Source organism: Streptomyces sp. LARHCF249 (assembly GCF_052871255.1).
In genome coordinates this window covers 1-57,671 of sequence record NZ_JBIXJQ010000002.1, presented here as the reverse complement: position 1 = coordinate 57,671, position 57,671 = coordinate 1, and the positions used below count along the sequence as shown (strand labels likewise).

The 57,671-nt window shown below is 72.6% G+C and carries 44 protein-coding genes, 1 rRNA gene and 1 other RNA gene (1 of these 46 running past the window's edge); 20 read left to right on the top strand and 26 right to left on the bottom strand.

Features of this window, described 5'->3' with window-relative positions:
- The 6 genes from ACIPUC_RS05060 to ACIPUC_RS05035 form a co-directional block, all read right to left on the bottom strand.
- Positions 1 to 1,721: the 5' portion of a HelD family protein gene (locus ACIPUC_RS05060; RefSeq protein ID WP_446586837.1), read on the bottom strand. Its footprint begins 586 nt before the window's first position; the window shows 1,721 of its 2,307 coding nt (coding positions 1–1,721); the start codon lies at positions 1,719 to 1,721; the stop codon falls past the left edge of the window.
- Positions 1,722 to 1,815: 94 nt separating this feature from the next.
- The gene (locus tag ACIPUC_RS05055) at positions 1,816 to 2,364 is read right to left on the bottom strand and encodes a CGNR zinc finger domain-containing protein (RefSeq protein ID WP_446586836.1); all 549 of its coding nucleotides are present in this window, start codon (positions 2,362 to 2,364) and stop codon (positions 1,816 to 1,818) included.
- A gap of 83 nt (positions 2,365 to 2,447) precedes the next feature.
- Entirely contained in the window at positions 2,448 to 2,996 is a 549-nt protein-coding gene (locus ACIPUC_RS05050) for a GNAT family N-acetyltransferase (protein ID WP_446586835.1), read from the bottom strand.
- A 62-nt stretch (positions 2,997 to 3,058) separates the two neighbouring features.
- A complete protein-coding gene (locus tag ACIPUC_RS05045; RefSeq protein ID WP_446586834.1) occupies positions 3,059 to 4,207 on the bottom strand; it encodes a uroporphyrinogen-III synthase in 1,149 nt (382 codons plus the stop codon).
- 96 nt (positions 4,208 to 4,303) lie between these two features.
- Complete coding sequence (locus ACIPUC_RS05040) at positions 4,304 to 5,674, bottom strand: nitrate/nitrite transporter (protein ID WP_446586833.1); 1,371 nt, start codon at positions 5,672 to 5,674, stop codon at positions 4,304 to 4,306.
- A gap of 97 nt (positions 5,675 to 5,771) precedes the next feature.
- Positions 5,772 to 6,737, bottom strand: coding sequence for a LysR family transcriptional regulator (locus ACIPUC_RS05035; RefSeq protein ID WP_446586832.1), 966 nt, complete (start codon positions 6,735 to 6,737; stop codon positions 5,772 to 5,774).
- Positions 6,738 to 6,831: 94 nt separating this feature from the next.
- On the opposite strand from ACIPUC_RS05035, the gene ACIPUC_RS05030 reads away from it, so the two are divergent.
- On the top strand, positions 6,832 to 8,136 hold the full coding sequence (locus ACIPUC_RS05030) for an MFS transporter (protein ID WP_446587603.1): 1,305 nt from the start codon (positions 6,832 to 6,834) through the stop codon (positions 8,134 to 8,136).
- 53 nt (positions 8,137 to 8,189) lie between these two features.
- Positions 8,190 to 9,332: an SH3 domain-containing protein gene (locus ACIPUC_RS05025; protein ID WP_446586831.1), complete on the top strand. Its 1,143-nt coding sequence runs from the start codon at positions 8,190 to 8,192 to the stop codon at positions 9,330 to 9,332.
- A 70-nt stretch (positions 9,333 to 9,402) separates the two neighbouring features.
- Here ACIPUC_RS05025 and ssrA read toward each other — a convergent pair.
- From ssrA to ftsE, 5 genes are all read right to left on the bottom strand, one after another.
- Positions 9,403 to 9,791, bottom strand: a transfer-messenger RNA (tmRNA) gene (gene ssrA, locus ACIPUC_RS05020).
- 102 nt (positions 9,792 to 9,893) lie between these two features.
- Positions 9,894 to 10,379 carry an SsrA-binding protein SmpB gene (gene smpB / locus ACIPUC_RS05015; protein ID WP_446586830.1) on the bottom strand — a complete coding sequence of 162 codons (486 nt, stop codon included), beginning with the start codon at positions 10,377 to 10,379 and terminating at the stop codon, positions 9,894 to 9,896.
- Between the two features lie 18 nt (positions 10,380 to 10,397).
- Positions 10,398 to 11,591 (bottom strand): S41 family peptidase, encoded by a 1,194-nt coding sequence (locus ACIPUC_RS05010; protein ID WP_446586829.1) that lies wholly within the window; start codon positions 11,589 to 11,591, stop codon positions 10,398 to 10,400.
- Positions 11,592 to 11,658: 67 nt separating this feature from the next.
- Positions 11,659 to 12,621: a permease-like cell division protein FtsX gene (gene ftsX, locus ACIPUC_RS05005; protein WP_446586828.1), complete on the bottom strand. Its 963-nt coding sequence runs from the start codon at positions 12,619 to 12,621 to the stop codon at positions 11,659 to 11,661.
- A 17-nt stretch (positions 12,622 to 12,638) separates the two neighbouring features.
- Complete coding sequence (gene ftsE, locus ACIPUC_RS05000; protein ID WP_069923855.1) at positions 12,639 to 13,328, bottom strand: cell division ATP-binding protein FtsE; 690 nt, start codon at positions 13,326 to 13,328, stop codon at positions 12,639 to 12,641.
- Positions 13,329 to 13,776: 448 nt separating this feature from the next.
- Between ftsE and ACIPUC_RS04995 the strand changes: the two genes are divergently transcribed.
- Positions 13,777 to 13,968: a hypothetical protein gene (locus ACIPUC_RS04995; protein ID WP_215018373.1), complete on the top strand. Its 192-nt coding sequence runs from the start codon at positions 13,777 to 13,779 to the stop codon at positions 13,966 to 13,968.
- Positions 13,969 to 14,042: 74 nt separating this feature from the next.
- Here ACIPUC_RS04995 and prfB read toward each other — a convergent pair whose 3' ends face one another.
- Positions 14,043 to 15,152 carry a peptide chain release factor 2 gene (gene prfB, locus ACIPUC_RS04990; protein ID WP_446586827.1) on the bottom strand — a complete coding sequence of 370 codons (1,110 nt, stop codon included), beginning with the start codon at positions 15,150 to 15,152 and terminating at the stop codon, positions 14,043 to 14,045.
- A gap of 322 nt (positions 15,153 to 15,474) precedes the next feature.
- On the opposite strand from prfB, the gene ACIPUC_RS04985 reads away from it, so the two are divergent.
- Positions 15,475 to 16,488 (top strand): isopenicillin N synthase family dioxygenase, encoded by a 1,014-nt coding sequence (locus tag ACIPUC_RS04985; RefSeq protein WP_446586826.1) that lies wholly within the window; start codon positions 15,475 to 15,477, stop codon positions 16,486 to 16,488.
- Positions 16,489 to 16,511: 23 nt separating this feature from the next.
- Here ACIPUC_RS04985 and ACIPUC_RS04980 read toward each other — a convergent pair whose 3' ends face one another.
- Together ACIPUC_RS04980 and ACIPUC_RS04975 are read right to left on the bottom strand one after the other, a co-directional pair.
- The gene (locus tag ACIPUC_RS04980) at positions 16,512 to 17,765 is read right to left on the bottom strand and encodes a serine/threonine-protein kinase (protein WP_446586825.1); all 1,254 of its coding nucleotides are present in this window, start codon (positions 17,763 to 17,765) and stop codon (positions 16,512 to 16,514) included.
- A gap of 159 nt (positions 17,766 to 17,924) precedes the next feature.
- A complete protein-coding gene (locus tag ACIPUC_RS04975) occupies positions 17,925 to 19,676 on the bottom strand; it encodes a serine/threonine-protein kinase (protein ID WP_446586824.1) in 1,752 nt (583 codons plus the stop codon).
- A gap of 414 nt (positions 19,677 to 20,090) precedes the next feature.
- Here ACIPUC_RS04975 and ACIPUC_RS04970 point away from each other — a divergent pair, with 414 nt between their 5' ends.
- The 5 genes from ACIPUC_RS04970 to ACIPUC_RS04950 all read left to right on the top strand — a co-directional run bounded on the left by ACIPUC_RS04970 (position 20,091) and on the right by ACIPUC_RS04950 (position 29,121).
- On the top strand, positions 20,091 to 23,042 hold the full coding sequence (locus ACIPUC_RS04970; RefSeq protein WP_446586823.1) for an FHA domain-containing protein: 2,952 nt from the start codon (positions 20,091 to 20,093) through the stop codon (positions 23,040 to 23,042).
- A 108-nt stretch (positions 23,043 to 23,150) separates the two neighbouring features.
- Positions 23,151 to 24,512, top strand: coding sequence for an ABC transporter substrate-binding protein (locus tag ACIPUC_RS04965; protein ID WP_446586822.1), 1,362 nt, complete (start codon positions 23,151 to 23,153; stop codon positions 24,510 to 24,512).
- Positions 24,513 to 24,517: 5 nt separating this feature from the next.
- Entirely contained in the window at positions 24,518 to 25,870 is a 1,353-nt protein-coding gene (locus ACIPUC_RS04960) for a carbohydrate ABC transporter permease (RefSeq protein ID WP_446586821.1), read from the top strand.
- Positions 25,867 to 26,727: a carbohydrate ABC transporter permease gene (locus ACIPUC_RS04955; protein WP_446586820.1), complete on the top strand. Its 861-nt coding sequence runs from the start codon at positions 25,867 to 25,869 to the stop codon at positions 26,725 to 26,727. Before ACIPUC_RS04960 ends, ACIPUC_RS04955 begins: the two co-directional genes overlap by 4 nt.
- 141 nt (positions 26,728 to 26,868) lie before the next feature.
- Positions 26,869 to 29,121 (top strand): bifunctional glycosyltransferase/CDP-glycerol:glycerophosphate glycerophosphotransferase, encoded by a 2,253-nt coding sequence (locus ACIPUC_RS04950; protein WP_446586819.1) that lies wholly within the window; start codon positions 26,869 to 26,871, stop codon positions 29,119 to 29,121.
- Between the two features lie 7 nt (positions 29,122 to 29,128).
- On the opposite strand, the gene ACIPUC_RS04945 is transcribed toward ACIPUC_RS04950, so the two are convergent.
- Positions 29,129 to 29,764 carry a TetR/AcrR family transcriptional regulator gene (locus ACIPUC_RS04945; protein WP_446586818.1) on the bottom strand — a complete coding sequence of 212 codons (636 nt, stop codon included), beginning with the start codon at positions 29,762 to 29,764 and terminating at the stop codon, positions 29,129 to 29,131.
- 136 nt (positions 29,765 to 29,900) lie between these two features.
- Between ACIPUC_RS04945 and ACIPUC_RS04940 the strand changes: the two genes are divergently transcribed.
- Both ACIPUC_RS04940 and ACIPUC_RS04935 read left to right on the top strand, forming a co-directional pair.
- Positions 29,901 to 30,827 carry an ABC transporter permease gene (locus ACIPUC_RS04940; RefSeq protein WP_446586817.1) on the top strand — a complete coding sequence of 309 codons (927 nt, stop codon included), beginning with the start codon at positions 29,901 to 29,903 and terminating at the stop codon, positions 30,825 to 30,827.
- On the top strand, positions 30,820 to 31,602 hold the full coding sequence (locus ACIPUC_RS04935; RefSeq protein ID WP_446586816.1) for an ABC transporter ATP-binding protein: 783 nt from the start codon (positions 30,820 to 30,822) through the stop codon (positions 31,600 to 31,602). The genes ACIPUC_RS04940 and ACIPUC_RS04935 overlap by 8 nt, the downstream gene beginning before the upstream one ends.
- A gap of 64 nt (positions 31,603 to 31,666) precedes the next feature.
- On the opposite strand, the gene ACIPUC_RS04930 is transcribed toward ACIPUC_RS04935, so the two are convergent.
- From ACIPUC_RS04930 to ACIPUC_RS04920, 3 genes are all read right to left on the bottom strand, one after another.
- The gene (locus tag ACIPUC_RS04930; protein WP_446586815.1) at positions 31,667 to 36,634 is read right to left on the bottom strand and encodes an NAD-glutamate dehydrogenase; all 4,968 of its coding nucleotides are present in this window, start codon (positions 36,632 to 36,634) and stop codon (positions 31,667 to 31,669) included.
- A 362-nt stretch (positions 36,635 to 36,996) separates the two neighbouring features.
- Positions 36,997 to 37,662, bottom strand: coding sequence for an HAD family hydrolase (locus ACIPUC_RS04925; protein ID WP_446586814.1), 666 nt, complete (start codon positions 37,660 to 37,662; stop codon positions 36,997 to 36,999).
- Positions 37,659 to 38,159 carry a DUF6912 family protein gene (locus ACIPUC_RS04920; RefSeq protein WP_446586813.1) on the bottom strand — a complete coding sequence of 167 codons (501 nt, stop codon included), beginning with the start codon at positions 38,157 to 38,159 and terminating at the stop codon, positions 37,659 to 37,661. Before ACIPUC_RS04920 ends, ACIPUC_RS04925 begins: the two co-directional genes overlap by 4 nt.
- Before the next feature lie 304 nt (positions 38,160 to 38,463).
- On the opposite strand from ACIPUC_RS04920, the gene ACIPUC_RS04915 reads away from it, so the two are divergent.
- Positions 38,464 to 38,910 carry an Rv3235 family protein gene (locus ACIPUC_RS04915; protein ID WP_446586812.1) on the top strand — a complete coding sequence of 149 codons (447 nt, stop codon included), beginning with the start codon at positions 38,464 to 38,466 and terminating at the stop codon, positions 38,908 to 38,910.
- A 107-nt stretch (positions 38,911 to 39,017) separates the two neighbouring features.
- On the opposite strand, the gene secA is transcribed toward ACIPUC_RS04915, so the two are convergent.
- On the bottom strand, positions 39,018 to 41,810 hold the full coding sequence (gene secA, locus ACIPUC_RS04910) for a preprotein translocase subunit SecA (protein WP_446586811.1): 2,793 nt from the start codon (positions 41,808 to 41,810) through the stop codon (positions 39,018 to 39,020).
- Between the two features lie 239 nt (positions 41,811 to 42,049).
- Here secA and ACIPUC_RS04905 point away from each other — a divergent pair, with 239 nt between their 5' ends.
- Positions 42,050 to 42,634 carry a GNAT family N-acetyltransferase gene (locus ACIPUC_RS04905; RefSeq protein ID WP_446586810.1) on the top strand — a complete coding sequence of 195 codons (585 nt, stop codon included), beginning with the start codon at positions 42,050 to 42,052 and terminating at the stop codon, positions 42,632 to 42,634.
- 10 nt (positions 42,635 to 42,644) lie between these two features.
- The gene (locus tag ACIPUC_RS04900; protein ID WP_446586809.1) at positions 42,645 to 43,820 is read left to right on the top strand and encodes a winged helix-turn-helix domain-containing protein; all 1,176 of its coding nucleotides are present in this window, start codon (positions 42,645 to 42,647) and stop codon (positions 43,818 to 43,820) included.
- A gap of 38 nt (positions 43,821 to 43,858) precedes the next feature.
- On the opposite strand, the gene ACIPUC_RS04895 is transcribed toward ACIPUC_RS04900, so the two are convergent.
- From ACIPUC_RS04895 to mtrA, 6 genes are all read right to left on the bottom strand, one after another.
- Positions 43,859 to 44,611 carry a response regulator gene (locus ACIPUC_RS04895; RefSeq protein ID WP_446586808.1) on the bottom strand — a complete coding sequence of 251 codons (753 nt, stop codon included), beginning with the start codon at positions 44,609 to 44,611 and terminating at the stop codon, positions 43,859 to 43,861.
- 190 nt (positions 44,612 to 44,801) lie between these two features.
- Entirely contained in the window at positions 44,802 to 45,497 is a 696-nt protein-coding gene (gene hpf, locus ACIPUC_RS04890) for a ribosome hibernation-promoting factor, HPF/YfiA family (protein ID WP_446587601.1), read from the bottom strand.
- A 311-nt stretch (positions 45,498 to 45,808) separates the two neighbouring features.
- Positions 45,809 to 46,531, bottom strand: a complete 723-nt coding sequence (locus tag ACIPUC_RS04885) for a ComF family protein (protein ID WP_446586807.1) — start codon at positions 46,529 to 46,531, stop codon at positions 45,809 to 45,811.
- 65 nt (positions 46,532 to 46,596) lie between these two features.
- Positions 46,597 to 48,483: an LpqB family beta-propeller domain-containing protein gene (locus tag ACIPUC_RS04880; RefSeq protein ID WP_446586806.1), complete on the bottom strand. Its 1,887-nt coding sequence runs from the start codon at positions 48,481 to 48,483 to the stop codon at positions 46,597 to 46,599.
- A complete protein-coding gene (mtrB, locus tag ACIPUC_RS04875) occupies positions 48,455 to 50,413 on the bottom strand; it encodes an MtrAB system histidine kinase MtrB (RefSeq protein WP_446586805.1) in 1,959 nt (652 codons plus the stop codon). Before mtrB ends, ACIPUC_RS04880 begins: the two co-directional genes overlap by 29 nt.
- Before the next feature lies 1 nt (position 50,414).
- Complete coding sequence (mtrA, locus tag ACIPUC_RS04870) at positions 50,415 to 51,104, bottom strand: two-component system response regulator MtrA (RefSeq protein WP_189747360.1); 690 nt, start codon at positions 51,102 to 51,104, stop codon at positions 50,415 to 50,417.
- Positions 51,105 to 51,339: 235 nt separating this feature from the next.
- Between mtrA and ACIPUC_RS04865 the strand changes: the two genes are divergently transcribed.
- The 6 genes from ACIPUC_RS04865 to ACIPUC_RS04840 are packed head-to-tail and all read left to right on the top strand — an operon-like array spanning position 51,340 to position 57,515.
- Entirely contained in the window at positions 51,340 to 52,575 is a 1,236-nt protein-coding gene (locus ACIPUC_RS04865) for a hypothetical protein (RefSeq protein ID WP_446586804.1), read from the top strand.
- Between the two features lie 7 nt (positions 52,576 to 52,582).
- Positions 52,583 to 53,263 (top strand): DUF4129 domain-containing protein, encoded by a 681-nt coding sequence (locus ACIPUC_RS04860; RefSeq protein ID WP_446586803.1) that lies wholly within the window; start codon positions 52,583 to 52,585, stop codon positions 53,261 to 53,263.
- Positions 53,260 to 54,585: a DUF4350 domain-containing protein gene (locus ACIPUC_RS04855; protein WP_446586802.1), complete on the top strand. Its 1,326-nt coding sequence runs from the start codon at positions 53,260 to 53,262 to the stop codon at positions 54,583 to 54,585. The genes ACIPUC_RS04860 and ACIPUC_RS04855 overlap by 4 nt, the downstream gene beginning before the upstream one ends.
- Positions 54,582 to 55,562, top strand: coding sequence for an AAA family ATPase (locus ACIPUC_RS04850; protein ID WP_446586801.1), 981 nt, complete (start codon positions 54,582 to 54,584; stop codon positions 55,560 to 55,562). Before ACIPUC_RS04855 ends, ACIPUC_RS04850 begins: the two co-directional genes overlap by 4 nt.
- Complete coding sequence (locus ACIPUC_RS04845; protein WP_446586800.1) at positions 55,562 to 56,872, top strand: DUF58 domain-containing protein; 1,311 nt, start codon at positions 55,562 to 55,564, stop codon at positions 56,870 to 56,872. Before ACIPUC_RS04850 ends, ACIPUC_RS04845 begins: the two co-directional genes overlap by 1 nt.
- A gap of 46 nt (positions 56,873 to 56,918) precedes the next feature.
- Positions 56,919 to 57,515, top strand: coding sequence for a Uma2 family endonuclease (locus tag ACIPUC_RS04840; protein ID WP_446586799.1), 597 nt, complete (start codon positions 56,919 to 56,921; stop codon positions 57,513 to 57,515).
- A 59-nt stretch (positions 57,516 to 57,574) separates the two neighbouring features.
- Here the strand turns inward: ACIPUC_RS04840 and rrf are convergent.
- Positions 57,575 to 57,671: ribosomal RNA gene (rrf, locus tag ACIPUC_RS04835) — 5S ribosomal RNA — on the bottom strand; the annotation flags it as partial.

Below are 57,671 nucleotides of genomic sequence, written 5' to 3'. Positions count from 1 at the left end.
GTCCGGCCCCGCCGGCCCACCATCCGCCACTGCATCGGCGTCAGGTCCTGGGCCTCGTCAACGATGACGTGCGCGTACTCGGTGCGTTCCGCCGCGAGCCGCTCGGCCCGCTCCCACTGGGTCTCCTCGCGAGTGGGCATCAGCTCCTCCAGCCCGCTGAGCTGGTCCAGCGGGTCCATCTCCCGCTTCCGCTTGGGCCGTGCGGGCGCGCCGAGCAGCTGGTGGAGCTCGTCCAGCAGCGCCACGTCGTGCACCGACAGGGGGCCCTTGCCGTCCGGACCGACCCGGCGCAGCGAGCGCGCCAGCTGGCGGGTCTCGCGCGGGTTCAGCTCCCGGCGGGACCAGCGGCCGAGCTTGCGCTCGTCGGCCATGGCGGCGAGCACCCCGCGCGGGGTGAGCTCCGGCCACCAGCGGTTCAGGAAGTCGATGAAGGCGTCCTCGGTGGAGATGTCCTCGTCGAACGCGGAGCGCAGCTCGGCGGCGAGCTCCGGGTCGCTGTGCCGGCCGGCCTGGCCGGACCTCGCGTAGAGGGCGTCGAGCAGGAGCTTGCGGGCGCGCGGGCGCAGCAGGTTCACCGGTGTGCTTGCGCCGAGCACGTTCTGCCGGATCCGGTTCAGCTCGTCGGCCTCGAGCTCCTGGCGCCGCCCGAAGGCCACCACGCGCAGCCGGTCGGGGGCGCCGCCGAGCTCCAGGGCGCCCCGTACGGCCTTGCGCAGCACCCTGGTCATCCGCGAGGAGCCCTTGATCCGGGCCACGGCCGGGTCGTCGTACGTCGTCGCCTCGGCGCCGTCGACCAGCGAGCCCAGCGCCCGGATGGCGACCTGGCCCTCTTCGCCGAGGGAGGGCAGCACGCCCTCGGTGTACGCGACGAGCAGCGGGGTCGGGGAGACGATCAGGATGCCGCCGGAGTAGCGGCGCCGGTCCTGGTAGAGCAGGTAGGCGGCGCGGTGCAGGGCGACGGCGGTCTTGCCGGTGCCGGGCCCGCCCGCGACCTCGGCGACGGACGCGGCGGGGGCCCGGATGACCAGGTCCTGCTCGGCCTGGATGGAGGAGACGATGTCCCGCATGGAGTGCGTACGGGCCCGGCCGAGCGCGGCCATCAGGGCGCCGTCGCCGATGGCGGGCAGCTCCCGGCCGTCCAGGAAGGCGGTGACCTCGGGGCGCATCAGGTCGTCCTCGACGCCCAGCACCCGGCGGCCCTTGGACCGGATCACGCGGCGGCGCACGACGCGGCCGGGGTCCTTGGGCGTGGAGCGGTAGAACGGCGCGGCCGCCGGCGCCCGCCAGTCGATGACCAGCGGCGCGTAGTCGGAGTCCAGGACTCCGATGCGGCCGATGTGCAGCGTCTCGGCGATGTCGGCGGTGAGGTCCTCGCGGATCGCGTCGTCGGCGGGCTCGACGGAGGTGTAGGCGCCGTCCGGGCCGCGCTCCCCGTCCTTGCCGAGCACCAGGTCGACGCGGCCGAAGAGGAAGTCCTCGAACTCGTTGTTCAGCCGGTTCAGGTGGATGCCCGCCCGGAAGACCTGCGCGTCGCGCTCGGCGAGGGCACCGGGGGTGCCCACCTGACCGCGCTTGGCGGCGTCGTTCATCAGGAATTCCGCCTCGTGGATCTTCTCCTCGAGGCGTCTGTACACCCGGTCGAGATGCGTCTGCTCGACCGCGATCTCCCGATCTCGGACGGAATCCGCCGTGCTGTCGACAGCGGCATTCTGCGCGGCCACCAAGGCCCCCTTCTGACGTGCATGGGCGACCGTCAACCGTACGCGAATCGGCACCCTGTCCGCACGCCCGTTCCGGAACCGGCGGGGGGCGGGCCTACACCGGCCCCGCGGCCAGGGCACGGCGGCGGTGCCGGGCGACGCGCTCCCGGTTGCCGCACAGCTCGCTGGAGCACCAGCGGCGCCGGTGGCCGCGGGAAGTGTCCAGGTAGACCCGGGTGCAGCCGTCGCCCTCGCAGGCCCGCAGCAGCGCCAGGTCGCCGGGGTCGGTGAGCAGCTCGACGGCGTCCCGGGCCACGGCCGCGAGCAGGGCCCCGCACTCCACTCCGCCGCACAGCTCCCGTACGAGGTGCCCCTGCTGGTCCCGGACGGCACACAGGCCCGGGGGTGGCCCGGCGGCCAGCGCGTTGACCCGGGCGAGGGCCGCCTCTTCCGGGCCGGTCCCGTGCAGCTCGGCCCGTACGAGGGCCTCCACGTCGCGGCGCAGCGCCTGGAAGGCCGCCGCCCAGTCGGGCCCGACGCGCGCGAGCGGCGTCCGGTCGGGTACCAGCCCGGCCCCGGCGAGCCACGTCCGCAGCTCGTCGCCGTCCCGGATGCGCTCAGTGGCCACCAGGTCCAGACAGACCCGCCCGCAGTCGAACCGCATGCCCGTCACCGCCTCGCGTCGTGGGGCGCCCCACCAGAGTGCCGCCCCGCGCGTACGAGCGGAAGCCCCCGACGGGGTTGCCGTTACGGCTTCGGCGGGTCGTCGTGGAGGAGCCTCTGGAAGAGGCGGTGGTCGCGCCAGGCTCCGTTGATGTGGAGGTAGCGCGGCGCGAGCCCGTACTCCTCGAAGCCCGCCTTCCGCAGGACCCGCTGCGACGCGAGGTTGTCGAGGAGGGTCCCGGCCTCCACCCGGTGCAGGCCCACCTCGTCGCGGGCGGTCCGGCACACCTGCTCCAGGGCGGCCGTGGCCAGGCCCTTGCCGTTCCAGTCCTGGTCCACCCAGTAGCCGATGCCGCCGCTGCACAGCGGACCGAGCGCGATCGAGCCGAGGTTGATCGCGCCGACGGGCGTGCCGCCCGCGGCCTCGACCAGCACGTACGGGACCATCCGCCCGGCGTCCCGGTCCGCGAGCATGCCCTCGATCCGGACCCGCTGCCCGTGCTCGGTGTAGAAGTCCTGCGACCGTGCCGGTTCGAAGGGCGCCATGAACGCCCGGTTGCGCGCGTAGGCCGCGGCCAGCCCGGCGGCGTCGCCGAGCTCGAGGCCCCTCATCTCCACCCCGTCAATGATCATTTCCGCACCCTAGCGCCGTGACCGGAAAGGCCGCAGCACCAGGTTCGGGACCTGTCCGCCGGTCACGAGGCGGGGGTTTCCCCGTACTTGACCTCTCCGCCCGCGTCCAGCGACAGCCGGTACCCCCGCTTGACCACGGTCTGGATCATCTTCGGAGCCCCCAGCGCCACCCTGAGGCGGGCCATCGCCGTCTCCACGGCGTGCTCGTCCCGCCCGGCCCCCGGCAGCACCCGCAGCAGGTCCGCCCGCGACACCACCCACCCCGGGCGCCGCGCCAGGGACCGCAGCAGGGCCATCCCGGCCGGCGGCACAGGCCGCAGCTCCTCGTCGACCAGGACCGCCTGCCCGCGGATCTCCAGCCGGTGCCCGGCCACCGGCAGCACCCGCGCCCGCCCCGGCAGCTCCTGGCAGAGCAGCTGCACCAGCGGGCCCAGCCGGAACCGCTCCGGCTGCACGGTGTCCACCCCGTGTGCCTGCAGCGGCAGCGCCGTCACCGGCCCCACGCACGCGGCCAGCACCCCGCCCCGCAGCGCCGCCAGCACGGATTCCCGTACTCCGCGCTCCTCCGCGCGGGACAGCAGCGAGGCGGCCGCCGGGGCCGAGGTGAAGCTGACCGCGTCCACCGCGCCGCCGGCCACCGCGTCCAGCAGCCGGTCCAGCGGGGCGAGGTCCTCCGGCGCCATCCACCGGTACACCGGGACCACCACCACGTCCGCCCCGCCGGCCCGCAGCGCCTCGACGAAGCCCGGCAGGGGCTCCCCGTGCAGCTGGAGGGCGATCCGCCGCCCGGCCACCCCGGCCGCCAGCAGCCGTTCCAGTACCTCGGCGAGCGATTCCGACTCCGGGGACCAGGCCTCCACCAGCCCGGCGGCCCGGATGGCGCCCTTGACCTTCGGTCCGCGCGCCAGCAGTTCGGTGGTCCGCAGCCGCCCCAGCAGCTCCTCGCCGATCCCCCAGCCGTCGGCGGCCTCGATCCAGCCGCGGAACCCGATCGCGGTGGTGGCGACCACGGCGTCCGGCGCACAGCCGATGAGTTCCTTTGTGGCGTCGAGCAGTTCGCTGTCGTCGGCCAGCGGGACGATCCGCAGCGCCGGCGCGTGCAGCACGGAGGCGCCGCGCCGGCGCAGCAGGGCGATGAGTTCGTCCGCCCGCCGGGCGGCGGTGACTCCGACGGTGAAGCCCGAGAGCGGGCCGGTCTTGGTGTCGTCCATCGTGACCTGCCTAGTGACGTGCATGGGGGGCGGTACGGGTGGACCGAGCCTGCCAAGGTGGCGTGTCGGACTCGGTTCACCCGTATTTCGCCCCGGTTACACCGACGTGAGCTGGGGTTTCGCCTCGGCCCCGGCCGTCTGGACCACCGCGGCCGCCGGCCGGCGAAGGTATACCGCCCACGTGACCGCGCAGCACAGGGCGTAGAAGCCGAGGAAGGTCACGAAGGCCGCCGTGCCCGACCCGGAGGTGAGGAACGCCTCCCGGAAGACCAGGTTGATGCCCAGCCCGCCGAGCGCGCCGACCGCCCCGATCAGCCCCATGGAGGCCCCGGAGAGCCGTCGCCCGTAGGCGGCCGCGGCCTCGCCGCTCATGCCGCGGGCGAGGGCCTTGGCCTGGAAGATGCCCGGGATCATCTTGTACGTCGACCCGTTGCCGAGCCCGCTCAGGACGAACAGCGCCACGAAGCCGACGAGGAACACCGTCAGCGACTGCCGCTGCGAGGCGAACACCACCACACCGGTCGCCGCCGCCATCGCCACGAAGGTCCCCAGGGTGATCCGCGCCCCGCCGAACCGGTCCGCGAGCGCGCCGCCCACCGGCCGGATCAGCGAACCGAGCAGCGGTCCGATGAAGGTCAGCGAGGCGGCCTGCAGCGGGGTGCGCCCGAACTGGGTCTGGAGCACCAGTCCGAAGGCGAAGCTGTATCCGATGAAGGACCCGAACGTCCCGATGTAGAGGAACGACATGATCCAGGTGTGCGCGTCCTTGATCGCTTCGCGGACCGCCCCGGTGTCGTTGCGTACGGGCGCCAGGTTGTCCATCCGTACGGCGGCCAGCACCGCAGCGATCACGATCAGCGGGATGTAGGCGCCCAGCAGGAACCGCGGGTGCCCGGCCCCGGCGGTGGCGATGACCAGCAGTCCGGCCAGCTGCACCACGGGCACGCCGATGTTGCCGCCGCCGGCGTTCAGCCCGAGCGCCCAGCCCTTCTTGCGCAGCGGGAAGAAGGCGTTGATGTTCGTCATCGAGGAGGCGAAGTTCCCGCCGCCGACGCCGGTGAGGGCGGCCACGGCCAGGAAGGTGCCGTACGAGGTCCCGGGCTCCATGACCAGCATCGCGGCCACGGTGGGCGCGAGCAGCAGCAGTGCGCTGAAGACGGTCCAGTTCCGGCCGCCGAAGCGGGCGACGGCGAAGGTGTAGGGCACCCGTACCAGCGCCCCCACGAAGGTCGCGGTGGCGATCAGGAAGAACTTCCCGGCCGGGTCGATCCCGTACTGCGGTCCCATGAAGAGGACCATCACGGACCAGAGCGTCCAGATGGAGAACCCGATGTGCTCGGAGAGCACGGAGTAGACCAGGTTCCGGCGGGCCACCCGCTCCCCGGTCTCCTGCCAGAACGTCTCGTCCTCGGGATCCCACTGCTCGATCCAGCGGCCCCCCTTGCGCGGTGCGGTCGTACCGGTCATCACACGCCTCCACAGCTGTCGCGTCCGTGGTGACGACCGTAGGAAGGGCGCGTTTCGGCCCCGGTCCCCACCGGATGACCGCCGGGAAACCTTGCTCTCACCAGGCGCCGGGGCCGTGTGTGAGCCGGGCGGGGACCCAGCTCCCCGGGGCCGGTTCGAGCCATCCCTGCTCGGCGGCCAGTCCGCCGGCCGCGGCGCGCAGGGCGTCCAGTCCGGGATGGCCGAAGCCCCGCCGCCACACCATCGAGAGCGGGGACAGCGGCACGGGGTCGGTCAGCGGGCGCTTCACGCAGCCGGGCATGTCAAGGAAGTCCACGGTGGCCAGGACCGGGTTGCCGGTCTTCGTCATCACCCGGCGGAACTCCTCCTTCCCCACGGCCACGGGGGCGGGCGGCGCCAGCTCGATCCCGCGCCCGGCGAACAGCTCGCGCGCGAGCTCCGTCCATTCCACGGTCCGCGGGTTCCCGGCTCCCGCGTACACGGTCTCCCCCGCCAGCGCGTCCAGCGGTACGGCGGGCTCCGCGGCCAGGGGGTGCCCCTCCGGCAGCAGCACGGCGAGCGGCTCGTACCGCACGGGCACCTGCGCGAGGCGCGTCCGCAGCGCCGGGGCCAGCCCGTCGGCGTAGCCGAAGGCGACGTCGAGCCGGCCGGCGGCGATCTCGGCGGCGGCGTGGGTGAGTCCGCTCTCGAAGCGGGCCATCAGCTCGCAGTCCGGGGCGAGTTCGCGGGCGCGTTCCAGGACCCGGCGGCCCGTGCTCGGGCCGTCGGTGTTCAGGTCGACGAGGAGCGCGCGCGGGGCGGTGAAGGCAGCGGCCAGCTCCTCGTGCGCGGCCAGCACCCGCCGGGCGAGCGGCAGCAGCCGCACCCCGTCGGCGGTCAGTTCGACGGCGCGGGTGGTGCGGACGAACAGCCCTGTGCCCAGGGCCTGTTCGAGCCGCCGGACATCGCGGCTGAGGGCTTGCTGGGCGACGTAGAGGCGGGCGGCGGCACGGGTGAAGTGCAGCTCCTCGGCGGCGGCGACGAACCCGCGCAGCAGCCGGGGGTCCACATCACGGGGATTCACCCCCGGAGACTAACAACGGAAAGCGGTGAATGGGCGCCGAACAGGTGTTGGACGCCGGACCCGGGCCCGGCCGAGGCTGGTGGCCATGCCCCTCATGACCGTCTCCGGCACCACGCTCGTCCTCGCCGCCCCGGCCGACCCTGCCACCCCTGCCACCTCTGCCACCCCTGCCTCCGGCCGAGGCCGCGCCGCCGGCCCGTACCGGCGCCTGTTCGCCCTGCCCGGCACCCGCGCCTTCACCGCCGGGAACCTCCTCGCCCGGCTCCCCACGGGCATGTTCGGGATCAGCGCGGTCATGATGATCGCCGGCCAGCGCGGTTCGTACGCCCTCGCAGGGGCGGTCACGGCGACCGGTCTGGCCGCCATGGCGCTGGTCGCACCCTGGACGGCCCGGCTGGTCGACCGGTACGGGCAGGCCCGGATCGCCGTCCCCGCCACCCTGGTCGCGGTCCTCGGCTCCCTCGCCCTGGTCGTGTGCGTCCGGACCGGGGCCCCGGCCTGGACCCTCTTCGCCTCGTACGCCGCGACCGCCACCACCCCGAACATCGGGGGCATGTCCCGGGCCCGCTGGACCCACCTGCTGCGCGACGCCCCCGCCTCGCACCACACGGCGATGTCCTTCGAGCAGGCCGCCGACGAACTCTGCTACCTGCTCGGCCCGGTGCTGGCCGCCTTCCTCTGCACGGCCGTCTTCCCCGAGGCCGGGACCCTCGCCGGCGCGGCCCTGTTCCTCACCGGGATGCTGGTCTTCACCGCCCAGCGCTCCACGGAACCCCCGGCGACGGGGGCGGCGCCCCGGCACGGCTCGCCGCTGCGCGCCCTGGCTCCGCTGCTGGTCCTCTTCGGCTGCCTGGGCCTGGTCTTCGGCTCGATGGAGGTCACCTCGATCGCCCACCTCGACGCCGCCGGGCTGGGGGCCGCCTCCGGCCTGGTCCTCGCCCTCCAGGCGGCGGGCTCTTGCGCGGCGGGCCTGCTCTACGGCACCCTGCGTCCCCGCACGCTGCGCACCTGCCTGTGCGCGCTGGCCGTCCTCATGGCCCTGCCCTGGGCCGCGGCGGCCACCGGCTCGGTGGCCGCACTCGCCGGGGCCCTGCTCGTGGCCGGCATGGCCACGGCCCCGACGATGGTGACGGCGATGTCCCGGGTGCACGCCCTGACCCCGGCGGGCCGCCTCAACGAGGGGATGACCCTCGCGGTCACCGCCATCTTGGCGGGCATCGCGGCCGGTTCGGCCACGGCGGGCCTGGCGGTCGACCGCCTCGGGCCGCCGACGGCGTACCTGCTGCCCGCGGCGGGGGCGCTGGCCGCCGTCGGCGCTGCAGCGGCAGGGCGATTCATCCGGCGGGCGGGTGATCGTTCCCGCGTGGTACGCGCCGCCGCCGCTCGTGATCCGCGATAACTGGGTTGCCTTCCCCCAGCACCAACGCCCTTCCCTGCGCGGAGGAACCCTCTTTGTCTGCTCACCGCTCCGTTTCGGCTGCCGTGATCGTCGCGGCCGTCACCGCCTCCTGTCTCGTGCCGGCCGTACCCGCCCTCGCCGACTCGGCGGGTCCGCGGTTCTCCCAGCCGTACGTCCCCTCGATCGCTCCCGGCCGGACGGGCCGCGTCGTCATCGCCGCCACCACCGGGACGGAACGGGCCGTCAGCAGCACCTTCCGGATCACCGCCCCGGAACGGACGACCTTCCCGGAGGCCCGGTTCTACTGGAACGGCCGGCGCGCGGCCGCCCCGTGCACGCTCTCGCGTGACGCCCGGCAGCTGACCTGCCAGGCCGGAACCCGCGCGGGCTTCGTCTTCCCCGCGAGCGAGCGGACCCGGCTCGGCGTGGCCGTCCGGGTGGACGCGAAGGCCCCGGAGGGCACGACGCTGGACGGCGGCGAGTGGGCGACCGGCACCGAGGCGCCGGCCCTGTTCGCCGTGGCCACCGCGGTGACCGGCCCGACGGGCCCGAGGGGCGACGACGGCAAGCCGGGAAGGCCCGGAAAGCCGGGCGACCACGGCAAGCCCGGTAAGCACGGCCCCAAGGGCGAGAAGGGCGACACCGGCGAGACGGGCCCGGAGGGCCCTGCCGGCCCGGCCGGCCCCGCAGGGTCCGCGGGACCCGAAGGACCCGCCGGACCAGCCGGCCCCGAGGGCCCTTCCGGAGGCGCGCCCGGACCGCAGGGCCCCGAGGGGCCTGCCGGACCCGCTGGACCGGCCGGACCGGCCGGACCGCAGGGCCCCAAGGGCCACCAGGGCAAGCCCGGAAAGCACGGCCCGGCCGGACCCAAGGGACCGCAGGGCAAGCCCGGGAAGCCCGGCCCCAAGGGCCCGAAGGGCGATGCCGGCAAGCCCGGCGACTGCAAGTGCGGCGGCCACCACGACACCCCGAAGGCCAAGATCGTCGCCCCCGGCAAGGGCGTCGGCATCCGCTCCGGCCCCGGCACGCAGTACGCGAAGAAGGGCAAGGCCCTGACCGGCACGGTGGTCAAGCTCCGGTGCAAGGTCAACGGCCAGAAGGTCGGCGGCAATGCGATCTGGTACAAGCTCGCCGACGGCAGCGGCTGGATCTCCGCCCGCTACGCCCGGAACCTCAACGAGGTCCCCTTCTGCTGACAGCGGCCACCCCCGCCTGACTGACAAAGGCCCCGCAGCCGAGGCTGCGGGGCCTTTGTCCACATGGGATGAGTGGAGATGGCGGGAATCGAACCCGCGTCCAACGGTGCAGAAGCAGGGCTTCTCCGAGCGCAGTCCGCTGCGCTTTTCTCAGCCCCGGAGATCACACGGACAAGTCTCCGACGGGCTCAGTCACTGTTTGGTTTCCCTCCAACCCCCGTGACCGGGGCTAGAGGTTTAGATCCCTAATTGACGCCAGGATCCGGACCGGGACCACTTCCGGGCTGACGCTCCTCACAGAGGCTTCAGCTCACTGTTATTAGGCAGCGAGGGTGAAGCGGGAGTTATCGCTCTTGGAGTTGGCGATTATTGTTTGCGACATGTGGTTAGCGAGATCATTGCCGCTTCCTCGGCTCGCTTCCCCTGCATCGACATCCGCTGTCGAAACCGATCATCCCCATGTTTCACGCTATTCAGTTAGGTACTGCACAAGTAGCGACTCCCGCGAGCGGGAGGTGCTGACGCCATGGTACGCGAAGTGGACCACCGCGTGCCAGCAGGTTAAACGGTGCCCCGCTGCTTGCGGCGGATCGCCGAGATCGCCCGGTTCGTCTCGCGGGTGTCCTGCTTCTCCCGGAGCGTCTGCCGCTTGTCGTACTCCTTCTTGCCCTTCGCCAGCGCGATCTCGACCTTCGCCCGGCCGTCCGTGAAGTACAGCGACAGGGGCACGATCGTGTGACCCGACTCGTCCGCCTTGCGCTCCAGCTTGTCGATCTCCTCGCGGTGCATGAGGAGCTTGCGCTTGCGCCGGGCGCTGTGGTTCGTCCAGGTGCCCTGGCTGTACTCCGGCACGTGCACGTTGTAGAGCCAGGCCTCGCGGCCCTCCACCGACACGAAGCCGTCCACGAGCGAGGCACGGCCCTGGCGCAGGGACTTGACCTCGGTGCCCGTGAGCACGAGACCGCACTCGTAGGTGTCGATGATCGTGTAGTCGTGCCGCGCCTTCTTGTTCTGGGCGATCAGCTTGCGCCCTTTTTCCTTAGCCATAGTGCGGCCATTTTCGCACTACGGACCCACCCCGAGGCCACTCAATACCCGCGCGGCCCGTTCCTCGGCTCCCGCGGCCGCCGGCACGTCCGGGGTGATGCCGCTGCCGTCCAGGCTGCGGCCCCCCGGGGTGCGGTACGTGCCCACCGTCAGCTCGGCCACCGATCCGTCCGGGAGCTCGGTCGGCATCTGCACCGAGCCCTTGCCGAAGGTCCGGCTGCCGACCGCCACGGCCCGGCCGCGGTCCTGGAGGGCGCCCGTGACCAGCTCGGCCGCGCTCATCGTGCCGCCGTCCACCAGGGCCACCAGCGGCCGGACGGTGTCCCCGCCCGGGTCCGCGTACAGGGCGCGCTCGTCGCCCCGTACGTCGTACGTGCACACGAGCCCGCCGTCCAGGAAGGCGGAGGCGGCCGTCACCGCCTCGGCGACCAGCCCGCCCGGGTTGCCGCGCAGGTCGAGCATGACCCCGGCGCCGGGCGGGGCCGCGCGGACCGCGTCCTTCACCCGCTCGCCCGAGCCCCGGGTGAAGGAGGCCACCTTGATGACGGTGATCCCGTCGCGCAGCTGCCGTACGGTCACCGGCTCGGTGCGCAGCTGCTCGCGGCGGACGGTCTCGGTGAGGTCGGCTCCGTCGCGGCTCAGGTTCAGTACGACGGGTGTGCCGGCCTCGCCGCGCAGCAGGGCGATCACGTCGGTGACGGCGAGGCCGGTGACGGCGTGCCCGTCGACGCTCAGCAGCCGGTCCCCGGCACGTACGCCGGCCCGGGCGGCGGGGCTGTCCGGCTGGACCTTGTCGACCTGGATCCGGCCGTCGCGGGCCCGCTGGGCCCACAGCCCGACCCCGGTCCAGCGGCCGTCGAGGGCGTCGGCGAAGGCGGCGTACTCGCCCTGGTCGTAGACGGTGCCCCAGCGGTCGCCGCTGCGGCTGACCACCTCCTGGGCGGCCTTCTTGCCGGACTTCCCGTCGGCGACGGCCTCGGCGGCGGCCCGGGCCACGGCCTCGCGGTCGGCGGTGCCCGTGGCCGGGGGCGGTTCGGGTGCGGCGGGCCCCGTACGGGCGGCGAGGGCGGCGGCGGTGGATTCGTCGCGGTCCCAGCAGCCGGTGCTCGCGGCGGTTCCGAGGGCCGCGAGGAGGGCCAACGTCAAAACGGCCCCGCGACGCAGGTCGCGGGGCCGGAGACAAGAGGCGGGAATACTCGGCAAGCCCAGCATGGCGCCGAGTCTAGGACAAGCCCCGTGCCGGTACGGATGGTTGACCGGACCGCTCACGGGGCGCTTGTCACACCTTCAGGTACTTGCGCAATGCGAGGAACGCGGCCACCGAGGGCATCAGGAGGCCGATGAAGAGCACGTACGGCAGCTTGCGGACGACCGAGGTCCAGCCCATGAAGTCGATGAGCTGGATCTTGTCCCGCAGGCCGACGCCGTGGTCGATGACGAAGTACTGGCCCGAGACGAGCATCACGCAGGCGAACAGGGCGCCGATGAGCCCGGCGACGGCCGCCTCCATGATGAAGGGGACCTGGATGTAGAAGCTGGAGGCACCCACCAGCCGCATGATCCCGGTCTCCCGCCTCCGGCTGAACGCGGAGACGCGCACCGTGTTGACGATCAGCAGCAGCGCCACGATCAGCATGATCAGCATGATGGCGAGGGCCGCGATGTTGAGGTAGTTGAGGATCCGGAAGAGGTCGTCGATGGCCTGGCGCTGGTCGTCGACGGTGTGGATGCCGTCCCGGCCGGCGAAGGCCGAGGTGACCACCTTGTACTTCTCCGGGTCCTTGAGCTTGACCCGGAAGGACTCCTGCATCTGGTCGGGGGTGATGGAGGAGGCCAGCGCCGTGTGGCCGTACTGCTCCTGGTAGTGCTTGTAGGCCTCGTCCGCCGACTCGTAGGCGACGGACTTCACCAGGGACATCTGCTTGAGCTCGGTCTCGATCTGCTTCTTCTGCTCGTCGGTCACCGCGCCCTTGCGGCAGGTGGCGACGCCCAGGTCGCCCGACCCGGCCGCCTTGTTGGCGGCCTCGGTGGCCTGCTCGGCGTCCGACTTGTTGCAGAGGTAGATCGAGACGTTGGCCTTGTCGTACCAGTAGCCCTTCATCCTGGTCACCTGCTCGCGCATGAGCAGGGAGCCGCCGAACAGGGCCAGCGACAGGGCCACGGAGATGATGACCGCGAAGGTCATGGTGAGATTGCGGCGGAGACCGACGCCGATCTCCGACATGACGAACTGGGCGCGCATTGCGTCTCAGGGACCTTTCAGTGCTGGTAGCCGTAGACGCCGCGCGACTGGTCGCGTACGAGACGGCCCTGTTCGAGTTCGATGACGCGCTTGCGCATCTGGTCGACGATCTGCTGGTCGTGGGTCGCCATGATCACGGTGGTGCCGGTCCGGTTGATCCGGTCCAGCAGCTTCATGATCCCGACGGAGGTCTGCGGGTCGAGGTTGCCGGTGGGCTCGTCCGCGATGAGCAGGGCGGGGCGGTTGACGAAGGCGCGGGCGATGGCCACGCGCTGTTGCTCACCGCCGGAGAGCTCGCCGGGCATCCGGTCCTCCTTGCCGCCGAGTCCGACGAGCTCCAGGACCTGCGGGACGGCCTTGCGGATCTCGCCCCGCGGTTTGCCGATGACCTCCTGCGCGAAGGCGACGTTCTCGGCCACCGTCTTGTTGGGCAGCAGGCGGAAGTCCTGGAAGACGGTCCCCAGCTGGCGCCGCATCTGCGGCACCTTCCAGTTGGAGAGCTTGGCGAGGTCCTTGCCCAGGACGTGGACCTGGCCGTGGCTCGCCCGCTCCTCGCGCAGGATGAGCCGCAGGAAGGTGGACTTGCCGGAGCCGGAGGAGCCGACCAGGAAGACGAACTCGCCCTTCGCGATGTCCAGGGAGACATCTCTGAGTGCGGGACGGTTCTGCTTCGGGTAGGACTTGGAGACGCTGTCGAATCGGATCACGGTGCACCACGGTCGCCGGGAGTAGGTGTGCGTGACCATACGCGAACGGGCGCGGGGTGTGGACCCGGCAACCGGACTTGCCCCTTTTATCCCCTGGTCCGGGAGGATCCGGGGACGGCCTGGAGCGCGATTGCCCGGACGGGCCGCGCCGAATGTCGGCGAAGCTGGCACAGTGGTAGGGGGAACGGTCTCGTTCCCCGCCGCGTTGTAGTAGATGTCGCAGCGTAGATGTCGCAGCGTAGATGTCGCAGCGTAGATGTCGCAGCGTAGATGTCGCAGCGTAGATGTCGCAGCGTAGATGTCGCAGCGTAGATGTCGCAGCGTAGATGTCGCAGCGTAGATGTCGCAGCGTAGATGTCGCAGCGTAGATGTCGCAGCGTAGATGCCGCAGCGTAGATGCCGCAGCAGCGTAGATGCCGCAGCGTGAAGGGGACGAGAGGAGGAGCACATGACATATGACCGGCTCGTGTGCGCGAACTGCGCCGCACCCGTAAGCCAGGGCCGCTGCCCTGTGTGCCGGGCGAACCGGGAGCGCCTCCAGCAGGAGGGCCCCTTCTCCGGCCTGAATCCCGTGGCACTCATCGCCCTCATGGTGATCCTGGTGGCCGCACTGGTACTGGTGGCTCAGCAGACCGCGTAGACGTACCGATCATGACGACTCATGGCGAAAGGGCCCGGACACCTGGTGTCCGGGCCCTTTCCGCGTGCCGTGGGTTACGCGGTCTGCTCCTGCTGCTTGCGCCAGCGGATGCCGGCCTCCAGGAAGCCGTCGATCTCGCCGTCGAGCACCGCCTGCGGGTTGCCGACCTCGAACTCCGTCCGCAGGTCCTTGACCATCTGGTACGGGTGCAGGACGTAGGACCGCATCTGGTTGCCCCAGGAGCTGCCGCCGTCCTTGAGGGCGTCCATCTTGGCCTGCTCCTCCTGGCGGCGCCGCTCGAGCAGCTTGGCCTGGAGGACGTTCATGGCGCTGGCCTTGTTCTGGATCTGCGAGCGCTCGTTCTGGCAGGACACCACGATGCCGGTCGGGAGGTGCGTGATGCGCACCGCCGAGTCGGTGGTGTTGACGCCCTGGCCGCCGGGGCCGGAGGCGCGGTAGACGTCGATGCGCAGCTCGCCCTCGTCGATCTCCACGTGGTCGCTGGACTCGACGACCGGCAGCACCTCGACGCCCGCGAAGGAGGTCTGGCGGCGGCCCTGGTTGTCGAAGGGCGAGATGCGCACGAGGCGGTGGGTGCCCTGCTCGACGGAGAGGGTGCCGTAGGCGTACGGGGCCTTGACGACGAAGGTGGTCGACTTGATGCCGGCCTCTTCCGCGTACGAGGTCTCGTAGACCTCGGTGGCGTAGCCGTGGCGCTCGGCCCAGCGCAGGTACATGCGCTGGAGGCGCTCGGCGAAGTCGGAGGCGTCCACGCCGCCGGCCTCGGCGCGGATGTTGACCAGGGCCTCGCGCTCGGCGTACTCGCCGGAGAGCAGGGTCCGGACCTCCATCTCGTCCAGGGCCTTGCGGACGGAGACGAGCTCCGCCTCGGCCTCGGCGAGGGTGTCCGCGTCGTCCATCTCCTGCGCGAGGTCGAAGAGGACCGCGAGGTCGTCGATCCGGCCGCGCAGGGTCTCGGTCTTGCGGACCTCGGCCTGGAGGTGCGAAAGCTTGCTCGTGATCTTCTGAGCGGCGTCCGGGTCGTCCCACAGGGACGGCGCGGCGGCCTGCTCCTCGAGCACGGCGATATCTGCCCTCAGCTTGTCGAGGTCCAGGACGGCCTCGATCGACCCCATGGTCGAGGAGAGGGACTTCAGCTCTTCGGAAACATCGACGACTGCCACGGGTCCAGCGTAGCCGGTCCGCGGGCGGGGCCGTCCGGGCAGGCCGGATCACCCGTACTGGTGGTCGGTCGTACGGGCGTACGCTCACGGTATGACCGTTCTCTTCGTCACGCGCCTCGTGAAGCGCCGGCATGTCGACCACATGCGCGTCACGACGTCGAGCTGTCTGCCGCCGGACCAACCCCAAGCCTGATCCACCCCGATCCGACTTGGTCCTGTACGCGGCCAAGCGGTCCCGGCGCATCCCTGCCGTGACCCTCCCCACCCGCGGCCCCGCCACCTCTGGGGAACAGGACCCCGTGACATCCGAAACGGAGCCGTCATGCCGTCCGCGCACTCCTCCCTGCCCTCCCTGCCCGTCCTGGACCTCTCCCAGGCGGACGACCCGGCCCAGCGGGCCGCCTTCCTGAAGAAGCTGCACGCAGCGGCCAGGGACACCGGGTTCCTGCACCTCACCGGGCACGGCATCACCGACGCCGAGAGCGCCCGCATGCTGGAGCTGACCCGGGCCTTCTTCGCCCTCCCGGAAGCCGACCGGCTGGCCGTGAGCAACCTGAACTCCCCGCACTTCCGCGGCTACACGCGGATCGGCCACGAGCTGACCGGCGGGTCCTCCGACTGGCGGGACCAGCTGGACGTGGGCGCGGAGCGTCCGGCGCCGGCGGTGGGGCCGGACGACCCGGCGTACCTGTGGCTGGAGGGCCCGAACCAGTGGCCGGCGGCGCTGCCGGAGCTGCGGGGCGTGGTCCTGGACTGGCAGTCCCGCCTCGCGGGGGTGGCCCACCGGCTGCTGCGGGAGATCCTCGCCTCGATCGGCGCCCCGGCGGACTTCTTCGACGCGGCCTTCGCGGACCGCCCCCACCTGCACACGAAGCTGATCCGCTACCCGGGGTCCGCCCCGACGGGTGCGGACCAGGGGGTCGGCGCGCACAAGGACTACGGCTTCCTCACCCTGCTCCTGCAGGACTCGGTGGGCGGCCTGCAGGTGGTACGGGACGGTGGCTACGTCGACATACCGCCGCTGCCCGGTGCGTTCGTGGTCAACCTGGGCGAGCTGCTGGAGATCGCGACGGAGGGCTACCTGACGGCGACGGACCACCGGGTGGTCAGCCCGCCGGGCTCCGTCGAGCGGTACTCGGTGCCGTTCTTCTACAACCCGCGGCTGGACGCGGTGGTGGAGACGGTCCCGGGCGACTACCTCGCGCAGGCGCCCGGCGTCGCGCACGACGCGTCGAACCCGCTGCACGCGGAGTACGGGCGCAACGAGCTGAAGGGCTGGGTCCGCGCCCACCCGGCCGTGGCGCGGCGCTGGCATCCCGAACTGGTCACGGCGTAGCGGCCCCGCCGGCGTGTGACGCGCTAGGGGGTGCGGGGGCCGGACTGTTTGGTGTCCTGGGGGGCCGAGGGCTCGTCGTCGCCGGAGGCGGCCAGCCACGCGCCCACGCCCACGGCCGCGGCCAGCGCGACGGCCGCGGCCGACAGGGCCAGCCGCCGCTTGCGGGCGGCCTCGGCCCGGTGCCGGGCCGAGCCCGGGCGGTGCCCGCCGGCCGGGCGGGGGACCCGGGCCGTGCCCAGCGCGCCGCCCGCCAGCTCGTCTGGCCCCGGCACCCGCATCGAGGTGTGGGTGTCCCGGTTGGAGTCGGTCGCGGAGCCCGGGACGAGCGGGACCACGCCCCGTCGGCGGACCGGATCGGCGGCGGCCGGCTCCTCCGAGGGGTCCGGCTCCGGATCCGCGTCGTCCGGCTCGTCCACGTCCAGCGGCGGCATCCCGGCCAGGAGGGGCAGGAGGTCCCGGAGGCGGACCGACAGTTCCGAGGCGCGCAGCCGCGAGGCCGGGGCCTTCGCCAGGCACTGCACGATCAGCTGCCACAGCTCGTCGGGGATACCGGGGAGGGGGACGACCGTCTCCGTGACGTGCCGGCGCAGCACCGCGCCCGGGTGGCCCCCGCCGAACGGGGTGAACCCGGCCAGCAGCTCGTACAGGACGGTGGCCAGGGCGTATATGTCCACCGCCGCCCGCGGGGGCAGCCCCTCGACGATCTCCGGCGCCAGGTAGTCCGGTGTGCCGATGATCCGCGTGGTCGGCGCCGAGGCCCGGCTCGCGGAGGCCCGCCGCGGGGTGTCGATCAGCTTGGCCACGCCGAAGTCGGTCAGCAGCGCCGGGTGCGCGCCGCCCGGGCCGAGCGGACCCTGCATGTCCAGCAGGACGTTCTCGGGCTTGACGTCGCGGTGGACGACCCCGGCCGCGTGGGCCGCGGCCAGCGCGTCCGCGACGTCCGCGACGATGGCCACGGCCGCCTCGGGGGCGAGCCGGCGCTCGCGGTCGAGGCGCGTGCGCAGGTCCGTACCGCGTACGAGGTCCATGACGAGGGCGAGGTCGTTGCCGTCGACGACGAGGTCGCGGACGGAGACGACGTGGGGGTGCTCCAGGCCGAGCAGGGCGCTGCGCTCCTGGACGAACCGTCCGACCAGCTCCTGGTCGGACGCGAGGTCCTCGCGCAGCAGTTTGACGGCGACGGGCCCGTCAGGCCCCTCGCCCAGCCACACCGTGCCCGCGCTGCCGCGCCCCAGGATCTGGTGCGCGGTGTACCGGCTGCCGATCTTCCGTGCCACGACTGCTCCCTCAGCGGCTGGCGTACGCACCAAAGCTACGCGGCCGGGTGGCCGTTGGAGGCCAGCAGGGGCCCGGATTCGCGGCGACCTTGACTTCTGCGGGCGAAATCACGTCCCAGAAGTCGACAAATCCACGAACTCGTCGCTACGGGGTCCGCTTCAGGGCTGGGTCGAGCCCGCGGCGTCCCCGATGGCGCCGATCCAGTCGGCGATGTCGGAGCCCCACGTCCACAGCTGGTCCCACCAGCCCCGGCCGGTGCCGACCCACTCCTGGAGCGGGGTGAGCTCCCAGATCAGCCAGCCCGCCACGACGAACAGCAGGATCATGACCAGGCAGCCCTTGAGGCAGCCGAGGCCGGGGATCCGCACCGGGTTGGCGCTGCGGCGCCGCGGCTCGCGGGGGGCCTGCTGCCGGGGCGGCGGACCCTGCGGGGGCTGCTGCTGCGGAGGCGGCTGCGGCTGCCGGTACTGGGGCTGCTGCGGGGGCTGCGGCTGCTGGTACGGCTGAGGCTGGTGCTGCTGCGGCTGGTAGTGCTGCGGAGGCGGCGGGGGCGCGTACTGCTGCTGCGGAGGCCGCTGCTGGGGCTGCCGGTACTGCGGCTGCTGCGGCTGCTGGTACTGCTGCTGCGGAGGCTGCTGGGGCCGGTGCTGCGGCGGCGGGGGCGCCTGCCGCTGCGGGCGGCGGCGCAGCGGGTCCTCGCTCGGGTCGAGGTACTGCATCTGCGTCTGCTCGTTGCGGTCGCGGGCGGCGCGCATCTGCGATTCCCACGGGTGCGGCTGGTCCGGCTGTCCCCCTGGGCCTGGCGGCCCGGGAGGTGCCCCCAGCACGGGCGGCATCACCGAGGTCGGGTCCGCCCCGCCGGCCGCGCCGACCGGGGGCATGACGCTGGTCATGGCGTTCGGGTCGTACGCGCCCATGGGCGAGGCGGCGCCCGCGGGCAGCACCTGGGTGGCGTCCGCGGCGCCCACGATGCCGGGAGTTTCGGGGACCGGCGCCGGCGAGGGGTCGGGGGCGAGCAGCGCGCCGACGCCGAGCGCGGCCTCCACCTCGGCGGCCGTGGAGTGCACGCCGATGCCGGCGGCGACCACGCGCAGCCCGCGGGCCAGGCTCTCGGCGCTGGGCCGCTCGTTCGGCTCCTTGCGCAGGCAGCGCTCGATGACGGTCCACAGCGGCTCGGGGACGGACGCGGGGCGCTGCGGGTCCTCGCTGAGGTGGCGGTGGAGCACTTCGAGCGCGGTGCCGCCCGCGAACGGGGGCCTGCCGGTGAGCAGCTCGTAGAGCAGGATGCCGGCGCCGTAGATGTCGACGGCGGAGGTCTGCGGGCGGCCCTCGGCGGATTCGGGAGCCACGTAGGCCGGGGTGCCGACGAACTCGTGGGTGCGGGTCAGCCCCGGGGAGTCCGCGAGGCGGGCGATGCCGAAGTCCGTGAGCATCGGCCGCATCTGTCCGCCGCGCTCGTCGACGAGCACGTTGGCGGGCTTCAGGTCGCGGTGGACCACGCCGTCGGCGTGGCTGGCGGCGAGCGCGTCCGCGATCTGCGCGGTCAGCAGGCTCGCGGCGACGGGGGTGAAGGGGCCGTTCTCGCGGAGGTACTTGTGCAGGTCCGGGCCGTCGATCAGGTCCATGACCAGGGCCAGCAGATCGCCCTCGACCACGAGGTCGCGGGTGCGCACGATGTTGGGGTGCGTCAGGCGCAGCAGGACGGAGCGCTCCCGCAGGAAGCGCATGACGATGTCCGCGTCCTGGGCCAGCTCCTCCTTGAGGACCTTGATGGCCACGGTCTCGCCGGGCTGCCCGGCGACGGCCGCCTCGGCGCCCGCGGTCTCCCGCTGGCGGGCGCGCCAGACGGTGCCCGTGGCGCCGCGCCCGAGCGGCTCCTCGAGCAGGTACTTGCTGCCGACTGGCCGCACGTCTCGCGCTCCCCTGCTGTCGTCTTCTGTCGTCCGGATTTTCCGACCCACTCTAGGGGGTGTCCCCATGAAGGACGTCGGCCGCCGGAGGTTGGTTGCCGCACATATGTGCGAAGGGTGATGTTTGGGGGGTATGCCGGGGGCGATTTTCCCCCACCGGCTGTCCGATCCGGGTGAGGTCCGCGCCGTGCCGCGACCGTTCAAGATCAATTGTCGGCGGGTGCCGGGCGTGTTGTCCGTGACAGGTGCGAGGATGCACCCGTACGGAACGGCACGGGCGGGAGCCGCGCCTTCCGGCAGACCTGACCGGACGACGCGTCCGTGCCGGGCGGGGGGCGGTCGGGCTGTGATGTGCCGTCGTTCCCCTGCCGGGCACACACACCGCGCACCGCGCAGAAGGGACCGCTGACGGCGATGCAGATCCGGCTGACCGTCCTTGGGTCGCGCAGCGGCCACCAGCCCTCGACCGCCCCCGTGAGCTGTGACGTGCTCGTCACCGCGCCCGCCGGCACCGCGCTGGCCGCGGTCGCCTCCGGGCTCGCGGCGACCGTCGGCGGACCCGACACCGGGGGCACGGTGATCCTCTACGCCGGAGCCGAGCGGCTCGACCTCCAGCGCCGGGTGCTGGGCGAACCGCCGCTGGTGGACGGGGCGGTGGTGGCCCTGCACGGACCGGTGCCCGACGTCCTGCCCGAGGAGAGCCTCGGCGCGCCCCAACTGCACGTGGTGGCCGGTCCCGACGCGGGCGGGGTGCACCTGCTGCACAGCGGGCAGATCAAGGTGGGCCGCTCCGCCGACGCCGACGTCCCGCTGGACGACCCCGACGTGTCCCGGCTGCACTGCGCGGTGACCGTGATGTGGGACGGTCGGGTGGCGGTGGCCGACCTGGACTCGACGAACGGCACCACGCTGGACGGCTCCCCGGTGGGCCCGCAGCCGGTGGCCCTGCCGCCGGGCAGGCTGCTGCGGGTGGGCGAGTCCACCCTGCGGCTGGCCCCCGCGACCGCCGCCGCGCTGCCGGTGACCCCGGACCTGGAGGGCCACCTGGCCCTCGGCGGCCGCGGCTCCGCCGCAGCCCCCGCCGCTTCCGCCGCCGCCGCACCGAGCCCGCCCCCGGCATCGCGCCCCGCCCTGCCGGGCGCGGGCTGGACCGGCACCCCCGGCTCCGCCCCGGACCCGTACGCCGGGGACTCCGACACGGGAGAGCGCGCGGCCGCGCCGGAGCCGGCCCCCGGCGAACCGGCCGCCGGCCGCCGCAAGGGGCTCGGCGCCTGGGCCCGCAAGTGGGTGCGGGGCGAGGAGGCCGCCGAGGCCCCGGCCGGGCCGGCCGCCGTGGCCGCCACCGCCGCCGTACCCGACCCCGACGACCCGGCCGCGCTGCTGCTGGCCGCGCTGGGCCCCACCGAGCGCCTGTGGTCCCGTACGCCGGGACACTCCGGCGTACTGGACGTGGGGCTCGGCGCCGGAAGCCGGGTGTCGCTGCGCTCCGTCGGAGCCCTCGGCATCGCCGGCCCGCGCGCCCGGCTGGCGGGGCTGGCCCGCTGGGTGGTCGCGCAGCTGGCGGGGCTGCACGCGCCGGCGCAGCTGGAGATCGTGCTGGTCTCCACCGACCGGGCGCGCCCCCTCGCCGAGCGGCGCCGCGACTGGGGCTGGCTCGGCTGGCTGCCCCACGTACGGCCCGCGCACGGCCAGGACTGCCGGCTGCTGCTCGCCTACGACCGCGACCAGGCGGCCGCCCGCGCCGGTGAGCTGACCCGGCGCCTCGACGACAGCCCGCTCGGCACGCACTGGGCCGCCGCCGATCCCGAGCGGGTGCGGCAGGCCGCCGACGCCTACGAAGGCCCGTACACCCTCCTCGTCCTGGACGGCGATCCCGGCGCGGGCGCGCTGCGCGACCTCACCGGGCGGCTCGCCTCGCACGGCCCGGCCGCCGGGATCCACGTCCTGGCCCTGGCCGAGGCTCCGCCCGCCACGCCCGCCTCCCCGGTCGCCGAGACGTACGAGGCCGCCTGCGCGAGCACCCCGGCCTTCCGGGACTGCGGCGCGGTCGCACTGCTCAGCGGGGACGTGGCCACGACCGTGCGGACCTTCGCGGTCCGCGGCGGCAGGCCGGACCCGAGCGGCACGACGGCCACCGCCGACGCCGTGTCCGCGGCCTGGGCCGAGCGGTTCGCCCGGGCCCTGGCACCGCTGCGCGCCGACGGCGCGGGCACCGCCGAGCCCCGCCGGCCGGCCGCCGCCACCCTGCCCGCGACCGCCCGGCTGCTGGACGAGCTGGGGCTGGCACGGGCCACCCCGGCCTCCCTGATGGCCCGTTGGGCGGCCGCCACCGAGCAGGGGCAGGCGGTCGGCGGCCTGGTCGAGCTGGTGCTGGGCAGCGGACGGCGCGGCCCGGTCGGCACCGAACTGGTCCACGACGGCCCGCACCTGCTCATCGAGGGACCGGCCGGCAGCGGGCGGACCGAGCTGCTGCGGTCGGTGGCCGCCTCGCTGTCGGCGGGCGCCCGGCCCGACCGGCTCGGGCTGGTCCTGCTCGACGGGGCGGGCGGCGAACGCGGCGACGGGCTGCTCCCCTGCACCGAGCTCCCGCACGTGTCAGCCCACTTGGTGGCCTCCGACCCGCTGCGGATGCGGGAATTCGCCCAGGCGCTGGGCGCCGAGCTCAAGCGCCGTGCCGAGCTGCTGGACGGGACGCCGTTCGCCGACTGGCACGCGCGGCGCGAGCTCTCCGACCGGATGGTCTCGCCGCGCCGCCCCTCGGAGGCAGAGCTGCGCGGCGACCTCGACCCGCAGCGCTCGGGCACGCTGCGGCTGCGCTCGTCGCTGTCGGCGGCGCGTACCGATCCGGCCGGGCCCGGTCCGCTGCCCCGTCTGGTGGTGCTGGTGGACGACTTCGACGCGCTGGTCGCGCCGGGTCTCGGCAGCACCGGCCGGCCCGCCGCCGGTTCGGTGGTCCGCGCTCTGGAGGCGGTGGCCCGCGAGGGCGCCCGGCTCGGGGTGCACCTGGTGGCCACCAGCGCCCGCCCGGACCGGACGGCCGACACCGTCCTGGCCCGGCTGTCGACCCTGCGCGTGGAACTCGACGCTCCCGACCAGCCGGGCCCCGGCCGCGGTCTGCTCCGCTACCCGGACGGCCGGACGGTGCCCTTCCAGGCGGGCCGGGTCACCGGCCGGATCCCCAGGACGGCGACCCAGCGGCCGACCGTGGTGCCGGTGGAGTGGGAGCGGATGGGCGACCCACCGGCCCGCCGCCCGGTGCGCGAGCTGGGCAACGGACCGACCGACCTCGCGCTGCTGGCCAGTGCCCTGGACCGGGCCTCGCACCTGGTCTCCGCGATACCCGTGCTGTTCCCGGCCGCGCCGTAGGGGGTTCCCCGAACCCCACCCCGCCTCTGCGAGGCGCTATTGCGAGGGCGCGCGGGTCGGCGTAGACCTTGTGGTCCGGGACACACCACGGGCATCGGGGGCAGAACCATGCGCAGGCACGGAACGAGCCGTACGACACTCAGCTGGGCGGCACTGGCCGCGGCGGGCGCGCTCACGCTCGGCGCGTGCGGAGGGGGCGACGGCGGGAAGGACCAGCCGGCCCAGGGCGGTGCGGTCCAGACCCCCGGGGTGGCGTTACCCCAGCTGAACGGCGAGAAGCTGGCGGTCGCGGCGGTCTGGACGGGACCGGAGCAGGAGAACTTCACCAAGGTCCTCAAGGAGTTCGAGAAGCGGACGGGGGCCTCCGTCACCTTCGTCCCGGCCCAGGACCCGATCGTCACCTTCCTCGGTTCGAAGATCGCGGGCGGGGCGCCGCCGGACGTGGCGCTGCTGCCGCAGGTCGGGGCCCTGGTCTCGGCGGTGCAGAACAAGTGGGCGCAGCCGGTGGGCCCGGAGGCCCAGGCGCAGCTCGACAAGAACTACTCGGCGGGCTGGAAGTCGCTGGGGGCCGTCGGCGGCACCCAGTACGGCGTGTACTACAAGGCCGCGAACAAGTCGCTGATCTGGTACAACGCGAAGGCCTTCGAGGCGGCGGGGGTCAAACCCCCCGCGACCTGGAAGGAGTTGCTGACCGCGGCCGACACCCTGTCCGCCTCCGGCGTCCCGGCGGTCTCCGTGGCCGGCGCGGACGGCTGGACCCTCACCGACTGGTTCGAGAACGTCTACCTCTCCCAGGCCGGCCCGGAGAAGTACGACCAGCTGGCCAAGCACCAGATCAAGTGGACGGACGACAGCGTCAAGCAGGCCCTGACCACGCTGGGCGAGCTGTTCGGGCGCAAGGACTTCCTGGCGGGCGGGCCGAGCGGGGCCCTGTCCACGGAGTTCCCGAAGTCGGTGACCCAGACCTTCACCGGTGGCGACCGGCCCGCGGCCGCGATGGTCTACGAGGGCGACTTCGTGGCGGTGAACATCGCGCAGACCGAGGCGAAGGTGGGCACGGACGCGCTCGTCTTCCCGTTCCCGGCCGTCGGCGCCAAGGCGCCGGTGGTCTCGGGCGGAGACGTCGCGGTGGCGCTGAAGCCGTCGAAGGGCGCGCAGGCGCTGCTGACCTTCCTGGCCTCGGCGGACGCGGCCGCCATCCAGGCCCGCGAGGGCGGTTTCATCTCCCCGAACAAGGCGGTCGACATGGCCGCGTACCCCAATGACATCCAGCGCGACATCGCCAAGGCGCTGATCGCGGCGGGCGACGACTTCCGCTTCGACATGTCGGACCAGGCTCCGGCGGCCTTCGGCGGGACCCCCGGCGCGGGTGAGTGGAAGGCCCTCCAGGACTTCCTGGCGAACCCGTCGGACGTGGCGGGCACCCAGGCGAAACTGGAGGCGGACGCGGCCAAGGCCTACGGGAACTGATTCCGGTGACGGTCAAGGCCACCGCCCCGGCCACCGCCCCGGCCGCCCCGGCGGGCAGCGGTGCCCGCTCGGCCGAGGCCAGGCGCCGCCGCCTGATAGCGGCGGCGTTCCTCCTGCCGGCCCTCGTGCTGCTCGGCGCACTCGTCGTGCACCCCATCGGCTACTCGGTCTACCGCAGCTTCTTCGACCGTCCCGGGTCCGCGTTCGTCGGCGGCGACAACTACCGGGAGATCCTGCGCGATCCGACCATCCGCACCGCCCTGAAGAACACGGCGCTGTGGGTGGTGCTCGCCCCGACCACGGCCACCGCCCTCGGCCTGATCTTCGCGGTGCTCACCGAACGGGTGCGCTGGGGAACGGCGTTCAAGCTGCTGGTGTTCATGCCGATGGCGATCTCGATGCTCGCGGCGGGCATCATCTTCCGCCTCGTCTACGAGCACGACCCCGACCGGGGGGTCGCCAACGCGGTCTGGGTCGGGGTCCACGACACCTTCGCGGAGTCCTCGGCCTTCCCCAAGGCCCGGCCGGGCCGGGACTCCCCGCTGGCCGACGCCGGCGGGGGCGCCTTCGTGACCCGCGATCCCGTCCGGGCGGGCACCCCGGTGCTGCTGCCGCTGGTCGGCGTGGCCCCGGAGGCCCTGCCGGAGGGCACCCGTACGGCCGTGGCCGCCGCCGCCGAGCCCGGCAAGGTCACCGGGACGGCCTGGCAGGACTTCACCCGCGGCGGGGGCGGCCGTACGAACGCGGTCGACCCGGCCGAGCAGGCCTTCGCCGGGATGCGGATCGAAGCGGTCAAGGACGGCCGGGTCGTCGACACGGCGACGGCCCGCGCCGACGGGACCTTCACGCTGTCCGCGAAGGCCGACGGGGCCCGGCTGCGGCTGCCCGCCGCGAACTTCCGCGAGGCGTACGGAGGGGTCCAGTGGCTGGGCCCGGGGCTGGTCACCCCGGCGGTCATCGGGGCGTACGTGTGGATGTGGGCCGGTTTCGCGATGGTGCTGATCGGGGCCGGGCTGGCCGCCGTACCGCGGGAGCTGCTGGAGGCGGCGCGGGTGGACGGGGCGAACGAGTGGCAGGTGTTCCGCCGGATCACCGTTCCGATGCTCGCGCCCGTACTGGTGGTCGTGCTGGTCACGCTCGTCATCAACGTGATGAAGATCTTCGACCTGGTCTTCGTCATCGCGCCGGGAGCGGTGCAGGACGACGCGAACGTGCTCGCGCTCCAGCTGTACCGGACCTCCTTCGGCACGGACGCCGATCCGGGCCTGGGCAGCGCCATCGCCGTGCTGCTGCTGGTCCTGGTGGTCCCGGTGATGCTGGTGAACATCCGTCGGCTGCGGAAGGAGGGGGCCCGGTGAACGGCACGGACGGCACGATCGGCCGACTGGCCGCACGCGCGGCGGGCGGGGCCTTGCGCGTGTTCCTGGTCGCCGCCGCGCTCTTCTGGCTGCTGCCCACCCTCGGCCTGCTGATCTCCTCCTTCCTCTCCCCCACCGACCTGAACAAGGGCGGCTGGTGGCAGGTGCTGACCGCGCCCGCGCGACTGACGGCCGGCAACTACGAGCGGCTGCTGGCGAACGACACGATCACCGGCTCGCTGCTGAACACCGTCGCGATCGCGGTCCCGGCGACCCTGCTCGTCCTCGTCCTGGGCGCGTTCGCCGGATACGCCTTCGCCTGGCTGGAGTTCCCCGGGCGGGACTGGCTCTTCCTGGTCGTCGTCGGGCTGCTGGTCGTCCCGGTGCAGGTGGCGCTGATCCCGGTATCCGAACTCTTCGGTGCCATCGGGCTGTTCGAGACCACCGCGGGCGTCGTGCTCTTCCACACCGCCTTCGGGCTGCCGTTCGCGGTGTTCCTCCTGCGGAACTTCTTCGCGGAGATCCCGCGCGAGCTGCTGGAGGCGGCCCGCCTGGACGGAGCGGGCGAACTGCGGCTGTTCGCCCGGGTGGTGCTGCCGCTGGGCGGCCCGGCCATCGCCTCGCTGGGCATCTTCCAGTTCCTGTGGGTGTGGAACGACATGCTCGTCGCGCTCGTCTTCGCGGACTCCGCGAACCCGCCGGTGACGGTGGCGCTCCAGCAGCAGGTACGGCAGTTCGGGAACAACATCGACGTGCTGGCGCCCGGCGCCTTCCTGTCGATGGTCATTCCGCTCGTCGTCTTCTTCGCCTTCCAGCGGCAGTTCGTCTCGGGGGTGATGGCCGGGGCGATCAAGTAGCGGATCACGCGGCCGGCGTCGGCGGACGTCGGCCGACGTGCGGCGTTGACGCTGCGTAACCCGATTGCCACACGCTGCGTAACCCGAACACCACACCAGGGGTTCCTGGGCCATATGCCCGCGCCGACCCCTGGATGTGCCGTGCCCCGGTTCAGCGTCATCGTGCCCGCGTACAAGGTCCAGGCGTACCTCCAGGAGAGTCTGGACTCGGTCCTGACGCAGTCGTACCCGGATCTGGAACTGATCGCGGTCGACGACGCCTCCCCGGACGCCTGCGGCTCGATCATCGGCGAGTACGCGGCACGGGACCCGCGCGTGACCGCCGTGCACCTGCCGCACAACCTCGGGCTGGGCCCCGCCCGCAACGCGGGCCTGGCCCGGGCCACCGGCGACTACCTCCTCTTCCTCGACGGCGACGACACCCTGGCCCCCGGCGCCCTGCAGGCCATCACCGACCGGCTGAAGGCCACCGGCTCCCCCGACGTCCTGGTCTACGACTACGCGCGCACCTTCTGGACCGGCGAGGTCATGCGCAACCGCCTCTCGCACCGGCTGTCCGAGGAGGGCCCGGCCAGCTTCCGCCTCGCCGACCGGCCGGCCCTGCTCGGCATGCTGATGGTGGTGTGGAACAAGGCGTACCGCCGCGAGTACGTCGAGCGCGAGGGCTTCCGGTTCCCGTCCGGCTTCTACGAGGACACCCCCTGGACCTACCCGGCGCTGCTGGCCGCGGAGTCCGTCGCCGTCCTGGACCGGGTCTGCGTCCACTACCGACAGCGCCGCACCGGCTCGATCCTGACCACCTCCAGCCGCCGCCACCTGGACATCTTCGACCAGTACGACCGGGTCTTCTCCTACCTCGCCGGCCGCCCCGAGCTGGAGCGCTGGCGCCCCGCCGTGCACCGGCGGATGGCCGAGCACTTCTGCGCCCTGTATGCCGACCCGCGCCGCCTCCCGCGTGCGAGCCGGGCCGAGTTCTTCAGCCGGGCCTCCGCCCTGCTGCGCCGCTACCGGGCCCCCGGAGCACAGCCGTTGTGCCTGTCCCGGACGGACCGGATCCGCCATCTCCTGATGCGGCTGGGCACCCGGCGCACGTACCGGCTGCTGTCGTCCCTCCGCTCGGCCGGCCTGAGCGCCGGGCGCGCAGGCTCCGCGCTGCGGCGGGGGCTGCGCGAGAGCGCCCTGCGCCTGCACTACCGGATCCAGCGCCTCCTTCCCCTGCGCCCGGAGCTCGCGGTCTTCTCCGCGTACTGGCACGGCGGTTACGCCTGCAACCCTGCGGCGATCGAGGCGAAGCTGCGGGAGCTGGCGCCCCGGATGCGCACGGCCTGGATCTGCGACCCGCGGCACGCCGCGACGCTCCCCCGGGAGACGGCCCTGCTGCGCCCGGGCTCAGCGGCGTACTGGACGGCCCTCGCCCGGGCCACGTACCTGGTCACGAACGTCAACTTCGAGCGGACCCTGGTCAAGCGCCCGGGCCAGATCGTCGTCCAGACCCAGCACGGGACCCCGCTCAAGCGGGTCGGGCTCGACCTCCAGGACCGGCCGGCGGCCACCCCGACCACGGACTTCGCGGGCCTGCTGCGCGGCGCCGACCAGTGGGACTACCTGCTCTCGGCGAACCGGCACTCCACCCTGGTCTGGGAGAAGGCCGTCCCCTCCTCCTACATCACCCTCGAGTACGGCTACCCGCGCAACGACGTCTTCCACCGGGCCACCCAGGCCGACGTCCTGGAGCTGCGCGCACGCCTCGGCATCCCGGCGGGCTCGACGGCGATCCTGTACGCGCCGACGCACCGCGACTACCGGCGCAGCCGGCCGGACCACCTCGACTTCGAGCGGGTCCTGCGCGACCTCGGCCCGCGCTTCACGATCCTGACCCGCACCCACCTCACGTACGCCGACGCGGACGGCCGGTCACCCGTGGAGGGCCACCCCCGCCTCCTGGACGTCTCCTCCCACCCCTCGGTGGAGGAGCTCTGCCTCGCCTCCGACGCGCTCGTCACGGACTACTCGTCCCTGATGTTCGACTACGCGGCGCTGGACCGGCCGATCGTGATCCACGCGGACGACTGGGAGGCGTACGAGGCGGCCCGCGGCACCTACTTCGACCTGCGCGCGTGCCCGCCGGGCGCCATCGCCCGCACCGAGGACGAGCTGGTGGACATCTTCGCCACGGGCCACTGGCAGGGCTCCCGCTCGGCCCAGCTCCGCGCGGCGTTCCGCGCGCGCTTCTGCTCGTACGACGACGGCCACGCGGCGGAGCGCGTGGTGCGCCGGGTCTTCCTGGGCCAGTCCACCCCGATCCCGGCGGTCACCCCCCTGGAAGACCGCCGCCCCACCCCCGCGGCCCCCACCCCGTCCCCGGAACCCACCCTGGCCCAGGTCTGGCCGTAGCGCTCCCTCAGGCGGGTTCGGGGGCCGCCTTCAGGCCTGCGACCACCTGGTGGGCCAGGGTGTCCAGGTGGGCGGGGGTCACCGCGTCGCGGACGACCACCTGGCGCCAGTAGAGCGGGCCGATCAGCAGGTCGAGGGCGTGGTCGGGGCTGATGCCCCCGGGGAGTTCGCCGCGGGCGACGGCGTCCGCGACGATGCCCTGGGCCATGCGGTGCTGGCCGTCGAGCAGGGCCCCGCGCACCGCTTCGGCGATCTCCGGGTTGCGGGCCGCCTCCACCAGCAGGTCGGGGATGACCGCCGAGGCCACCGGGTGCCGCAGTACGTGCGACATGACCTCCAGCAGGGCCCGTACGTCCCCGTACAGCGAGCCCGTCGCCGGTACCGGCAGGCCGTCCACCGCGAAGGCGCCGACCAGGTCCAGCACCAGGTGCAGCTTGGACTTCCAGCGCCGGTAGACCGCGGTCTTCCCGACGCCCGCCCGCCGCGCGATGCCCTCGATGGACATCCGGGAGAAGCCGACCGCGGCCAGTTCCTCCACCACCGCTTCCCTGATCGCCTCGGTCACGTCCTCGCGCAGGACGGCGGCCCCGGCGGGGGCACGGCGGGCGGGGGCGGCAACGGTGTCGGCAGGATCCGTGGTCATGCACAGAGCATAGCTGCGCCCGCGTCACGACGATACGGTTGCGTTCCGACGAACGACGACCTAACCTCGCCGTAGCGACGATACGGACCCGTCCCCTCGTTGCTTGACGCCCTGGACCCCGGCGAAAGCGACCCCTGTGACCACCGCGACCGCACCCCCGACCGCCCCCGCGACGCCCGCGACGCCCGCGACGCCCGCGACGCCCGCGGAACTGGCGGCCGCCCACGGCCTCACCCTCAGCGGCGCCCGCCCCTCCCTCCCCCGCTACATCGCGGAGCTCTGGGACCGGCGCCACTTCGTGACGGCGTACGCCACCGCCCGCATGCAGGCCACGTACAGCACGGCGAAGCTCGGCCAGGTCTGGCACCTGGTGACCCCGCTGCTCAACGCGGCGGTCTACTACTTCATCTTCGGCCTCGTCATGCACGCCAGCCACGGCGTGCCCGACTACGTGCCGTTCCTGATCACCGGCGTCTTCGTCTGGGACTTCATCGGCAGCTCCGTCAACGCCGGCACCCGCGCCGTCCACAGCAACCTCGGCCTGGTCCGCGCCCTGCACTTCCCCCGCGCGAGCCTGCCCATCTCCACCGTCGTCCAGCTCTTCCAGCAGCTGCTGGTCACCATGGGCGCCCTGGTCATCCTGCTGCTCGCCTTCGGCCAGACACCGAGCCCCTCCTGGCTCGTGGCCGTCCCGACGCTGCTGCTGACGGCCGTCTTCGCCGCCGGCTGCGCCATGGTCATGGCCCGCATCGGCAGCAAGAGCCCGGACGTCAGCCAGCTGATGCCGTTCGTCCTGCGCACCTGGATGTACTCCTCGGGCGTCATGTGGTCCATCGACCAGATGCTCAAGACGGACCACCTGCCGCACTGGGTGTCGATGGTGCTCAAGCTCAACCCGGCGGCCGTCTACATCGACCTGATGCGCTACTCCCTGATCGACAGCTTCACCGCGCAATCGCTCCCGCACCACGTGTGGCCGGTCGCCACCGGCTGGGCGCTGCTCGCCGGCGTCGGCGGATTCATCTACTTCTGGAAGGCCGAGGAGGAGTACGGACGTGGCTGACACCGCAACCGAGACCCGCATCCCGACCGTGATCGCGGACGAGGTCCACGTCGTCTACAAGGTCCACGGCGGCGGCAGCCGCAAAGGGGGCGCCACCGCCGCGCTCAGCCGGCTCTTCTCCCGCGAGCCCGCCCCCGGCATCCGTGAGGTGCACGCCGTCAAGGGCGTCAGCTTCACCGCGTACAAGGGCGAGGCCATCGGCCTCATCGGCTCCAACGGCTCGGGCAAGTCCACCCTGCTCAAGGCCATCGCCGGACTCCAGCCGGTGGCCCGGGGCGCGGTCTACTCGCACGGCCAGCCCTCGCTGCTCGGCGTGAACGCCGCCCTGATGAACGACCTGACCGGCGAGCGCAACGTCGTACTGGGCGGCCTCGCGATGGGCATGAGCCGCGGGCAGATCAAGGAGCGCTACCAGGACATCGTCGACTTCTCCGGCATCAACGAGAAGGGCGACTTCATCTCGCTGCCCATGCGCACGTACTCCTCCGGCATGGGCGCCCGGCTCCGGTTCTCCATCGCCGCCGCGAAGGACCACGACGTCCTGATGATCGACGAGGCCCTGGCCACGGGCGACGCCGCCTTCCAGCGGCGCAGCCAGGACCGCATCGAGGAACTCCGCGAACGCGCCGGCACCGTCTTCCTCGTCAGCCACGGCATCAACACGGTCCGCGAGACCTGCGACCGCGCCATCTGGCTGGAATCGGGCGTCCTGCGCAAGGACGGCCCGGCGGACGAGGTCTGCGACGCGTACGAATCCTTCACCAAGGGCCGCTGACCCGCGCAAACGGGCCGGGCCCGGGACCATAAGGTCCCGGGCCCGGCCCGTTCCGCCGTAACGGCTAGCTGTGCGCGCGCAGCAGGCTGCGCATCGTCCGCATCGCAACCGACAGGTTCGCCAGGTCGAAGTCGTCCGAGCCGCGGATCTCGTCCAGGGTCGTCCGGGCGCGTCCGATGATCGCCGCGTTCTTCTCCTCCCAGGCCTTGAACCGCTCCTCGGGAGTCGAGCTGCCGTTGCCCACCGACAGCACGTCGGCGGTCAGGGCGCCGTGCGCCGCGAACAGGTCCTCGCGGATGGAGGCGCGGGCCATCGACTGCCAGCGGTCGGCCCGCGGCAGCTCGATGATCCGGTCCATCAGCTGGGTGATGTCCAGGCGGTCGGCGAGGTCGTAGTAGACCTCGGCGACGTCCAGCGGGGCCACCCCGGTGCGGTCCGCGATGGCGACGACGTCGAGCGTCGGGAAGGCCGAGGAGAAGCCGGCCACCTTGGCCGCCAGCTCCTCCGGCACGCCCTCGCCGATCAGCTCGTCCATGATCGACTGGTACCACTCGAGGTCGGCGCCGCGCACCAGCTTCGGCAGCTCGGCCCACACGTGGCCGACCCGCTCCCCGAAGAACTCGATGGTCTCGGTGATCTGGAGCGGCTGCGGCCGGTTGTTCAGCAGCCAGCGCGTACCGCGCTCGACCAGGCGCCGCGAGTGCAGCCGGATCCGGGTCTGGACACTGGCCGCGACCTTGTTGTCGAGGGCCTCGACCGCGTCCCACACGTCGGCCAGGCCGAAGATCTCGCGGGCCGCGAGCTGCGCCCGGACGATCTCCTCCGTGGAGGCCCCGGTCTCCTCGCGCAGACGGTGCAGGAAGGTCGAACCACCGGTGTTGACGGTGTCGTTGACCAGCAGCGTCGTGATGATCTCCCGGCGCAGCGCGTGTCCGTCGATCTGCTCGGGGAACTTCTCCCGCAGGGCGGCCGGGAAGTAGGCGAAGAGCAGGCGCCGCAGGTACGGGTCGTCCGGCAGCCCGGTGTGGACGAGCTCTTCCGCCACCGTGATCTTGGTGTAGGCGAACAGGACGGCCAGCTCCGGCTGGGTCAGGCCCCGGCCGTTGGCCAGCAGTTCGCGGATCTGCCGGTCGGTGGGCAGGAACTCCAGCTCGCGGTTGAGCAGCCCCTCGCGCTCCAGGCGGCGCATGAAGCGCTGCTGCGCGTGGAGCAGGCTGGGGGCCTGCGCCGCGCCGTTGGCCAGCGCCGTGTTCTGCGCGTAGTTGTTGCGCAGCACCAGCGTGCCGACCTCGTCGGTCATCTCGGCGAGCAGCTTGTTGCGCTGCTTGACGGTCATGTCGCCGTCCGCCACGACCGCGTTGAGCAGGATCTTGATGTTCACCTCGTGGTCGGAGGTGTCCACGCCGGCGCTGTTGTCGATGGCGTCGGTGTTGACCTTGCCGCCCTCGCCGCCCGCGCCGGTACGGGCGAACTCGATGCGGCCGAGCTGGGTCAGACCCAGGTTGCCGCCCTCGCCGATGACCTTGGCCCGTACGTCGGAGCCGTTGACGCGGATGGCGTCGTTGGCCTTGTCGCCGACGTCCGCGTGCGTCTCGGACGTGGCCTTGACGTACGTACCGATGCCGCCGTTCCACACCAGGTCCACGGGGGCCTTGAGGATCGCCTGCATCAGCTCGGCCGGGGTCATCTTGGTGATGCCCGCCTCGATGCCGAGGGCCGCGCGGACCTGCGCGGTGACCGGGACGGCCTTGGCGCTGCGCGGGTGGATGCCGCCGCCCGCCGAGATCAGCGAGGTGTCGTAGTCGGCCCACGAGGAGCGCGGCAGCTCGAACAGGCGCCGGCGCTCGGCGTACGAGGTGGCCGCGTCCGGGTTCGGGTCGAGGAAGATGTGCCGGTGGTCGAAGGCCGCGACCAGGCGGATGTGCTCGGAGAGCAGCATGCCGTTGCCGAAGACGTCGCCGGACATGTCGCCGACGCCGACGACCGTGAAGTCCTGGGTCTGGGTGTCGTGGCCGAGCTCGCGGAAGTGCCGCTTGACGGACTCCCAGGCGCCGCGGGCCGTGATGCCCATGCCCTTGTGGTCGTAACCGGCCGAGCCGCCCGAGGCGAAGGCGTCGCCGAGCCAGAAGTTGTAATTGCCGGCGACCCCGTTGGCGATGTCGGAGAACGTCGCGGTGCCCTTGTCGGCGGCGACGACGAGGTAGGCGTCGTCCTCGTCGTGGCGCACCACGTCCTGCGGCGGCACGACCTCGCCCGCGACCAGGTTGTCGGTGATGTCGAGCAGGGCCGAGATGAAGGTGCGGTAGCAGGCGATGCCCTCGGCGAGCCAGGCGTCGCGGTCCACGGAGGGGTCCGGGAGCTGCTTGGCGACGAAGCCGCCCTTGGCGCCGACCGGCACGATCACGGTGTTCTTGACCATCTGCGCCTTGACCAGGCCGAGGATCTCCGTACGGAAGTCCTCACGCCGGTCGGACCAGCGCAGACCGCCGCGCGCGACCTTGCCGAAGCGCAGGTGCACGCCCTCGACCCGCGGCGAGTACACCCAGATCTCGTACGCCGGGCGGGGCGCCGGCAGGTCCGGGATGGCCTGCGGGTCGAACTTCATGGACACGTAGTCGTGCCAGTCGAAGCCGTGGGCCTCCTGGAAGAAGTTGGTGCGCAGGGTGGCCTTGATGAGGGTGAGGAAGGCCCGCAGGATGCGGTCCTCGTCGAGCGAGGCGACCTGGTCCAGGGCCCCCTCCAGCTCCTCCAGCATGGCGTCCACGAGCTCGCTGCCGGCGGCCTGGCGGCCGGGCGACAGGCGCGCCTCGAAGAGGGAGACCAGCAGCCGGGTGGTGTGGACGTTGTTGCGGAGGGTGTCCTCCATGTAGTCCTGGCTGAAGGTGGAGCCCGCCTGGCGCAGGTACTTGGCGTACGCGCGCAGGACGACGGCCTGCCGCCAGTTCAGCCCGGCGCTCAGCACCAGGGTGTTGAAGTTGTCGTTCTCCGCTTCGCCCTGCCAGACCGCGGCGAAGGCGTCCTGGAAGCGCTCGCGGGCGTCGTCACCGAGGTACGCGTCGCCGTTGGCGCCGACGGCGGGCATCCGCAGGCCGAAGTCGTAGATCCAGGCGCTGACCCGGTCGGCGCGGCGCAGCTCGTACGGGCGCTCGTCGGTGACCTCGACGCCGAGGCGCTGGAGCACGGGCAGGACCGCGGAGAGCGAGACCTGCTCGCCGGTGCGGTAGATCTTGAACCGGCGCTCGCCGGGGCCCGCGCCGACGGGCTCGTACAGCGAGAGCGCGAACGGGAGGTCGTTGGCGGAGAGCCTCTCCAGGTGGACCAGGTCGGCGACGGCCGCGCGCGGCGAGTGGTCGGCCTTGTAGCCCTCGGGGAAGGAGGTGCCGTAGCGGCGCAGCAGTTCGGCGGCGCGCTCCTCGCCGAGCTCGGCGACCAGCGCCTCGGAGAAGCCGTCGGCCCACGAGCGGGCGGCCTCGACGAGGCGGCCCTCGATGCGCTCGACGTCGCTGTCGGTGAGGACCGGCAGTTCCTTGCCCTGCGGGACGCGGACGACGAAGTGGATGCGGGAGAGGATCGACTCGGTGTTCCAGGCGGTGAAGTCGACGCTGATGCCGTCGAGCTCCTCCTTCAGGATGTCCATCAGGCGCAGCCGCACGCCGGTGGTGAAGCGGTCGCGCGGCAGGTAGACGAGCGCCGAGTAGTAGCGCCCGTACTCGTCCTGGCGCAGGTACAGCCGCAGTCGGCGGCGCTCCTGCAGGTACAGGACCGAGGTGACGATCTCGCGGAGCTTGTCGACCGGGGTCTGGAACAGCTCGTCGCGCGGGTAGGTCTCCAGGATCTGCAGCAGGTCGCGGCCGTCGTGGCTGCTCGGCGCGAAGCCGGCGCCTTCGAGGACCTCGCTGACCTTGCGGCGGATGACCGGGACGCGGCGCACCGACTCGGTGTACGCGGCGGAGGAGAACAGGCCAAGGAAGCGGCGCTCGCCGACCACGTTGCCCTCGGCGTCGAACTTCTTGACGCCCACGTAGTCGAGGTACGAGGGACGGTGCACGGTGGAGCGGCTGTTGGCCTTGGTCAGCACCAGCAGGCGGTGCTCGCGGGCCTTGGCGCGGGCGTCGGCGGGCAGCCGGTTGAAGGACGGCGAGACGGGGTGGCCGTCGTCCTTGCCGCTGTGGTGCGGGTCGGAGCGCAGGATGCCGAGGCCGGTGCCGGGGACGGCCGAGAGGGCGTCGCCGTCGACGAGGTTGTACTCGCGGTAGCCGAGGAAGGTGAAGTGGTCGTCGGCGAGCCAGCGCAGCAGCTCGCGGGCCTCTTCGAGCTCGTACTCGCGCAGGTCCGGGGCGGTGGGCTCGTCGGGCAGCCCGTCGGCGATGCGCAGCGCGGCGTCGCGCATCTTCTCCCAGTCCTCGACGGACTCGCGGACGTCGGACAGGACGCGCAGCAGGTCGCCGGTGATCTGCTTGAGGTCGGCCCGGTCGGTCTCGCGGTCGATCTCGACGTGGATCCAGGACTCGACGAGGGAGTCGTGGGGGCGCGCGGTCCTGGGGCCGTGCGCGTCGCAGTCGGGGCCGAGGATCTCGATCAGCTTGCCGGTGACGTCACGGCGGACGACGACCTGCGGGTGGATCACGACGTGGATGCCGCGGCCCTGGCGGGACAGCTCGTTGGTGACGGAGTCCACGAGGAAGGGCATGTCGTCGGTGACGACCTCGACGACGGAGTGGCTGGAGGTCCAGCCGTTCTCCTCGACGGTCGGCGTGTGCACGCGCACGTTCGCGGTGCCCTGCGGCCGGTTCTCGGCGAGCCGGTAGTGCGAGAGCGCTCCCCCGAACACGTCGACCGGGTCCCGGTCCAAGAGGTCCTCTGGGGCGGTGTGCAGGTAATAGCGCTGGAGGTACGCGAGCACTGTGTCCCGGTCGGGACGCTCCCCCGGCTCGGACCCAGTCGGAAGTAGCCCCCCGGCCGGGCTGTTCTCAGCTACCCGGGCCGCCCGCGCGAGCAGCTCGGCCTTTGCTTCGTCCAGCTTGGTCTGCATGTCCTCTGGCTCCTGTCAACGCGCCATTGCGTGACGTAGGTGGTGAAGAAGAAATGGCACAGCACTGAGCGCCGGGATGTCCGTGCGGGATCGGCGCTGCGCCGTAGGGAGAGCCGACCGGGAGGGAATGAGCCATAGGCGCCACGTCCCGGCAGCGGGGACCAGCGAGGGCCCGGGCACGGTGGTGCCTCGGGCGCAGGCCGGAGGCTTCGGTGCCCCCGATGACTATCGCGCTGATCACGGGTACCAGGCTATCTCCACCCACCCCGCACACGTCATGGATGTGTACAAAACTTGAGGTTGAACTTTGACGTTCTGGACAGCGACGCGGAGGAGCCGCGGGCGCGTCTGCGGAACCGTTGCTATTCGGCCAGTTCCCGAGCTGTGCGGACGGCCTCTGCCAGGGTGTCGACGACGGGCACACCGGCCGATTCCAGACTGCTGCGGCTGTGCGATCCGCCCGTGTAGAGGACGGCCCGGGCGCCGACGTGCGCCGCGGCGAGGGCGTCGTCCACGGCGTCTCCGATGAGGACCGTACGCGCGGCCGTCACGCCCGTCCCGTCCAGGGCGGCCATGTGCCGTACGAGGTGCCCCGCCTTGCTGGTGTGGGACGGCCCGGTCCGCCCGTCGACGCGCAGGAAGTGCCGGTCGATGCCGTGCAGGCGGACCAGCGGTACGAGCTTGTCGTGGGGCGCGAGGGACAGCAGGGACTGCGTGAGCCCGTCGCGCTCCCAGTCCCGGAGCAGCTCGCGGGCGCCTTCGGCGAGCCCGGCGTCTTCGGCGGCGGCCCAGTAGTGCCGGTGGAACGTGTCGTCCATGACCACCCACTCCTCATCGGTGGGCAGCCGTCCCATCAGCCGCTCGTAGAACTTGGGCACCGGTACGACGTACAGGTCGCGGTAGGTCTCGAGGGTGATCGGAGGGAAGCCGAGCTCCGCGAAGGAGGCGTTGGTCGCGGTGATGACGGCGTGGATGTCGTGGAGGAGGGTGCCGTTCCAGTCCCACACGATGTGGGTCGACGGCGTCATTTCAGCAGCCCCGGGATCTCCTGCACCCCGAACCAGAGCAGCTCGTGGTCCTCGGCGCCGTCCACGGTGAACTGCGCGTCGCCGTCCCCGCCGTCGGCGGCGTCGACGGCCCGTGCGGCGGCGGCCACGTCCGCCTCGGCGTCGCCGGCGTCGACGTGCACGGCGGCGGCCACGGCGAGCCGTACGGTGTCGGCGAGGGCGACCTGGCCGAGGGTGGCCTCGTCCACGCCGGGGGTGGCGGTGGCGGCCTTGTCGGCGACGTCCACGGCGACGACGACCCGCCGGGGCGGTGCGGCCGGGTCGGCGGCGATCAGGCGGAGCGAGGCGGCCGCCGCGCGGCTCAGGGCCGCGTACTCCAACTCCTCGATGTCGTCCGACACGTACCACTCGCGCAGCCCGGGGGTGACGGCGTACGCACGCAGCGGGCCGGGGCCCAGCTCACCCGCCTTGTGCGCCTCGGCGAGCCCGGGGAGGGTCAGGGGGACGTACACGCGCATGGCCGGCTGCTTTCGGTAGTCGGAAACGCCCCCAGGATACGACTGCGCCCCGGCCTGCCGGGAGAGTGACGACCTCGTACCCCTTCGGGGTGCGGGAGCAGGACCGCCCTGCGTCCACCCCGGTCCCCGAGGGTGGCCGCCGAGGCCCCGGCAGCGGGCTGCAGACACTCGGATAGGTGAACCGGGGCGGGGGCGGGACGCCGGCGATCAGCCGATTGCGGAGCGTGTGCGGCCCGGCGTAGAAGGTCCCCATCAAGTTACCGCCCGGTACCGCTCCGGGCCCGGACCATGGGGGCAGATCGCGATGGACACCACGATGCGCGGCACGATCGGCGGCGAGGCGGCCCGCCGCCGGACCGGCGGCCACTCCCGGACCCGGCCCGCCGGCCGGCGCGACACCCGGCGCCCCGCCGCCCCGGTCCGGGCCCTGCGGCCCGGCCCGCACCACTGGTTCGCCGACCGCCTCCTGGCCGTCGTCAGCGGCCTCCGGCCGGTCCACTCGCTCCTGGGCCACACGGTCGGCCCCGCCTACCAGCAGCTGGTCACCCTGGCCCCGGCGGAGCACCTGCGCGACGACCTGCGCCCGGTCGTCCGCCAGTGCGGCCGCTTCACCCCCGGCCCTGGCGTCATCGAGGCCTTCGCCCGCATCGCCACGGGCGACCGCATGACGGCCATGGCGTTCCGCCTCGAACAGGGCCCGGACCTCCGCTGGCGCTGCGCGGCAGTAGAACTCCAGGGCCCCCGCACATGAACCGGCAACCCCGGACCCGCCAACGCCACCACGCCGGACGCAACGCGGCCGGGCCGGACACACGCACGGTGTGTCCGGCCCGGCCGGCGAGCTCACCCCCGCGGGGGCTACTTCTTACGGCGGCGCCCGCCGGAGGCCTTCGCGGCCTTCCGCCGCTCCGCCCGCGTCATGCCGTCACCGTCACCACCGGCGCCATCGGACTCGAAGTCGCCCTCGACCACGCCGCCCTCACCGTCGACGGTCGGCGCCGAGAAGTGCAGCCGGTCCGGGCGCTGCGGAGCGTCCAGCCCCTTCGCCCGGATCTCCGGGCGGGCCGGCTCCTTCGTCAGCGACGGCGCCGCGTCCTGCACCGGAACCTCCTCGACCTGCTGCTCGACCTGGACCTCCAGGTTGAACAGGTAGCCGACGGACTCTTCCTTGATGCCGTCCTGCATGGCGTTGAACATGTCGAAGCCCTCGCGCTGGTACTCGACCAGCGGGTCCTTCTGGGCCATCGCCCGCAGGCCGATGCCCTCCTGCAGGTAGTCCATCTCGTACAGGTGCTCACGCCACTTGCGGTCCAGCACCGACAGCACCACGCGCCGCTCGAGCTCGCGCATGATGTCGGAGCCCAGCGCCTTCTCGCGCGCCTGGTACTGCTCGTGGATGTCGTCCTTGATGGACTCCGCGATGAACTCGGCGGTGATGCCCGCCCGGTCGCCCGCGGCCTCCTCAAGCTCCTCGATGGTGACCTTCACCGGGTAGAGCTGCTTGAAGGCGCCCCACAGGCGCTCCAGGTCCCACTCCTCGGCGAAGCCCTCGACCGTCTCGGCCGCGATGTACGCGTCGATCGTGTCGTCCATCATGAAGCGGACCTGCTCCTGGAGGTCCTCGCCCTCCAGGACGCGGCGGCGCTCGCTGTAGATGACCTCGCGCTGGCTGTTGAGGACCTCGTCGTACTTCAGGACGTTCTTGCGCGTCTCGAAGTTCTGGGTCTCGACCTGCGACTGGGCCGACGCGATCGCGCGCGTCACCATCTTGTTCTCGATCGGCACGTCGTCCGGCACGTTGGCCATGGCCATGACGCGCTCGACCATCTGCGCCTTGAACAGGCGCATCAGGTCGTCGCCCAGCGACAGGTAGAAGCGGGACTCGCCCGGGTCGCCCTGTCGGCCGGAGCGGCCGCGCAGCTGGTTGTCGATACGGCGCGACTCGTGGCGCTCGGTGCCCAGCACGTACAGCCCGCCGAGCTCCTTGACCTCTTCGAACTCGGCCTTCACGGCCGCCTCGGCCCGGGTGAGCGCCGCGGGAAGGGCGTGCGCCCACTCCTCGATGTGCTCCTCCGGGTCCAGGCCCTGCTGGCGCAGCTCGGCCTCGGCGAGGTCGTCGGGGTTGCCGCCGAGCTTGATGTCGGTACCGCGGCCGGCCATGTTCGTGGCGACGGTGACGGCGCCGCGGCGGCCGGCCTGGGCGACGATCGTCGCCTCACGGTCGTGCTGCTTGGCGTTGAGCACCTCGTGCGGGATGCCGCGCTTGGACAGCTGCTGGGAGAGGTACTCGGACTTCTCGACCGACGTCGTACCGACGAGGATCGGCTGGCCCTTCTCGTGCTTCTCCGCGATGTCGTCGACGACGGCGGCGAACTTCGCGACCTCGGTCCGGTAGATCAGGTCCGGCTGGTCCTTGCGGACCATGTCGCGGTTGGTCGGGATCGGGACGACGCCGAGCTTGTAGATCTGGTGGAACTCGGCGGCCTCGGTCATGGCCGTACCGGTCATGCCCGACAGCTTCGAGTAGAGGCGGAAGAAGTTCTGCAGGGTGATCGTGGCGAGGGTCTGGTTCTCGTCCTTGATGTCCACCCCTTCCTTCGCCTCGATCGCCTGGTGCATGCCCTCGTTGTAGCGGCGGCCGGCGAGGATACGGCCGGTGTGCTCGTCGACGATCATGACTTCGCCGTCGAGGACGACGTAGTCCTTGTCCTTCTTGAACAGTTCCTTCGCCTTGATGGCGTTGTTCAGGTAGCCGACGAGCGGGGTGTTCACCGACTCGTAGAGGTTCTCGATGCCGAGCCAGTCCTCGACCTTGGCCACGCCGGCCTCGTGGATGGCGACGGTGCGCTTCTTCTCGTCGACCTCGTAGTCGCCGGTCTCCTCGATGCCCTTCAGCGGCTGGCCGGCCTCGCCCTTGGTCAGGCGGGTCACCAGCTTCGCGAAGTCGCCGTACCACTTCGTGGCCTGGTCGGCCGGGCCGGAGATGATCAGCGGGGTGCGGGCCTCGTCGACGAGGATCGAGTCGACCTCGTCGACCACGGCGAAGTTGTGGCCGCGCTGGACCAGCTCGTCCTTCGACCACGCCATGTTGTCGCGCAGGTAGTCGAAGCCGAACTCGTTGTTCGTGCCGTAGGTGATGTCGCAGTTGTACTGCTCGCGGCGCTGCGCCGGCGACATGTTCGCCAGGATGCAGCCGACCTCCAGGCCGAGGAACTTGTGCACCCGGCCCATCAGCTCGGAGTCGCGCTCGGCGAGGTAGTCGTTCACCGTGATCAGGTGGACGCCCTTGCCGGACAGCGCGTTCAGGTACGCGGGCAGGGTGCCGACGAGGGTCTTGCCCTCACCGGTCTTCATCTCGGCCACGTGGCCGAGGTGCAGCGCGGCGCCGCCCATGATCTGGACGTCGTAGTGGCGCTGGCCGAGGACGCGCTTGGCGGCCTCGCGCACCGTCGCGAAGGCCTCGGGCAGCAGGTCGTCCAGGCTCTCGCCGTCCTGGAACCGCTGCTTGTACTCGTCCGTGAGCGCCCGCAACTCGGCGTCGGAGAGGTTGACGAAGTCCTCTTCGATGGAGTTGACCTGGTCCGCGATGCGGTGCAGTTTGCGCAGGATCTTGCCTTCGCCTGCACGCATGAGCTTGTTGAAGACGGACACCGAGGTTTGTCTCCTTGCCGGTCGGGCCTGGGCACTGTTCGTACACGGGCACGGCAGGTGGGCCCCACCGCAACGGCCATCGTAAGCGAGGACGTGGTCGCGTCGGGAGGTCCGCCGTAGCCGCGAGGGCGTGGGCGCCCGGATTGAGAACGTACGGGGGGTGCCGAAGGTGCCGCTGTTCGCGCCGCGGTTATGAAAAAGAGTTCCCGCGGGAGGCGCCCGGGCAGCAGAATCCGTTCATGGAGCCCACGACCCTGAAGACGGACCGACTCGATTTGCGGCCTTTCGTCCCCACGGACGAGGACGAGGTGTACGCCGCCTGCCTCGACCCCGACGTCCAGCGCTGGACTCTGGTCCCCTCCCCCTACGAGCGCGCGCACGCGCACGCCTTCGTGAACGAGGTCGTGCCGAACGGCTGGCGCGAGGACACCGCGTACCCCTTCGCCGTACGCCTGGGGGCCGGCGGCCCGCTGGTCGCCGCCGTCGGCGTCCACGTGCACGGAGAGGACTCGTACGAGATCGGCTACTGGGCGGTCAAGGAACACCGCGGGCAGGGCTACATGACCGAGGCCGTGGCCGCAGTGGCCCGCTGGGCCTTCACCGAGGTGGGCGCCGTACGGCTCGAGTGGCGCGCCGAGGCCGGCAACACCGGCTCCCGCGTCGTGGCGCAGAAGGTCGGGTTCCGCATGGAGGGCCTGCTGCGGGCCGGCCTGATCAGGAACGGCACCGCGCGCGACTGCTGGATCGGCGCCCTGCTCCCCTCGGACCTGGGCCTGACCCCGGCTTTCCCGTACCTGCCCGCCGATGTCAGTGGCGCGTCCTAGGCTGCGGATCATGACGAGCCTGCCGCAGCCCGCCCTGTCCCTGTCCGCCGACGAGGCGCGCCGGATCGCCCTGCGCGCGCAGGGCTTCCTCGGCGCGCCCGACCGGCGCGGCGGGGTACGGGGCGTCCTGCGGCACCTGGGCGCCGTCCAGCTGGACACGATCTCGGTGCTGGCCCGCTCGCACGAGCTGATCCCGTACGCGCGGCTCGGCGCGGTGGGCCGGGAGGCGGTGGAGAAGGCGTACTGGTCGGACCGTCACGCCTTCGAGTACTGGTCGCACGCGGCCTGCATCCTGCCCATCGAGGAATGGCCGCATTTCGCCTTCCGGCGCCGGGCCCGGTACGCGCGCGGGCACCGCTGGCACGTCCTGCAGGACAAGGACCGCTCCACGAAGGCGGTCCTGGACCGGCTCCGGGCCGACGGCCCGCTGACCTCCACCGAACTGGGCGGCGCCAAGAACGGCGGCGAGTGGTTCGAGTGGTCCGAGACCAAGATCGCGGTGGAGTGGCTGCTCGACACCGGTGAGGTGGTCTGCAGCGAGCGCCGCGGCTGGAAGCGGGTCTACGACCTCCCCGAGCGCGCCGTGCCCGACGCGCTGCTCCACGACGACCTGGACGACCGCGAGTGCCTGCGCCGCCTGGTCCGCCTGGCCGGGCAGTCGCTGGGCGTGGGCACCCGGGCCGACATCGCGGACTACCACCGCCTCAAGGGGGAGCAGGTCGACGCCGTGATCGCGGAGTCCGGACTGGTCCCGGTCACGGTGGAGGGCTGGGGGAAGCAGGCCTGGGCCGATCCGGCGGCGCTCGCGACGGCCCCCCGGGGCCGCCACCGCACGACACTGCTCTCCCCGTTCGACTCGCTGGTCTGGGACCGCCCCCGCACGGAGCGGATCTTCGGCTTCACGCACCGCCTGGAGGCCTACGTCCCCAAGCCGAAGCGGATACACGGGTACTTCGCGATGCCGCTGCTCGCGGGCGGCCGCCTCCAGGGCCGCGTCGACCCGGCCCGCGAGGGCCGCACCCTGGTGGCCCGCCAGCTCTCGCTGACGTCGCCGAAGGCGGCCGGCGCGATGGCGGCGGCCCTGCGAGAGGCGGCCGAGTGGGTGGGCTGCGACACGGTCCGCGTCGAACGCGCCGGCTCCCCCGCCGAGGCCGCGGCCGTCACCGCAGAACTCGCCGCGTTCTAGGCCGCGTCCGAGGGGCCGCCCGGGTCGGCCGGAGGCGGTTAGCGGATCTCCAGGATCTTCTCGCGCATCGCGTAGACCACGGCCTCCATCCGGGAGTGCAGCTGCAGCTTCTCCAGGATGTTGCGCACGTGGTTCTTCACGGTGTTCTCGGAGATGAACAGCTCCTTGGCGATGTCCCGGTTGTTCATGCCGGTGGCCACCAGCTTCAGGACCTCCAGCTCCCGGTCCGTCAGCCTCGGCGCCGGCACCAGCCGCCGCTCGTCGGTCCGCTGGATCATCGACTTGAACTCGGTGAGCAGCTTCGACGCCATCGACGGGCTGATCTGCGACTGGCCGTCCGCCACCGCCCGGATCGCCGTGGCCACCTCGTCCGTGGAGATCTCCTTCAGGAGGTACCCGGTCGCGCCCGCCTTGATCGCGTCGTAGAGGTCCGCCTCCTCGTCGCTGATCGTCAGCATGATGATCTTCGCGGAGGGCGCCACCTCCTTGATCGAGGTGCACGCCTCGATCCCGCCGCGCCGGGGCATCCGCACGTCCATCAGCACGATGTCCGGCAGCAGGTCGGCCGCCTTGTCCACGGCCTCCGCACCGTCCCCCGCCTCGCCGACGACCTGGATGTCCTCCTCCTGCGCGAGGACGATCTCCAGCCCGCGCCGGAACAGCGCGTGGTCGTCGACCACGAGGACCCGGATGGGCTCCCCCGCCGACGGCCCGGCGGACTCCGCCGCCGGGTCCGCCTCACGGCGGCCCGCACCGTCGTCGCCGCGCACCGGCCCGAAGCTGTCCGCCATCGTTCCTCCCCCTGCATGTGCCGAGCTGCTGGGCCAACCGGACCGGCTGCGCCGCCGGTTGACTGCCCGCCATGATTCCATGCCCGCGGCACGGCGCGGGGGGCCGCCGCGGACCGCCCGGCGCATACGCGCCATACAAAGGCCCCCGCAGGACGCCGGAGCGTCCCGCGGGGGCAGCGGAACGAGGTGCTCAGCCGCCGAGCGCGCCCCCGGCCCCACCGCGCGGCTCCTCCGAGCTGGAGGCCCCGTCGGGGTTCACGTGGATCACGCCGTAGTCGTACGCGTGACGTCGGTAGACAACGCTGGGCAGCTTGGTCTCGGAGTCGACGAACAGATAGAAGTCGTGTCCGACCAGCTCCATCTCGTAGAGAGCCTGGTCGAGCGACATGGGTGCGGCCGAGTGGGTCTTCTCGCGGACGATGAGCGGGCCTTCGCCCTGCACTTCGATGGAACCGATCCGGGTGATCGGAACCCCGTTCGCCTTCTCCTCGGAGAACGGCTCGCCATTCGCGTTCAGCTGCGCGGCGTCCGGCACGACGTCGGCGACCTCTGCCGCCGAGAGCCGGCCCGCGCCCCTGCGGGTGTAGCGCTTGTCGTGCTGCTTGCGCAGCCGGGCCTCCAGCTTGTCCTGAGCCAGGTCCAGCGCCGCGTACGGGTCGGCGGCGGCGGCCTCGGCACGGATCACCGGGCCCCGCGAGCGCAGAGTGATCTCCACGCGGTCGGAACGGTCGGCCTGGCGCGGGTTGTGCTCCTTCGACACCTCGACGTCCAAGCTGATCACCTTGGCGTCGAGCTTCTGGATCCGCTCCGGATTCAGCTTCTCGGCCACGTGCTTGCGGAACCGGTCGGGCACCTCGGTCTTGCGGCCCTTGACGACGATGTCCACGCAGAACTCCGTTCCCGGATAGCTCCGCCCGACGGGGCGAAGCGTCTCCCTTTCGCACCAGACTCCGGTGAAGGCCGGAGCCTCGGACTTGGCGACTTTCACCTCCTCCTCCCCCATCGGCAAGATCCACACCCCACCGACTTCGGAGTCGAGCGACAGCGATGCGTGGGGCCTGAAGGCTCGCCAGTCCTCACAACCGAACATATCCCTCTATGACGGTTGTCGGCACCCGCTACCGGAACGTACTTCCGTTCAGGTGGTCATTCACTCTTACTACCTGCAACGATGGGCCTTCCCCTGCAGTTCCAAATCTATTCACGGGATTTTTGCTCTGTCCGAGTTGCGGCCACCACCGCCGCCCGCGGCGCCGCCTCCTCGGCCAGACCGCCCTCCCGCACCGCCCGGGCCGCCTCGGCCAGCGTGGCCCCCGTGGTGATCAGGTCGTCGACCAGCACGAGCACGGCCGCGTCCGTCAGCCGCGCCCCGCCCGGGCACGCTTCCAGCGCCCCCGCGAGGTTCTCCCGGCGCTGCCGTGCCCCCAGTCCCGCCTGGTCCGCCACGGCCCGCCGCAGCCGCAGTACGGGCGCCACCCGCGCGGGCACACCGGCCCGCCGCAACCGCCCCGCCGCGGCCAGCGCGATCCTGCGCGCCGGATCGTGCCCGCGCGCCCTGACCTGCCGCCGCGCCGACGGGACCGGCACCAGAGCCACCTCGCGCCCCGCCGCACCCGCCCCACCCGCGCCCGGCAGCGCCGCGGCCACCGCCCCCGCCAGGGCGGCGCCGAGCGCCCCGGCCAACGGCAGCGCCCCACGTTCCTTGTGCGCCAGCAGCACGGCCCGTACGGGTCCCTCGTAGACGGCGGCGGCGTACACCACCGGCAGCCCCCGGGGTGACGGCCGGGGCCGCGCCCGCACCGCCCCGGCCCCGCTCAGCGCCTCCCGGCAGCCGGCGCACACCAGCAGCCGCGCGGCCCCGCAGCCCGCGCAGTCCACCGGCAGGACCAACCCCGCGAGCTCCTGCCACCACCCCCGCATGCCCACCACTGTGACGGGCCCCGCAACGACCCGCCACCCCTGTGGACAACTCACGGACGAGCAGGTCAGCCCGGGTACACCGGCGCCCTGCCGCCCGACGTCACCGTGCGCCACTGCGCCCCCGGCGGCAGCCACACGATGCCGTCCTCCGAGTACCCGATCACCGGCTTCGGCTTCGACTCGTCCTCCGAGCCGGGCACCGCGACCGCGACCAGCCCGGTGGCCCCGGGCAGGCTCCCCGCGGCCACCGAACCGTCCGCCAGCATGTAGCGGGCCTGCACGACCCCGCCGCTCTCCCGGCCCACCACCAGCAGCCGGCCCCGCGGCGCCCAGCTCATCGCCGTCACGTCCGCCATCTGCGGAGCCGCCGCCCGCAGCTCGCGCACCGACACCGCCGAGCCGTCCCCCTTGGGGTCGGGCCGTTCGATCCGCCCCACCCACAGGTTCTTGCGGCGCTCCTTGTTCTCCACGAGCAGCGCGATGCGCGCCCCGTCGGAGGAGGCCTTCAGCGAGGTGATCCGCCCGTCGAGCCCGGCCACCTGCACCTTCTCGGGGGTCCCGGTCCCGTCCGGCACCCGCCACAGCCCCGGGTGCTGCGGATCCTGGTCGACGACCCACAGGTCGCCCGCCGCGTCCCAGCTGGGCGCGGTCAGCGTGTTCGGCTTGGCTCCCCTGCCGGTCAGCACGGGCTGCGGCATGGCCCCGGCCCCGGTCAGCGACACGACGTACAGGCCGTGCCCGTCCGCGGAGACCACGGCCGCGCGCCCCTCGTCGTACGACACGGCCGCGGAGTCCACCTTGAACGCGGTGGGCGCGGACAGCGGTCCCGGCACCGGTTCGGAGCGCGGCTGCTGGTCCTCGGCGGTGACGTCGAGCTTCATCCGGACCAGCCGGTCCTCGTTGTCGACGAAGTACTGGTACTGGGGCGTCCGGGGCCGGTTGGCGATGACGGCCGCCGTCACCTCGGTCACCGAGCACAGCGAGGAGGACTTCCCGTCGGAGCGGAGCAGTTCGACCCGGTCCAGCCGGGAGGCCGTCAGCTCCTTGACGGTGTAGAGGAGTTGCGTCGCCATCTTCTGGCACTGCGGCGACGCGACGTTGTCGGCCTTGTCGTTCAGCGGCACGCGCAGCGTGTTCTGGCCGTCGTACGAAAGGGACTTGGTGCCCTGCCGCAGCTCCGTCCCGGTGGGGAAGCTGGACTCCACGACCGGCCCCAGCCACCTGGACGGCCCGGCCAGCAGCGACTGCACGGTCTGCGTGGTGGGGTCCATCCGCGAGTCGGGGTCACTGCGCTGGCGCACGTACACGGGATCGGCGACCAGGCTGCCGCCCGCGAAGTAGTACTTGTTGACCGGCATGTAGATGCGCTGGAAGTCCGACTCGCTCAGCACGAGGCTGCTCGGCGGAGTCGAGATCCGCCACTGCTTGCCCTCCTGCACCAGCTGGAGGAACTCCGCGTACTCCCCGGTCTGCGGCTGGTACGCGCTGCGCTCGTCCACGGTCGCGAGCTTCTTGCCGGTCACCTTCCAGCGGGGCCCGTCGGGGTCCTTCTCGGTGCGGACCGGGAACCGGTCGAGGCCGGCCGAGAGCACGGTCACGGCGGTGCCGGGCCGCCAGCTCTTCGCGGCGTCCTCGGTGAGGTACTTGCGGGCGGTTTCCAGCTGCGGATCGTCGCTGGTCATCGCCTCCAGGAAACCGTCGACGATCTCCCCCGCGCTGGCCTTGTCGGCGGGCGGCACGCCGAACACCCGGACCTGGGAGTCGACGCCCTGCGAGGCCTGCACCCGGCGGATGTCCCCGTGGTCGGGCATCGAGGCGCACCCGGCCAGCAGCAGCCCGGCCACCCCGAGGGCGTACGCCCGCAGGGTGCGCAGCCGCCTGCCGCGGGCCCCCGCGGCGCGCGCCCTCCCGGGCGCCGCACCCTCAGCGTCCGTCGGCATCGGCATCGGCATCAGTTCGGTCCTCCTGTGGTGCCTGCTCGGCCGGCCGGGCCACGACCCGGGCACCGCTGCCCGGCAGGGCCGTCGGGTCGGCGGGTACGGACTGCCCCGAGGCCACCGGGGGCCGCGGCGGGATCGGCGACCGGTCCCCCGCGTCCGCCGGCTGCTGCCGGTCCGCCGCGGCGCCCGCGGCGTCGGCCGCGGCCCTGGCCCGGTTGGCCCGGGAATCCTCGGGTTCCAGCGGGATGGGCGAGCCCCGCAGCGGCTCGTCGGCCGTACGCGGCAGGGTGAGGCGGAACTGCGAGCCGCCGCCCGGCTCGCCCCAGGCCTGTAGCCAGCCGCCGTGCAGCCGGGCGTCCTCGACGGCGATGGACAGGCCGAGGCCCGTACCGCCCGTCGTCCGTGCCCGTGCCGGGTCGGCCCGCCAGAAGCGGTTGAAGACGCGGGTCGCCTCGCCGGGCTTGAGCCCGACGCCGTAGTCCCGTACGGCGACCGCGACGGCCCCGCCCGCGGACGCCAGCCGGACCACCACATCGCGTCCCTCGCCGTGCTCCACGGCGTTGACGACCAGATTGCGCAGCACCCGCTCCACCCGCCGGGCGTCGGCCTCGGCGATGACGGGCTGGGTGTCGCCGAGCACCCGGATCCGGGTGCCCTTGTGCTCCGCGAGCGGCTCGGCCCCGTCGATGACGCGGCGTACGACGTCCCGCAGGTCGATGGGCTCCGCCTCCAGGGCGGCCGCGCCCGCGTCGAACCGGCTGATCTCCAGCAGGTCGGCGAGCAGCGACTCGAAGCGGTCGAGCTGACCGGCGAGCAGCTCGGCGGAGCGCGCCGTGATCGGGTCGAAGTCGACCCGCGCGTCGTGGATGACGTCCGCGGCCATCCGTACCGTCGTCAGCGGGGTGCGCAGCTCGTGCGAGACGTCCGAGACGAACCGGCGCTGCATCCGCGACAGGTCCTCGAGCTGTTGGATCTTGTTCTGGAGGTTCTGGGCCATCTTGTTGAAGGCTTCGCCCAGACGGGCGATGTCGTCCTCGCCGGTGACCTTCATCCGCTCCTGGAGCCGCCCGGCCGACAGCCGCTCGGCGATCCCGGCGGCCATCCGGACGGGCGTGACGATCTGACGCACCACGAGCCAGGCGATGGCGCTGAGCAGCACGACGACGAACAGCCCGGCGGTGGCGATGGTGCTCTTGACCAGGTTGAGGGACTCCTCCTCCTGGGTGAGCGGGAAGAGGTAGTACAGGTCGTACGGGTCCCCGTTGATGTCGGTGAGCCGCTTGCCCACGACCAGCGCCGGCTCGGGGGCCTTCTCCCCGGCCCCGGCGGTGTACCGGATCTCCGAGAAGGTCTTGAAGGTGCCGGCCGAGTGGTTGACGGCGCGGCGCAGTGCGACGGGCACGCTGGCCGTCGGATCCACGTTTCCCGAAGCACGGGCGCCCTTGACGCCCTGGGTGCCGGGCAGGACCTGCTCGCCGGTCCCGGCGCCGAGCGCGACCACCTCGAAGGCGGTCTGGCCCCCACTGGCCAGCTGTTTGACCAGCGAGTTCATCCAGGTACTGGCGTCCAGCCCGACCTTGTTGTCGGCGGCGTCGGGCCCGTCCACGGTCGCCGGGGCGTTGGCCTTCTCCTGCGCGACCGCGAACCCGCCCGCGGCCTGGCTCTGCGCCGCCTCCTCCTTGGCGTCCAGGAGGCCCTTGCTGACCTGTGCGATCACCACGAAGCCCAGCGCGAGGACCACGGCGAGCGACATCAGCAGGGTGGCGGCGACCACCCGCAGCTGGATGTTGCGCCGCCACAGCCGGACAGCCGGAAGCAGCGGCCGGCGTACGAGGCGTACGCACAGCCGCAGCACCGAGGCACCCGGCGCTCCCTCCTGGAGCAGCCGGCCGGGCCGCAGGCTCCGCCAGCGGGAGCCGCCCCGGCCCTTGCCGGACTGCACCTCAGCTGGGTCCGGCCTTGTAGCCGACACCGCGCACCGTCACGACGATCTCGGGGCGCTCCGGGTCCTTCTCGACCTTGGAGCGCAGGCGCTGCACGTGCACGTTCACCAGGCGGGTGTCCGCGGCGTGCCGATAGCCCCAGACCTGCTCCAGCAGCACCTCGCGGGTGAACACCTGCCAGGGCTTGCGCGCCAGGGCGACCAGCAGGTCGAACTCCAGCGGGGTCAGGGCGATGGAAGCACCGTCCCGCTTGACCGAGTGCCCGGCCACGTCGATGACGAGGTCACCGATGGCCAGCTGCTCGGGCGCGGGCTCCTCCGACCGGCGCAGGCGGGCGCGGATGCGGGCCACCAGCTCCTTCGGCTTGAACGGCTTGACGATGTAGTCGTCGGCACCGGATTCCAGGCCCACGACGACATCGACCGTGTCGCTCTTGGCCGTGAGCATCACGATCGGCACGCCGGACTCGGCCCTGATCAGCCTGCAGACCTCTATGCCGTCCCGTCCGGGCAGCATGAGGTCGAGCAGTACCAGATCCGGCTTCGCCTCCCGGAAGGCAGCAAGTGCCTTGTCACCGTCCGCTACGAACGACGGCTCAAAACCTTCTCCACGCAGCACAATGCCGAGCATCTCGGCCAGCGCGGTGTCGTCGTCGACGACAAGGACGCGTCCCTTCATGGTTGACATCATCCCATTAGCTAATCGTTACCTGGCGGTGAGCTGTCCCACAGCCAAAAGGGCTGGAAATCGCCCCTCGGACCTGCGTGGAGAACAGGTCGACCAGTCTGCCCCGGATCCGGGGTGACAATTGAAGGTACGGGCTGTCGATGATCCGGGGGGATCGCTGGTCCGTTCGTGTACCTCACGTGGCACGATGGCACCGACCAGCGCCCCCGCCGCAGCAGGTGCACGTGAAGGAGCGACGATGAACGACTCTCCGGGCTGGGCTACGCCCGGATCCGATCCCTCCGACGGCGAGCGGCCCGGGGCGCCCACCGACCGGCCGGCCTCCGGCGACCCGAAGTGGTCGGCCGAGCAGCCGCCGCCCGGCCAGTGGACCAGCCCGGCCCCCGGCCAGAACCAGCCCCCGCAGCAGCCCCAGCCGCCCCAGCAGGGGCAGGGCTGGGGAGGGCACGGAGGCCCGTACGGGGGCCAGTACGGTCAGCACGGCGGCCAGTACGGCTACCCGGGCGGCCCCGGCCAGTGGGGCCAGCCCCCGGCCGCCAAGCCCGGCGTGATCCCGCTGCGCCCGCTCGGCCTCGGCGAGATCCTGGACGGCGCCGTCGCCACCATGCGCTCCCACTGGCGCTCGGTCCTGCCGATCACGCTGGTCGTGGCCACCGTGGTGCAGGTGCTCAGCCTCCTCGCGCAGAAGTACGCCCTGGGGGACCTCGCCGTCTCGGCGGAGCCCGGGGCGGACATCGACGAGACGATCAACGACATCGCCGTCGCCATGGCGGCCCTCGTCGGCGTCGGCTTCATCGCCGCCCTCGGCGGCATCGTGGCCACCGCGATGCTCACGATGATCTACAGCCGGGCCGTGCTCGGGACCACTTCGACGGTCTCCGCCGCCTGGCGCGAGTCCCGTCCCCAGCTGCTGCGCCTGCTCGGCCTGACGCTCCTGCTGGCCCTCGGCTCGATCCTGCTGGCCGCCGCACTGATCCTGCCCGGCGCCCTGACCCGCAGCCCGGGTCTGCTCGTCGTGGGCCTGCTCGTGATGCTCCCGCTGTTCACCTGGCTGTGGATCAAGTTCAGCCTGGCCTCGCCCGCGCTGATGCTGGAGCGGAGCACCGTCTTCAAGGCCCTCGGCCGCTCCTCCAAGCTGGTCCAGGGCACCTGGTGGCGGATCTTCGGCATCACCGTGCTCACCAACATCATCACCGGCATCGTCTCGGCGATCATCGTGTGGCCACTGACGATCGTCGGCATGGCCGTCTTCGGCGGCGGCCTGGCAGGCATGGAGGACGGCACCGCCTCCACCGCCTGGGGAGCGCTCGTCCTCTCCGGCATCGGCTCGATCATCGCGCAGACGATCGTGATGCCGATCCTGGCCGGCGTCACGGTCCTCCTCTACGTGGACCAGCGCATCCGCCGCGAGGGACTCGACCTGGAGCTCGCCCGGGCGGCAGGCATCGAGAACTACGGCACGACCGGAGGCTGACACACCCATGGTGAGCACGGGGGGCCTCATCACACGTGCCGCGGCGCTCCTGCCGGGCGCCGAGACACCACCGGTCACGACACCGCGCGAGCCCGCCCAGGAGGCGGCGGAGCGCGAACTGTCCAAGCCGATGTACCACGAGAACGACCCGGGGCTGCTGGACCGCGCCCTGCGCACGTTCCTCGACTGGATCGACGACCTGTTCGAAGCGGCCTCCGGGGCGACCCCCGGAGGCACGCTCGGCCTCGTCGTGATCGTCCTCCTGGTGGTCCTGGCCGTCGGCGCCCTGTGGTGGCGGCTCGGCGCCCCCGGCCGGATCTCCTCCGGTGCGGGCGTCCTCTTCGACGACGGCATCCGCAGCGCCGCCGACCACCGCACGGCCGCCGAGGCCCACGCCGCCGCCGGCCGCTGGACCGAGGCCGTCCAGGAGCGCATGCGCGCCGTCGTCCGCTCCCTGGAGGAGCGCACCCTGCTCGACCCGCGCCCGGGCCGCACCGCCGACGAGGCGGCCGCCGAAGCCGCGGTCTCCCTCCCCGACCACGCCGGTGACCTCCGCGCGGCCGCCCGTACCTTCGACGACGTCACCTACGGCGGCCGCTCCGCCGACGCCGACACGTACGCCCGCCTGCGCACCCTCGACCTCACCCTGGACCGCGCCAAGCCGCTCCTGACGGGACCCGCCGCATGACGCCGCACGACGGGTCGCTCCCGCAGGGCGCCGAACACAAGCACGCCGCGCTCTCCGACCCCCCGCCGCGCCCGGCGCCCGAGCAGCCTTCCCGGCACGCTCCCGGCCCCCGGGCAACCGCCCCGGTGGAGACCGCCCCGACGGACACCGCCCCCGGCCCGGACCGAGCCCGGCTGGCCCGGCGAGCCCGACGGGTCCTGGGCTTCGTCGCCGTGCTCGCCGCGGGCGGGATCGCCCTCGCCGTCCTCAACTCCGGCACCCGCCACGGCCTCCTCGATCCGCGCTCCGCCGACCCCTACGGCAGCAGGGCCGTCGCCGAGCTCCTCGAGGACCGCGGTGTCACCACCCGCGTCGTCACCACCGCCCGCGAGGCCGCCGAGGCCGCCGGACCCCGCACCACCCTCCTCGTCACCGACCCCGACCGCCTCGGCAGCCGCCAGCGCGGCCTGATCCGCTCGGCCATGGACCTCTCCGGCGGCCGCACCGTCCTGCTCGCCCCGGGCAGCCACAGCCTCACCGACCTGGCCCCCGGCGTCAGCAGCCAGAGCGCCACCGCCGCCGACACCCTCGCCCCGGCCTGCAGCCTGCCCGCCGCCGCCTCCGCCGGCCGCGCCGACACCGGCGACGACCGCCGCTACACCACCGACCTGCCCCGGGCCACCGCCTGCTACCCCAGCGACGGCCGGCCCACCCTCCTCGTCCTCCCGGCAGGCACCCGCGGCGACACCGTCCTCCTCGGCTCCGGCACGATCCTCCTCAACGAGAGCCTCGCGCAGGAGGGCAACGCCTCCCTCGCCCTCCAACTCCTCGGCTCCCGCCCGGAACTCGTCTGGTACATGCCGTCCCTCGCGGACTCCGACCCCGGCAGCGACGCCGAAACCGAAGAGGACCAGAGCCTCTTCGACCTCGTCCCGGCCGGCTGGTCCTGGGCCCTGCTCCAGCTCTTCGCGGCCGCCGCGCTCGCCGCCCTCTGGCGCGCCCGCCGGCTCGGCCCCCTCGTCACCGAGAAGCTGCCCGTCGTCATCCGCGCCTCCGAGGCCACCGAAGGCCGCGCCCGCCTCTACCGCAAGGCAGGGGCCCGCGACCGCGCCTCCACCGTGCTGCGCGCCGCCACCCGCGAACGCCTGGCCGCCCTGGTCGGCGTACCGGCCTCCCAGGCCCACGACCCCGTCACCCTGGTCCCCGCCGTGTCCACCCGGCTCGGCGACGGCGGCCACGACGTGACCACCACCCTCTTCGGCCCCACACCCTCCGACGACGCGGCACTCGTCGCGCTCGCCGACCACCTCGACGCCCTCGAAAGAGAGGTCCGTACGTCATGACGTACCCGGCCACCGAGTCCGCCGCCGCGGACAGCGCCCGCGCTTCCCTCGAAGCGCTCCGCACCGAGATCGGCAAGGCCGTGGTCGGTCAGGACTCCGCCGTCACCGGCCTGGTCGTCGCACTCCTGTGCCGCGGCCACGTACTGCTCGAAGGCGTCCCCGGCGTCGCGAAGACCCTCCTCGTACGGGCCCTCGCCGCATCCCTCGAACTTGACACCAAGCGCGTCCAGTTCACCCCGGACCTGATGCCGAGCGACGTCACCGGCTCCCTCGTCTACGACGCCCGCACCGCCGAGTTCTCCTTCCAGAACGGCCCGGTCTTCACCAACCTCCTCCTCGCGGACGAGATCAACCGGACCCCGCCCAAGACCCAGTCCTCGCTCCTCGAAGCGATGGAGGAGCGCCAGGTCACCGTCGACGGCACGCCGCGCCCGCTTCCCGAGCCCTTCCTCGTCGCCGCCACCATGAACCCGCTCGAGTACGAGGGCACGTACCCCCTCCCGGAAGCCCAGCTGGACCGCTTCCTCCTCAAGCTCACCGTGCCGCTGCCCTCCCGCGCGGACGAGATCGGCGTCCTGACCCGGCACGCCGCCGGCTTCAACCCCCGCGACCTGCACGCCGCGGGCATCCGCCCGGTGGCCGGCCCGGCCCAGCTCGAAGCCGCCCGCGAGGCCGTCGCCAGGGTCTCCGTCTCCCCCGAGATCGCCGGCTACGTCGTCGACATCTGCCGCGCCACCCGCGAATCGCCGTCCCTCACCCTCGGAGTCTCCCCGCGCGGCGCGACCGCCCTGCTGGCCACCGCCCGCGCCTGGGCCTGGCTCACCGGCCGCGACTACGTCACCCCCGACGACGTCAAGGCCCTGGCCCTGCCGACCCTGCGCCACCGCGTCCAGCTGCGCCCGGAAGCCGAAATGGAAGGCGTCACCGCGGACTCGGTCATCACCGCGATCCTCTCCCACGTCCCCGTCCCGCGCTGATGGCCCTCACCGGACGCACCGCCCTGCTGGCGGCCCTCGGCAGCATCCCCGTCGGCATCCTCGAACCGAGCTGGACGGGGATGCTCGCCGTCAACGGCCCGCTCGCACTGGCCTGCGCGGTCGACTGCGCCCTGGCGGCGCCCGTCCGCGGGCTGCGCCTGACCCGATCGGGCGACACCTCGGTCCGCCTCGGCGAACCGGCGGACGTCCACCTCACCGTCACCAACCCGAGCGGCCGCCGCCTCCGGGCCCGCGTCCGCGACGCCTGGCCCCCGAGCAGCTGGATCCCGGGTACGGAGACGGCCGCCTCCCGCCACAGGCTGGACATCCCCGCCGGGGAACGCCGCCGCCTGACCACCCGCCTGTACCCCACGCGCCGCGGCGACCGCCAGGCCGACCGCGTGACGATCCGCTCGTACGGGCCCCTCGGCCTGTGGGCCCGCCAGGGCGCGCACACCATCCCCTGGACGGTCCGCGTCCTGCCGCCCTTCACCAGCCGCAAGCACCTCCCCTCGCGCCTCGCCCGCCTGCGGGAACTGGACGGACGTACGAGCCTCCTGACCCGCGGCGAGGGCACCGAGTTCGACAGCCTCCGCGACTACGTCCCCGGCGACGACACCCGTTCCATCGACTGGCGGGCCACGGCCCGCCAGCAGAAGGTGGCCGTCCGCACCTGGCGCCCCGAACGCGACCGCCACATCCTGATCTGCCTGGACACCGGCCGCACCGCGGCGGGCCGCGTCGGCGACGCCCCCCGCCTGGACTCCGCGATGGACGCGGCCCTGCTGCTGGCCGCCCTGGCCACCCGCGCCGGCGACCGCGTGGACCTGCTGGCCCACGACCGCCGGCCCCGGGCCCAGGTCCAGGGCCGCCCGGCCGCCGACATCCTGCCGTCCTTCGTCAACGCGATGGCCACCCTCGAACCCGAACTGGTCGAGACGGACTCCCGCACCCTGGTCTCCACCATCCTCCGCAGTGCCCCGCGCAGGTCCCTGGTGGTCCTTCTGACGAGCCTGGACGCGGCCCCGATCGAAGAGGGCCTGCTCCCGCTCCTGCCGCGCCTCACGCAGCGCCACACGGTCCTGCTGGCTTCGGTGGCGGATCCCCACGTGGCGGAGATGACCGGCTCCCGCGGCAGCGCGGAAGCCGTCTACGAGGCCGCGGCAGGCACCCAGTCCCAATCCCAGCGCCGCCGCACGGCCGACCAGCTCGCCCGCCACGGCGTCCACGTGGTCGACGCCACCCCGGACACATTGGCCCCCTCCCTGGCCGACGCCTACCTGGCCCTCAAGGCCGCCGGCCGCCTGTAGCCGAAGGGCCTGGATAGGCTGGTCGGGAACCCACCAGGAGGACACCATGGCCGACCTCACCCCCGAGCAGATGCGCCGCTTGCACGACTTCGCGGAGCAGCTCGCGGAGCTGGCCGAGCACCAGGAAGACTCGTGGAAGGTGCAGACCACCGATGGTCAGATCTTCCTCACGATGATGAGCCCCACCGCTCCCCACGGGCTCAACGTGGTGCGGCTGCGCCGCCAGATCGAGGCCCAGACGCCAGAGGTCATGGCCCTCAACGACACGAACATGGGCGATCCCCAGACCGGCCTGACCAAGGTTCCCGATCTCATGGTCATCGCGGAAGAGGACACCGACGACACGGCAAAGGTCGTCAATTCCCGGGATGTCCTCATGGTGGTGGAAGTCGTCTCCCGCACCAACTCGCTCACTGACATCCGCGACAAGCTGCATGACTACCCGAGGATGGGGGTCCCGCTGTATGTCGTGGTGGACCCCCGCAAGGACAAGAAGACCGTCACCGTGCACAGCGACCCCTCAGCAGGGCCCGACGGCATCCAATTCCGCAAGGCGGTCCCTTACGCCTTCGGGGACACTGTCACCGCCGGCCGCTGGACGCTCGACACGAGCAGCCTCAAAAGCTACCCCGCCGATTGGTGAACGCAGAAAAGCCCCGCACCGAACCCCGGAGGGTTTGGTGCGGGGCTTCCGCAATGATTGTTCGGCGGCGTCCTACTCTCCCACAGGGTCCCCCCTGCAGTACCATCGGCGCTGAAAGGCTTAGCTTCCGGGTTCGGAATGTAACCGGGCGTTTCC

Excerpts from the sequence above, each read along its gene's own strand:
- ACIPUC_RS05055 (WP_446586836.1), bottom strand. The coding sequence starts at position 2,364 with ATGCGGTTCGACTGCGGGCGGGTCTGTCTGGACCTGGTGGCCACTGAG.
- ACIPUC_RS05050 (WP_446586835.1), bottom strand. The coding sequence starts at position 2,996 with ATGATCATTGACGGGGTGGAGATGAGGGGCCTCGAGCTCGGCGACGCC.
- ACIPUC_RS05045 (WP_446586834.1), bottom strand. The coding sequence starts at position 4,207 with ATGGACGACACCAAGACCGGCCCGCTCTCGGGCTTCACCGTCGGAGTC.
- ACIPUC_RS05040 (WP_446586833.1), bottom strand. The coding sequence starts at position 5,674 with ATGACCGGTACGACCGCACCGCGCAAGGGGGGCCGCTGGATCGAGCAG.
- ACIPUC_RS05030 (WP_446587603.1), top strand. The coding sequence starts at position 6,832 with ATGACCGTCTCCGGCACCACGCTCGTCCTCGCCGCCCCGGCCGACCCT.
- smpB (WP_446586830.1), bottom strand. The coding sequence starts at position 10,379 with ATGGCTAAGGAAAAAGGGCGCAAGCTGATCGCCCAGAACAAGAAGGCG.
- ACIPUC_RS05010 (WP_446586829.1), bottom strand. The coding sequence starts at position 11,591 with ATGCTGGGCTTGCCGAGTATTCCCGCCTCTTGTCTCCGGCCCCGCGAC.
- ftsX (WP_446586828.1), bottom strand. The coding sequence starts at position 12,621 with ATGCGCGCCCAGTTCGTCATGTCGGAGATCGGCGTCGGTCTCCGCCGC.
- ACIPUC_RS04995 (WP_215018373.1), top strand. The coding sequence starts at position 13,777 with ATGACATATGACCGGCTCGTGTGCGCGAACTGCGCCGCACCCGTAAGC.
- ACIPUC_RS04985 (WP_446586826.1), top strand. The coding sequence starts at position 15,475 with ATGCCGTCCGCGCACTCCTCCCTGCCCTCCCTGCCCGTCCTGGACCTC.
- ACIPUC_RS04970 (WP_446586823.1), top strand. The coding sequence starts at position 20,091 with ATGCAGATCCGGCTGACCGTCCTTGGGTCGCGCAGCGGCCACCAGCCC.
- ACIPUC_RS04965 (WP_446586822.1), top strand. The coding sequence starts at position 23,151 with ATGCGCAGGCACGGAACGAGCCGTACGACACTCAGCTGGGCGGCACTG.
- ACIPUC_RS04945 (WP_446586818.1), bottom strand. The coding sequence starts at position 29,764 with ATGACCACGGATCCTGCCGACACCGTTGCCGCCCCCGCCCGCCGTGCC.
- ACIPUC_RS04930 (WP_446586815.1), bottom strand. The coding sequence starts at position 36,634 with ATGCAGACCAAGCTGGACGAAGCAAAGGCCGAGCTGCTCGCGCGGGCG.
- ACIPUC_RS04925 (WP_446586814.1), bottom strand. The coding sequence starts at position 37,662 with ATGACGCCGTCGACCCACATCGTGTGGGACTGGAACGGCACCCTCCTC.
- ACIPUC_RS04920 (WP_446586813.1), bottom strand. The coding sequence starts at position 38,159 with ATGCGCGTGTACGTCCCCCTGACCCTCCCCGGGCTCGCCGAGGCGCAC.
- ACIPUC_RS04915 (WP_446586812.1), top strand. The coding sequence starts at position 38,464 with ATGGACACCACGATGCGCGGCACGATCGGCGGCGAGGCGGCCCGCCGC.
- ACIPUC_RS04905 (WP_446586810.1), top strand. The coding sequence starts at position 42,050 with ATGGAGCCCACGACCCTGAAGACGGACCGACTCGATTTGCGGCCTTTC.
- ACIPUC_RS04900 (WP_446586809.1), top strand. The coding sequence starts at position 42,645 with ATGACGAGCCTGCCGCAGCCCGCCCTGTCCCTGTCCGCCGACGAGGCG.
- ACIPUC_RS04895 (WP_446586808.1), bottom strand. The coding sequence starts at position 44,611 with ATGGCGGACAGCTTCGGGCCGGTGCGCGGCGACGACGGTGCGGGCCGC.
- ACIPUC_RS04885 (WP_446586807.1), bottom strand. The coding sequence starts at position 46,531 with ATGCGGGGGTGGTGGCAGGAGCTCGCGGGGTTGGTCCTGCCGGTGGAC.
- ACIPUC_RS04880 (WP_446586806.1), bottom strand. The coding sequence starts at position 48,483 with ATGCCGATGCCGATGCCGACGGACGCTGAGGGTGCGGCGCCCGGGAGG.
- mtrA (WP_189747360.1), bottom strand. The coding sequence starts at position 51,104 with ATGATGTCAACCATGAAGGGACGCGTCCTTGTCGTCGACGACGACACC.
- ACIPUC_RS04865 (WP_446586804.1), top strand. The coding sequence starts at position 51,340 with ATGAACGACTCTCCGGGCTGGGCTACGCCCGGATCCGATCCCTCCGAC.
- ACIPUC_RS04860 (WP_446586803.1), top strand. The coding sequence starts at position 52,583 with ATGGTGAGCACGGGGGGCCTCATCACACGTGCCGCGGCGCTCCTGCCG.
- ACIPUC_RS04855 (WP_446586802.1), top strand. The coding sequence starts at position 53,260 with ATGACGCCGCACGACGGGTCGCTCCCGCAGGGCGCCGAACACAAGCAC.
- ACIPUC_RS04850 (WP_446586801.1), top strand. The coding sequence starts at position 54,582 with ATGACGTACCCGGCCACCGAGTCCGCCGCCGCGGACAGCGCCCGCGCT.
- ACIPUC_RS04845 (WP_446586800.1), top strand. The coding sequence starts at position 55,562 with ATGGCCCTCACCGGACGCACCGCCCTGCTGGCGGCCCTCGGCAGCATC.
- ACIPUC_RS04840 (WP_446586799.1), top strand. The coding sequence starts at position 56,919 with ATGGCCGACCTCACCCCCGAGCAGATGCGCCGCTTGCACGACTTCGCG.